The organism is Variovorax sp. P1_G12, from assembly GCF_056405555.1.
Genome location: NZ_JBFUBW010000012.1, coordinates 1 through 54,906, shown reverse-complemented (window position 1 = coordinate 54,906; position 54,906 = coordinate 1). Strand labels below are relative to the sequence as shown.

Annotated in this window: 57 protein-coding genes (1 of these 57 only partly in view); 36 read left to right on the top strand and 21 right to left on the bottom strand. The window is 68.9% G+C overall.

Going from position 1 to position 54,906, the window contains the following annotated elements; all coding sequences use genetic code 11:
* The 5 genes from pyk to AC1D2O_RS15595 form a co-directional block, all read left to right on the top strand.
* Positions 1-1,015, top strand: the 3' portion of a protein-coding gene (gene pyk, locus AC1D2O_RS15615) for a pyruvate kinase (RefSeq protein WP_478089044.1). The gene continues 434 nt to the left of window position 1, outside the view; only the last 1,015 of its 1,449 coding nucleotides appear in the window; the start codon falls outside the window, past its left edge; its stop codon occupies positions 1,013-1,015.
* Positions 1,016-1,224: 209 nt separating this feature from the next.
* Positions 1,225-2,289: a class II fructose-bisphosphate aldolase gene (gene fba, locus AC1D2O_RS15610; protein ID WP_478089043.1), complete on the top strand. Its 1,065-nt coding sequence runs from the start codon at positions 1,225-1,227 to the stop codon at positions 2,287-2,289.
* A gap of 194 nt (positions 2,290-2,483) precedes the next feature.
* The gene (locus tag AC1D2O_RS15605) at positions 2,484-3,389 is read left to right on the top strand and encodes a phosphoribosylaminoimidazolesuccinocarboxamide synthase (protein ID WP_478089042.1); all 906 of its coding nucleotides are present in this window, start codon (positions 2,484-2,486) and stop codon (positions 3,387-3,389) included.
* Positions 3,390-3,499: 110 nt separating this feature from the next.
* On the top strand, positions 3,500-4,168 hold the full coding sequence (locus AC1D2O_RS15600; RefSeq protein ID WP_478089041.1) for a helix-turn-helix transcriptional regulator: 669 nt from the start codon (positions 3,500-3,502) through the stop codon (positions 4,166-4,168).
* Positions 4,169-4,219: 51 nt separating this feature from the next.
* Complete coding sequence (locus AC1D2O_RS15595) at positions 4,220-4,864, top strand: Crp/Fnr family transcriptional regulator (RefSeq protein ID WP_478157398.1); 645 nt, start codon at positions 4,220-4,222, stop codon at positions 4,862-4,864.
* Between the two features lie 12 nt (positions 4,865-4,876).
* Here AC1D2O_RS15595 and AC1D2O_RS15590 read toward each other — a convergent pair whose 3' ends face one another.
* Entirely contained in the window at positions 4,877-5,329 is a 453-nt protein-coding gene (locus AC1D2O_RS15590) for an META domain-containing protein (RefSeq protein ID WP_478090915.1), read from the bottom strand.
* 150 nt (positions 5,330-5,479) lie between these two features.
* Positions 5,480-6,400, bottom strand: coding sequence for a tetratricopeptide repeat protein (locus AC1D2O_RS15585; protein WP_478090914.1), 921 nt, complete (start codon positions 6,398-6,400; stop codon positions 5,480-5,482).
* Between the two features lie 36 nt (positions 6,401-6,436).
* Here AC1D2O_RS15585 and purE point away from each other — a divergent pair, with 36 nt between their 5' ends.
* From purE to AC1D2O_RS15570, 3 genes are all read left to right on the top strand, one after another.
* The gene (gene purE, locus AC1D2O_RS15580; protein ID WP_478090913.1) at positions 6,437-6,979 is read left to right on the top strand and encodes a 5-(carboxyamino)imidazole ribonucleotide mutase; all 543 of its coding nucleotides are present in this window, start codon (positions 6,437-6,439) and stop codon (positions 6,977-6,979) included.
* Between the two features lie 118 nt (positions 6,980-7,097).
* Positions 7,098-8,264 (top strand): 5-(carboxyamino)imidazole ribonucleotide synthase, encoded by a 1,167-nt coding sequence (locus AC1D2O_RS15575; protein WP_478090912.1) that lies wholly within the window; start codon positions 7,098-7,100, stop codon positions 8,262-8,264.
* A gap of 13 nt (positions 8,265-8,277) precedes the next feature.
* Entirely contained in the window at positions 8,278-9,276 is a 999-nt protein-coding gene (locus AC1D2O_RS15570) for an L-threonylcarbamoyladenylate synthase (protein WP_478090911.1), read from the top strand.
* 176 nt (positions 9,277-9,452) lie between these two features.
* Here AC1D2O_RS15570 and AC1D2O_RS15565 read toward each other — a convergent pair whose 3' ends face one another.
* Positions 9,453-11,003 carry an alpha/beta hydrolase family protein gene (locus tag AC1D2O_RS15565; RefSeq protein ID WP_478090910.1) on the bottom strand — a complete coding sequence of 517 codons (1,551 nt, stop codon included), beginning with the start codon at positions 11,001-11,003 and terminating at the stop codon, positions 9,453-9,455.
* A gap of 149 nt (positions 11,004-11,152) precedes the next feature.
* The gene (dacB, locus tag AC1D2O_RS15560; protein WP_478090909.1) at positions 11,153-12,589 is read right to left on the bottom strand and encodes a D-alanyl-D-alanine carboxypeptidase/D-alanyl-D-alanine endopeptidase; all 1,437 of its coding nucleotides are present in this window, start codon (positions 12,587-12,589) and stop codon (positions 11,153-11,155) included.
* A gap of 78 nt (positions 12,590-12,667) precedes the next feature.
* On the opposite strand from dacB, the gene AC1D2O_RS15555 reads away from it, so the two are divergent.
* The 7 genes from AC1D2O_RS15555 (at position 12,668) to AC1D2O_RS15525 (ending at position 17,623) form a co-directional block, all read left to right on the top strand.
* The gene (locus tag AC1D2O_RS15555) at positions 12,668-13,684 is read left to right on the top strand and encodes a DMT family transporter (protein ID WP_478090908.1); all 1,017 of its coding nucleotides are present in this window, start codon (positions 12,668-12,670) and stop codon (positions 13,682-13,684) included.
* Positions 13,677-14,360, top strand: coding sequence for a tRNA (adenosine(37)-N6)-threonylcarbamoyltransferase complex dimerization subunit type 1 TsaB (tsaB, locus tag AC1D2O_RS15550; protein ID WP_478157397.1), 684 nt, complete (start codon positions 13,677-13,679; stop codon positions 14,358-14,360). Before AC1D2O_RS15555 ends, tsaB begins: the two co-directional genes overlap by 8 nt.
* Positions 14,357-14,941, top strand: a complete 585-nt coding sequence (locus tag AC1D2O_RS15545) for a GNAT family N-acetyltransferase (RefSeq protein WP_478095073.1) — start codon at positions 14,357-14,359, stop codon at positions 14,939-14,941. The genes tsaB and AC1D2O_RS15545 overlap by 4 nt, the downstream gene beginning before the upstream one ends.
* Positions 14,938-15,714, top strand: coding sequence for a uracil-DNA glycosylase family protein (locus AC1D2O_RS15540; protein WP_478157396.1), 777 nt, complete (start codon positions 14,938-14,940; stop codon positions 15,712-15,714). The genes AC1D2O_RS15545 and AC1D2O_RS15540 overlap by 4 nt, the downstream gene beginning before the upstream one ends.
* A 157-nt stretch (positions 15,715-15,871) precedes the next feature.
* On the top strand, positions 15,872-16,696 hold the full coding sequence (pyrF, locus tag AC1D2O_RS15535) for an orotidine-5'-phosphate decarboxylase (protein WP_478157394.1): 825 nt from the start codon (positions 15,872-15,874) through the stop codon (positions 16,694-16,696).
* A gap of 43 nt (positions 16,697-16,739) precedes the next feature.
* A complete protein-coding gene (locus AC1D2O_RS15530) occupies positions 16,740-17,090 on the top strand; it encodes a GFA family protein (RefSeq protein WP_478094967.1) in 351 nt (116 codons plus the stop codon).
* A complete protein-coding gene (locus AC1D2O_RS15525; RefSeq protein ID WP_478157393.1) occupies positions 17,087-17,623 on the top strand; it encodes a GFA family protein in 537 nt (178 codons plus the stop codon). The genes AC1D2O_RS15530 and AC1D2O_RS15525 overlap by 4 nt, the downstream gene beginning before the upstream one ends.
* Here the strand turns inward: AC1D2O_RS15525 and AC1D2O_RS15520 are convergent.
* Complete coding sequence (locus AC1D2O_RS15520) at positions 17,565-18,401, bottom strand: IclR family transcriptional regulator (RefSeq protein ID WP_478157484.1); 837 nt, start codon at positions 18,399-18,401, stop codon at positions 17,565-17,567. The genes AC1D2O_RS15525 and AC1D2O_RS15520 overlap by 59 nt on opposite strands.
* A 115-nt stretch (positions 18,402-18,516) precedes the next feature.
* On the opposite strand from AC1D2O_RS15520, the gene AC1D2O_RS15515 reads away from it, so the two are divergent.
* The 7 genes from AC1D2O_RS15515 to AC1D2O_RS15485 all read left to right on the top strand — a co-directional run bounded on the left by AC1D2O_RS15515 (position 18,517) and on the right by AC1D2O_RS15485 (position 25,351).
* Positions 18,517-19,476: an MBL fold metallo-hydrolase gene (locus AC1D2O_RS15515; protein WP_478157391.1), complete on the top strand. Its 960-nt coding sequence runs from the start codon at positions 18,517-18,519 to the stop codon at positions 19,474-19,476.
* Between the two features lie 4 nt (positions 19,477-19,480).
* On the top strand, positions 19,481-21,178 hold the full coding sequence (locus AC1D2O_RS15510) for an FAD-dependent oxidoreductase (RefSeq protein WP_478092534.1): 1,698 nt from the start codon (positions 19,481-19,483) through the stop codon (positions 21,176-21,178).
* On the top strand, positions 21,169-21,360 hold the full coding sequence (locus AC1D2O_RS15505) for a DUF2783 domain-containing protein (RefSeq protein ID WP_478092532.1): 192 nt from the start codon (positions 21,169-21,171) through the stop codon (positions 21,358-21,360). The genes AC1D2O_RS15510 and AC1D2O_RS15505 overlap by 10 nt, the downstream gene beginning before the upstream one ends.
* Positions 21,361-21,379: 19 nt before the next feature.
* Positions 21,380-22,684, top strand: a complete 1,305-nt coding sequence (gene hmgA / locus AC1D2O_RS15500) for a homogentisate 1,2-dioxygenase (RefSeq protein WP_478092530.1) — start codon at positions 21,380-21,382, stop codon at positions 22,682-22,684.
* Complete coding sequence (gene fahA / locus AC1D2O_RS15495; RefSeq protein WP_478157390.1) at positions 22,681-23,955, top strand: fumarylacetoacetase; 1,275 nt, start codon at positions 22,681-22,683, stop codon at positions 23,953-23,955. The genes hmgA and fahA overlap by 4 nt, the downstream gene beginning before the upstream one ends.
* Positions 23,956-24,039: 84 nt before the next feature.
* Positions 24,040-24,420, top strand: a complete 381-nt coding sequence (locus tag AC1D2O_RS15490) for a DUF1622 domain-containing protein (protein ID WP_478157388.1) — start codon at positions 24,040-24,042, stop codon at positions 24,418-24,420.
* Positions 24,407-25,351, top strand: a complete 945-nt coding sequence (locus AC1D2O_RS15485) for a hypothetical protein (RefSeq protein WP_478157386.1) — start codon at positions 24,407-24,409, stop codon at positions 25,349-25,351. The genes AC1D2O_RS15490 and AC1D2O_RS15485 overlap by 14 nt, the downstream gene beginning before the upstream one ends.
* A gap of 190 nt (positions 25,352-25,541) precedes the next feature.
* On the opposite strand, the gene AC1D2O_RS15480 is transcribed toward AC1D2O_RS15485, so the two are convergent.
* Positions 25,542-25,988 carry an acyl-CoA thioesterase gene (locus AC1D2O_RS15480; protein ID WP_478091831.1) on the bottom strand — a complete coding sequence of 149 codons (447 nt, stop codon included), beginning with the start codon at positions 25,986-25,988 and terminating at the stop codon, positions 25,542-25,544.
* A 45-nt stretch (positions 25,989-26,033) separates the two neighbouring features.
* Positions 26,034-26,948, bottom strand: coding sequence for a LysR family transcriptional regulator (locus tag AC1D2O_RS15475; RefSeq protein WP_478091833.1), 915 nt, complete (start codon positions 26,946-26,948; stop codon positions 26,034-26,036).
* A gap of 126 nt (positions 26,949-27,074) precedes the next feature.
* Between AC1D2O_RS15475 and gtdA the strand changes: the two genes are divergently transcribed.
* From gtdA to AC1D2O_RS15440, 7 genes are all read left to right on the top strand, one after another.
* Positions 27,075-28,145 (top strand): gentisate 1,2-dioxygenase, encoded by a 1,071-nt coding sequence (gene gtdA, locus AC1D2O_RS15470; protein WP_478091835.1) that lies wholly within the window; start codon positions 27,075-27,077, stop codon positions 28,143-28,145.
* Between the two features lie 70 nt (positions 28,146-28,215).
* Positions 28,216-28,920 carry a fumarylacetoacetate hydrolase family protein gene (locus AC1D2O_RS15465; RefSeq protein WP_478091836.1) on the top strand — a complete coding sequence of 235 codons (705 nt, stop codon included), beginning with the start codon at positions 28,216-28,218 and terminating at the stop codon, positions 28,918-28,920.
* 21 nt (positions 28,921-28,941) lie between these two features.
* Positions 28,942-30,162: a 3-hydroxybenzoate 6-monooxygenase gene (locus AC1D2O_RS15460; protein WP_478157384.1), complete on the top strand. Its 1,221-nt coding sequence runs from the start codon at positions 28,942-28,944 to the stop codon at positions 30,160-30,162.
* Positions 30,163-30,201: 39 nt separating this feature from the next.
* Positions 30,202-31,185, top strand: a complete 984-nt coding sequence (locus AC1D2O_RS15455) for a Bug family tripartite tricarboxylate transporter substrate binding protein (RefSeq protein ID WP_478157382.1) — start codon at positions 30,202-30,204, stop codon at positions 31,183-31,185.
* A gap of 62 nt (positions 31,186-31,247) precedes the next feature.
* Positions 31,248-32,228, top strand: coding sequence for a Bug family tripartite tricarboxylate transporter substrate binding protein (locus AC1D2O_RS15450; protein WP_478157380.1), 981 nt, complete (start codon positions 31,248-31,250; stop codon positions 32,226-32,228).
* A gap of 182 nt (positions 32,229-32,410) precedes the next feature.
* On the top strand, positions 32,411-33,757 hold the full coding sequence (locus AC1D2O_RS15445) for an FAD-dependent oxidoreductase (protein ID WP_478157378.1): 1,347 nt from the start codon (positions 32,411-32,413) through the stop codon (positions 33,755-33,757).
* A gap of 92 nt (positions 33,758-33,849) precedes the next feature.
* The gene (locus tag AC1D2O_RS15440; RefSeq protein WP_478157376.1) at positions 33,850-34,731 is read left to right on the top strand and encodes an acyl-CoA thioesterase; all 882 of its coding nucleotides are present in this window, start codon (positions 33,850-33,852) and stop codon (positions 34,729-34,731) included.
* A gap of 190 nt (positions 34,732-34,921) precedes the next feature.
* Here AC1D2O_RS15440 and atpE read toward each other — a convergent pair whose 3' ends face one another.
* Both atpE and uvrA read right to left on the bottom strand, forming a co-directional pair.
* Positions 34,922-35,161, bottom strand: coding sequence for a F0F1 ATP synthase subunit C (atpE, locus tag AC1D2O_RS15435; RefSeq protein WP_478157374.1), 240 nt, complete (start codon positions 35,159-35,161; stop codon positions 34,922-34,924).
* Between the two features lie 131 nt (positions 35,162-35,292).
* Positions 35,293-38,340 carry an excinuclease ABC subunit UvrA gene (uvrA, locus tag AC1D2O_RS15430; protein ID WP_478094118.1) on the bottom strand — a complete coding sequence of 1,016 codons (3,048 nt, stop codon included), beginning with the start codon at positions 38,338-38,340 and terminating at the stop codon, positions 35,293-35,295.
* A 186-nt stretch (positions 38,341-38,526) separates the two neighbouring features.
* Between uvrA and ssb the strand changes: the two genes are divergently transcribed.
* Entirely contained in the window at positions 38,527-39,051 is a 525-nt protein-coding gene (ssb, locus tag AC1D2O_RS15425; RefSeq protein ID WP_478157373.1) for a single-stranded DNA-binding protein, read from the top strand.
* A gap of 137 nt (positions 39,052-39,188) precedes the next feature.
* On the opposite strand, the gene AC1D2O_RS15420 is transcribed toward ssb, so the two are convergent.
* From AC1D2O_RS15420 to AC1D2O_RS15385, 8 genes are all read right to left on the bottom strand, one after another.
* Positions 39,189-40,367 (bottom strand): Gfo/Idh/MocA family protein, encoded by a 1,179-nt coding sequence (locus tag AC1D2O_RS15420; protein ID WP_478157371.1) that lies wholly within the window; start codon positions 40,365-40,367, stop codon positions 39,189-39,191.
* On the bottom strand, positions 40,364-41,302 hold the full coding sequence (locus tag AC1D2O_RS15415; RefSeq protein WP_478094293.1) for a PDR/VanB family oxidoreductase: 939 nt from the start codon (positions 41,300-41,302) through the stop codon (positions 40,364-40,366). Before AC1D2O_RS15415 ends, AC1D2O_RS15420 begins: the two co-directional genes overlap by 4 nt.
* A gap of 42 nt (positions 41,303-41,344) precedes the next feature.
* A complete protein-coding gene (locus AC1D2O_RS15410; protein WP_478157369.1) occupies positions 41,345-42,319 on the bottom strand; it encodes a Bug family tripartite tricarboxylate transporter substrate binding protein in 975 nt (324 codons plus the stop codon).
* Positions 42,320-42,342: 23 nt separating this feature from the next.
* A complete protein-coding gene (locus tag AC1D2O_RS15405; RefSeq protein ID WP_442282924.1) occupies positions 42,343-43,332 on the bottom strand; it encodes a substrate-binding domain-containing protein in 990 nt (329 codons plus the stop codon).
* Between the two features lie 5 nt (positions 43,333-43,337).
* A complete protein-coding gene (locus tag AC1D2O_RS15400; RefSeq protein ID WP_478090126.1) occupies positions 43,338-44,657 on the bottom strand; it encodes a Rieske 2Fe-2S domain-containing protein in 1,320 nt (439 codons plus the stop codon).
* 24 nt (positions 44,658-44,681) lie between these two features.
* Entirely contained in the window at positions 44,682-45,143 is a 462-nt protein-coding gene (locus AC1D2O_RS15395; RefSeq protein ID WP_478090127.1) for a bacteriohemerythrin, read from the bottom strand.
* 246 nt (positions 45,144-45,389) lie between these two features.
* The gene (locus AC1D2O_RS15390; protein WP_478090128.1) at positions 45,390-45,575 is read right to left on the bottom strand and encodes a hypothetical protein; all 186 of its coding nucleotides are present in this window, start codon (positions 45,573-45,575) and stop codon (positions 45,390-45,392) included.
* 96 nt (positions 45,576-45,671) lie between these two features.
* Positions 45,672-45,800: a hypothetical protein gene (locus tag AC1D2O_RS15385; RefSeq protein ID WP_478090129.1), complete on the bottom strand. Its 129-nt coding sequence runs from the start codon at positions 45,798-45,800 to the stop codon at positions 45,672-45,674.
* A 184-nt stretch (positions 45,801-45,984) separates the two neighbouring features.
* Here AC1D2O_RS15385 and AC1D2O_RS15380 point away from each other — a divergent pair, with 184 nt between their 5' ends.
* From AC1D2O_RS15380 to AC1D2O_RS15370, 3 genes are read left to right on the top strand one after another with little or no spacing between them, the layout of a single operon-like run.
* Positions 45,985-47,415: a basic amino acid/polyamine antiporter gene (locus AC1D2O_RS15380; protein WP_478090130.1), complete on the top strand. Its 1,431-nt coding sequence runs from the start codon at positions 45,985-45,987 to the stop codon at positions 47,413-47,415.
* Positions 47,416-47,441: 26 nt separating this feature from the next.
* A complete protein-coding gene (locus AC1D2O_RS15375) occupies positions 47,442-47,666 on the top strand; it encodes a LapA family protein (RefSeq protein WP_478090131.1) in 225 nt (74 codons plus the stop codon).
* A 48-nt stretch (positions 47,667-47,714) separates the two neighbouring features.
* On the top strand, positions 47,715-48,092 hold the full coding sequence (locus tag AC1D2O_RS15370; protein ID WP_478090132.1) for an SHOCT domain-containing protein: 378 nt from the start codon (positions 47,715-47,717) through the stop codon (positions 48,090-48,092).
* Positions 48,093-48,102: 10 nt separating this feature from the next.
* Here the strand turns inward: AC1D2O_RS15370 and AC1D2O_RS15365 are convergent, their stop codons facing one another.
* Positions 48,103-49,653 carry a phospholipase D-like domain-containing protein gene (locus AC1D2O_RS15365; RefSeq protein ID WP_478157367.1) on the bottom strand — a complete coding sequence of 517 codons (1,551 nt, stop codon included), beginning with the start codon at positions 49,651-49,653 and terminating at the stop codon, positions 48,103-48,105.
* A gap of 76 nt (positions 49,654-49,729) precedes the next feature.
* Between AC1D2O_RS15365 and AC1D2O_RS15360 the strand changes: the two genes are divergently transcribed.
* Positions 49,730-50,725 (top strand): LLM class flavin-dependent oxidoreductase, encoded by a 996-nt coding sequence (locus AC1D2O_RS15360; protein WP_478090134.1) that lies wholly within the window; start codon positions 49,730-49,732, stop codon positions 50,723-50,725.
* Between the two features lie 50 nt (positions 50,726-50,775).
* A complete protein-coding gene (mnmA, locus tag AC1D2O_RS15355; protein WP_478157365.1) occupies positions 50,776-51,885 on the top strand; it encodes a tRNA 2-thiouridine(34) synthase MnmA in 1,110 nt (369 codons plus the stop codon).
* Here mnmA and AC1D2O_RS15350 read toward each other — a convergent pair.
* The 3 genes from AC1D2O_RS15350 to AC1D2O_RS15340 are packed head-to-tail and all read right to left on the bottom strand — an operon-like array spanning position 51,882 to position 54,078.
* A complete protein-coding gene (locus AC1D2O_RS15350) occupies positions 51,882-52,346 on the bottom strand; it encodes an NUDIX hydrolase (protein ID WP_478090136.1) in 465 nt (154 codons plus the stop codon). The two genes, mnmA and AC1D2O_RS15350, sit on opposite strands and share 4 nt — an antisense overlap.
* A gap of 2 nt (positions 52,347-52,348) precedes the next feature.
* Positions 52,349-53,353, bottom strand: coding sequence for a PAS domain-containing protein (locus tag AC1D2O_RS15345; RefSeq protein WP_478090137.1), 1,005 nt, complete (start codon positions 53,351-53,353; stop codon positions 52,349-52,351).
* Positions 53,350-54,078: a response regulator transcription factor gene (locus AC1D2O_RS15340; protein ID WP_478090138.1), complete on the bottom strand. Its 729-nt coding sequence runs from the start codon at positions 54,076-54,078 to the stop codon at positions 53,350-53,352. The genes AC1D2O_RS15345 and AC1D2O_RS15340 overlap by 4 nt, the downstream gene beginning before the upstream one ends.
* Positions 54,079-54,231: 153 nt before the next feature.
* On the opposite strand from AC1D2O_RS15340, the gene AC1D2O_RS15335 reads away from it, so the two are divergent.
* Positions 54,232-54,906, top strand: a 675-nt coding sequence (locus AC1D2O_RS15335) for a Rossmann-fold NAD(P)-binding domain-containing protein (protein WP_478157363.1), incomplete at its 3' end; no start/stop codon positions are given.

Sequence of the window (54,906 nt, the reverse complement as noted above, 5' to 3'; positions counted from 1 at the left end):
CGACGCAGTCCACACCACGGTGCGCCTGGGCGGCGAGCTGTCCAACAACAAGGGCATCAACAAGCAGGGCGGCGGGCTGACCGCGCCGGCGCTGACCGCCAAGGACATGGAGGACATCAAGACCGCGATGAGCTTCCAGGCCGACTATGTGGCGGTGAGCTTCCCGAAGAACGCCACCGACATGGAAATGGCGCGCCAGCTGTGCAACGTGGCGGCGGCCGAGTTCGGCCACAAGCCCGGGATGATCGCCAAGATCGAGCGTGCCGAGGCGATCCCCAGGCTGGAAGAGATCCTGCGCGCCAGCGACGGCATCATGGTGGCGCGCGGCGACCTCGCGGTGGAGGTCGGCAACGCCGCCGTGCCGGCGCTGCAGAAGAAGATGATCCGCATGGCGCGCGAGATGGACCGGGTGGTCATCACCGCCACCCAGATGATGGAGTCGATGATCACCAACCCGGTGCCCACGCGCGCCGAGGTCAGCGACGTCGCCAACGCGGTGCTCGACGGCACCGACGCCGTGATGCTCTCGGCCGAGACCGCCTCGGGCCGCTACCCGCTCGAGACCGTGCAGGAGATGAGCCGGATCTGCGAGGCCGCCGAGGCCGCCGAGGATCTACAGCTCGACGCCGATTTCAGCGGCAAGAACTACACCCGCATCGACCAGTCGATCGCGATGGGCGCGCTCTTCACTGCACACCATCTCGGTGCCAAGGCGATCGTCGCGCTGACCGAGTCGGGTTCCACGCCGCTGTGGATGAGCCGGCATCGCGCCCACATCCCGATGTATGCGCTGACTTCTCGGCTGTCGACGCAGCGCAAGATGGCGCTCTACCGCAACGTGCGGCCGCTCTTGATGGATTCGGAGAGCGACCGCGACACCGCGCTCGAGCAGGCCGAGGCCCACCTCAAGAAGCGCGGCATCGTGCAGACCGGGGACGTCTACGCGATCACCTGCGGCGAGCCGATGGGGGCGCCGGGCGGCACCAACATGCTCAAGATCTGCAGAGTGCGTTAAAGCTCGCCCCCAGGTTGCCCGGCACTTCGTGTCCGGGCGCCCACCCCCTACCGGGGGCAACACCAGCGGCCCGGCAAAGCCGGTTCCGCGGTGTTTCACCGACGGGCCTGGCTGCGCCGGCCGGGGGCCGACCTGGGGCGAGCAACACCCTCGGTAGAATCAGGCGAGTTCTTTCGTCTTCATCCCTAGATCCCCGCGAGGTATTTCCAATGGCACTCGTCTCGATGCGCGAACTGCTCGACCACGCCGCCGCCAACGGCTACGGCATTCCGGCATTCAACGTCAACAACCTCGAACAGGTGCAAGCCGTGATGGAGGCCGCCAAGGAAGTCGGCGCGCCGGTCATCCTGCAAGCCAGCGCCGGCGCGCGCAAGTACGCGGGCGAAGCCTTCATCAAGCACCTGATCCAGGCCGCCATCGAGGCCTATCCCACCGTGCCCCTGGTGATGCACCAGGACCACGGCCAGAGCCCGGACGTCTGCCGGGGCGCGATCGACCTCGGCTTCAGCTCGGTGATGATGGACGGCTCGCTCGAGGCCGACGGCAAGACCATCGCCAGCTACGACTACAACGTCGAGGTCACCCGCAAGGTGGCCGACATGGCGCACAAGGTCGGCGTCACCGTGGAAGGCGAGCTCGGCTGCCTCGGCTCGCTCGAGACCATGAAGGGCGACAAGGAAGACGGCCACGGCACCGACGACACCATGACCCGCGAGCAACTGCTGACCGACCCGGAGCAGGCCGCCGACTTCGTCAAGCGCACCCAGATCGACGCCCTGGCGATCGCCATCGGCACCAGCCACGGCGCCTACAAGTTCACCCGCGAACCCACGGGCGACATCCTGGCGATCGACCGCATCAAGGAAATCCACCGCCGCATCCCGAACACCCACCTGGTGATGCACGGCTCCTCGAGCGTGCCGCAGGAGCTGCTGGCCATCATCCGCCAGTACGGCGGCAACATGAAGGAAACCTACGGCGTGCCGGTCAAGGAAATCCAGGAAGCCATCAAGCACGGCGTGCGCAAGATCAACATCGACACCGACATCCGGCTGGCGATGACCGGCGCGGTGCGCAAGTTCCTGGTCGAGAACCCCGAGAAGTTCGACGCCCGCGAATGGCTCAAGCCGGCGCGCGAAGCCGCCCGCCTGATCTGCAAGCAGCGCTACCTCGAGTTCGGCTGCGAAGGCCAGGCCCCGAAGATCAAGGGCGACACCCTGCAGGTGGTCGCCGCCAAGTACGCCAAGGGCGAACTGGCGCAAGAAGTCATTTAGGCTCACCCCCAGGTCGCGCGCACTTCGTGTCGCGCTCCCACCCCCTCTCCGGGGGCAACCCCAGCGGCCCGGCCAAGCCGGTTTCCGCGGGGTTTCCCGAACGGGCCTCGCTGCGCTGGCCGGTTTGTTTCGCGCGGCCCGCGCCGCGCGCACAATCTCCGAAGTTCTCCGCACCGCCCCACTTCCCATTCGCCATGACCACCGTCCATACCTCCTCCATCAAGAGCCTTCCGCTGCTCGCGCGCGGCAAGGTGCGCGACAACTATGCGGTCGGCAACGACCGCATCCTGATGGTCGCGAGCGATCGCCTTTCCGCCTTCGACGTGATCATGGGAGAGCCGATTCCGGGCAAGGGCGTGATCCTGACGCAGATGGCGCTGTGGTGGTTCGAGCGGCTCGGCCACCTGTGCCCCAACCATCTGACCGGCGACGCGCCCGAAAGCGTGGTGACGCCGGACGAGGTGCCCCAGGTCCAGGGCCGCTCGATGCTGGTCAAGCGCCTGACGCCGATTCCGGTCGAGGCGGTGGTCCGCGGCTACCTGGCGGGCAGCGGCTGGAAGGAATACCAGGAGAATCGGGCCGTCTGCGGCGTTCCGCTGCCCGAGGGGCTGACCAACGCCAGCAAGCTGCCGCTGCCGATCTTCACGCCCGCGGCCAAGGCGGCGGCCGGGGCGCACGACGAGAACATCAGCTACGACAAGGTGGTCGAGGTGGTCGGCCCGACGCTGGCGCAGCAGATCCGCGAGACCAGCATCGCGATCTACGAGACGGCGGCGGCGATCGCGCTGACCAAGGGCATGATCATTGCCGACACCAAGTTCGAGTTCGGTCTCGACGAGGCCGGCACGCTGGTGCTGATGGACGAGGTGCTGACCCCCGACAGCTCGCGCTACTGGCCGGTCGAAGGCTACGAGGCGGCGCTGGCCAGCGGCGCCAATCCGCCGAGCTACGACAAGCAGTTCGTGCGCGACTGGCTCGAGGCCACCAAGATCAACGGCAAGCGTTGGGACAAGACGCCGCCGGCGCCGCGCCTGCCGGCCGAGGTGATCGAGAAGACCGCGGCGAAATACCGCGAAGCCCTGCAACGGCTGACCGGCTGACCCCCCGGCGCTGGAATGTAAATAGATCACAAAAGCGGCGGCAATAGTCACCGCACGACAGGGCCTCCATCTTCCAAACTGCTCTCATCCCCCCAGATGAGGAGAGCAGCATGGAAACGGCAGTTGATTTTCGGATTCATTTCCTCCAGGAACCGAGTCGCACCGTCACGGCCACCCCGCCGGACGCGCTGCAGGCCGGCATGCTGGCGCGCGTGCTCGACGAGATCGACCATGGCCTGCTGCTGGTGGACCTGACCGGTCGCATCCTGCATGCCAACTATCCGGCCCGGCGCGAACTGTCGGCGGCGCGCGCGCTGCACAGTGCCGAGGGCATGCTGTGCGCCGCCAGCCCCGCCTCGCAGGCGAAGATCCGCCAGGCCCTCAAGGACGCCGAGCGCGACTGCCGCGGCATCGTCGAGCTCGACCATGGGGCCGACGGGCTCTCGCTGGCGTTCGTCCCGCTGGCCGCGGTGCACGGCAGCGGCACCGTCGATACGGTGCTGGTCATCTGCAGCCGCCAGCCCGGCTGCGAAATGCTCACGATGCAGATGTTCGCCCGGGCCAAGCACCTGACGCGGGCCGAGCAGAACGTGCTGACCCGGCTCTGCGACGGTCATCGCGCGGAGGAAATCGCCTGCCTCGAAGGCATCTGCATGTCCACCGTGCGCACCCACATCAAGAACGTGCGCCAGAAGACCGGCAGCAACAGCATCCGCGAGGTGGTCCACCGTGTGTCGCGGATGCCGCAGATCGTGTCCGCGCTGCGGCTTATCGACTGACGGCTGCGCAACAGGCCGCGCGCGGACTGCGCGCGACCTTATATTCCACGGATGTTCGCCGCATCCGGTCTCGACCCCGTCGCGCTCCCGCCCGCGCTGCAGGAACTCGCCCTGCGCGGGGTGCAGCGCCGCTACCGCACGCGTTCGCTGCTGATCGAGGAGGGCGAGGAAGGCGGCTCGATCTACATCGTGCTGTCCGGGCGGCTGCGGGTCTTTCTGTCCGACTCGCGCGGCCGTGAAATCACGCTCGGCCTGCACGGGCCCGGCGAGTACGTCGGCGAGATGACGCTCGATGGAGGGCCGCGCTCCGCCAGCGTGCAGGCGGTGGAGCCGACCGTTTGCGCCGTGGTGACCCGCGAGACCATGCTGCAGCACATCGCCGACCATCCGGACTTCGCGCTGGCGCTGATCGTGCGGCTCATCCGCCGCGCCAGGCTGGCAACCGAGAGCGCTCGCAGCATGGCGCTGCTCGATGTGTACGCGCGCCTGAAGCGATTGCTCGAGGAGCGCTCGGAGCCGTCGCTCGACGGCACGCGGCGGATCGCCGAGCGCCTCACGCACCAGGCCATCGCGAGCGAGATCGGCTGCTCGCGCGAAATGGTCAGCCGGTTGCTGAAAGACCTGGAACAGGGCGGCTATGTCTCGGTCACCCAGCGCCAGCTCGCCCTGCTGCGCGAGTTGCCCGCGCGCTGGTAGGCCCGGAGCGCGTCAGCGCGACTGCGTACTCAGCGTCGCCACGGTGCGCCCGCCCGCATCCAGCAGCGCCAGCCGCGTCGGGCTCTGCAGCCGGTAGCTGGTGGTGGCCTGCAGGGCGGCGAAGAACTGCGCTTCCTTGGCGCTCAACGCCGGATCGGTGCAGGCCATCCGCGTCGAAGCCAGCTGGCTCAGCTTGAGCGCGCTGCCGCTGCGCTCGAAGGTGCCCGACACACGATTGCAGCCGCCCGACCCGCTGACGCGCCCGTTGCGGCGGTCGAACTGCACCTGCGGATCGCGCTGCGGGTCGCCGCCGGCGGCAACCGGCTCGCCGCCGAGCTGGTCGAGGCGCCAGACCGGGCCCTCGATCGGCTCGTCGAGGCTGATGCCGCTGGCGCAACCGGCGGTCAGCGCGGCAGCCAGCAGGGCGGCCATGAAAAGTGGAGTGGCGGCAGGGCTGGGACGCATGGCCTGTCTTTCGTTTTGCAACAAATTGATATTTTGCTGCATCGTATTCGACCGGACTCGGCGCGCCAACGCCACCCGTGGATCGGCGTCGCGCAAGAAAAAAGCGATCGCAAGATCGCTTTTGATTGGGTTTGGCTAATCTGCTGAACTTCAGCTCAGCACCACGCTGCTCAGACGCCGGCGGTAGCTGGCCACCGTCGGATCGTCCGGCGGAATCTGCCCGTCCGCCACCTTGACCTTCGGCGGCTCGATGATGTCGAGGATCGCGATATAGGTCTTGCGCGCCAGGTCTTCGCTCCAGCTCTTGTCGCGCATCAGGATGTCGAGCAGTTCGTCCATCGCATCGGTCCAGCGTTGGGCACTCATCAGCAGGCGGGCGCGGTCGAAGCGGGCGTCGAAGTCGCGCTTGTTGGCCGCGATGCGCGTTTCCAGCTCGGCCAGCGAGGGCGCGGTGCCGACGGCTGGCGCGGCGAAATCGATGGCGTCCATCCAGCGCTGAAGCGAATCGAAGCGGCGCACCAGCGAGGTCTTGGCGATCACCGGCGCGAATGCGACCTTGGCATGGTCGACCTGGCCTTCCTGCAGCAGCAGCTTGACGTAGTCGAAGCGCGCGTCGTCGTTGGCGGGGTCGGTGGCGATCGCATGCTGCAGCTTTTCGAGCGCGCCCTCGGTGTCCCCCTCCGCGAGCGCTTCCTGCGCCGACGCCTCCTGTTCCAGCGCCTCGGCCTCGTCGGCGCCCGGCACGTGCTTGTCGAGGAAGGTGCGGATCTCGTCGGCGGGGATCGCGCCGACGAAGCCGTCGACCGGCTGCCCGTCCTTGAACATCACGCAGAAGGGGATGCTGCGCACGCCGAACATCTGGCTCAGCTGCTGCGAGATCTGCGGCACCTTGTCGGCGTCGAGCTTGGCCAGCGTGAAGCGGCCCGCATACTCGACTTCGAGCTTTTCGAGCACCGGCCCGAGCTGTTTGCAGGGGCCACACCATTCGGCCCAGATGTCGAGCAGGACCGGCGTGGTCGTCGAGCCGTCGATCAGCTCGGACTGGAAATTTTCGAGGGTGATGTCGATCATCGCGGGAAGGTGGGGGTGAAACGTAAAATTCGAACCATGAAGCAAGCAATTCAGGTCGGCGTGGTGATGGGCTCGAACTCCGATTGGGAGACGATGCGCAATGCGGTCGAGATTCTCCAGCAATTCGGCATCACCCATGAAGCACGGGTGGTCTCGGCCCATCGGATGCCCGATGAATTGTTCGCCTATGCCGAGAGCGCCGCGCCGCGCGGGCTGGCCGCGATCATCGCAGGTGCCGGCGGCGCCGCCCACCTGCCCGGGATGCTGGCGGCCAAGACCACGGTGCCGGTGCTCGGCGTGCCGGTCGCCAGCCGGCACCTGCAGGGCGTGGATTCGCTCTACAGCATCGTCCAGATGCCCAAGGGCGTGCCGGTGGCGACCTTCGCCATCGGCAATGCCGGCGCGGCCAACGCGGCCCTGTTCGCGGTCGCGATGCTGGCGGTCGGCGACCCGGCGCTGCGCGCCCGGCTCGACGCCTTCCGCCTGACGCAGACCCAGGCCGCGCAGGCCATGACGCTGCCGCCGGGCGACGACCCGGCGGTGTCGCCGTTCTCGCCGCAGGGCGGGGGTGCGCTGTGAGCCGCCGGGCCGTTCCCAAGGCGAACACCGTAGCGCACAAGCGCGGAGGTGTCCGAATGAGCCGCCGGGCCGTTCCCAAGGCGAACACCACCGCAGCGCGCAGCGCGGAGGTGTCAGAATGAACGTGGTGCTGCCGGGCGCCACGCTGGGCGTGCTCGGAGGCGGCCAGCTGGGCCGCATGTTCGTCCACGCGGCGCAGACGATGGGCTATTTCACCGCCGTGCTCGACCCCGACGCCGACAGCCCGGCCGGGCGGGTGAGCCACCACCACATCCACACCGACTACACCGACGTCGACGGCCTGGCGCGGCTGGCCGGCCTGGCCGATGCCGTGACGACGGAATTCGAGAACGTGCCGGCGCCTTCGCTCGAACACCTGGCCGCGGTGCGGCCGGTGGCGCCGGGTGCGGACGCGGTGGCGATCGCCCAGAACCGGATCCGCGAGAAGGGCCACTTCGTGCGCTGCGGCGTCGAGTGCGCCCCCTACGCCGTGATCGAGACCGTCAATCACCTGGCGGCGGTGCCGGCCAACCTGCTGCCCGGCATCCTCAAGACCGCGCGGCTCGGCTACGACGGCAAGGGCCAGCGCCGGGTGATCACGCAGGACGACTTGAGCGCCGCCTGGAACGATGCCGGCGGTGTGCCTTGCGTGCTCGAGAAGCTGCTGGACCTGGATTTCGAGTGCTCGGTGATCGTCGCCCGCGGCGAGGACGGGCAGATGGTGAACTTCCCGGCGCAGCGCAACCTGCATCGCGACGGCATCCTCACCGTCACCGAGGTCCACGCCCACAACATGCCCGAAGCGACCGCGCGGCAAGCCGTGGCCGCGGCCCGGTCGATCGCCGACGGTCTGGCCTATGTCGGCGTGCTGTGCGTCGAATTCTTCGTTCTCGGAGACGGCCGGCTGGTGGTCAATGAAATGGCGCCGCGCCCCCATAACAGCGGCCACTGGACGATGAACGCCTGCGACGTGTCGCAGTTCGAGCTGCAGGTGCGCACGCTGACGGGCCTGCCGCTCAACCCGCCGCGCCAGCACAGCGTCGCGATCATGCTGAACCTGCTGGGCGACCTGTGGTTCGTCGACGGCGAAGCGCCGCAGGAGCCGCGCTGGGCCGATGTGCTGGCCCTGCCCGGCACCCATCTGCACCTCTATGGCAAGACGCAGGCGCGTCGCGGCCGCAAGATGGGCCACCTGAACATCACCGGCGATTCGATCGACGCGGTCCGCAGCACGGCCGATTTCGCCGCCGCGCTGCTGGGCTTGCCGATCCCGCTGTCCGAATGAAGGGGCGGGCGGCATGATCCGCGACGGCAGCGCGCACGACGCCATCGCAGAGGCCGCCGGGGTCCTGCGCGCCGGCGGTCTGGTCGCCTTCCCGACCGAGACCGTCTACGGCCTGGGCGCCGACGCCGGCAGCGACGCGGCCGTCGCCGGCATCTTCGCGGCCAAGGGCCGGCCCAGTGACCATCCGCTGATCGTCCACGTGGCGGCCGGCGTGAAGGGCAACGAGGCGCTGTCGCACTTCGCCCAGCCGCTGCCGTTGTTCGCCCGGAAGCTGGTGCGCGCCTTCTGGCCCGGACCGCTGACGCTGATCGTCCCGCGCCAGCCCGGCGTCGGCGCCGCCGCCGCGGGCGGCCAGGACACCATCGGCCTGCGCTGTCCGGCCCACCCGGTGACGCAGGCCCTGCTGGTCGCCTGCGCCGAACTGGGCGTGCACGGCCTGGCGGGACCCAGCGCCAACCGTTTCGGCCGCGTCAGCCCGACCACCGCCCTGCACGTCCAGGAGGAGTTCGGCGACGCGCTGATGGTGCTCGACGGCGGACCGTGCGCGGTGGGCATCGAGTCGACCATCGTCGATTGCAGTCGCGGTGCGCCGGTGCTGCTGCGGCCGGGCGCGATCACGCGGACGCAGATCGAGGCGGCCGGCGGCGAGCCGCTGCGCGACAAGGACGCGCTCGGCGCGCCCGACCCGCGGGCCTCCGGCACGCTCGAATCCCATTACGCGCCGAGCGCCAAGCTGCGCCTGATGGACGCCAAGGCGCTGCAGACCGGCCTCGACGTGCTCGGCGCGAGCGCCGCGAACATCGCCGTCTGGTCGCGCACGGCGCTCAACAGCCGTTCGCAGCGCGTGCTGCAGCGGCGCATGCCCGACGACGCCGCCGCCGCCGCGCAGCAGCTCTTCGCGGTGCTGCGCGCCTTCGACGCCGAAGGCGTCAAGCTGATCTGGGTCGAGACGCCGCCGAGCGATCCCGAGTGGGAAGGCGTGCGCGACCGCCTGCAGCGTGCCGCTGCTTGATTGTTGCTCGCCCCCAGGTTGGGCTCACTGCGTGTAGCCCGCCCACCCCCTACCGGGGGCAACACCAGCGGCCCGGCGAAGCCGGTTCCGCGGTGTTTCACCCACGGGCCTGGCTGCGCCGGCCAAGAGCTTCGGGCGCTCGTTCTGCGGCGCGCAGCCTGGAGGTGTGAGCTCCATTACCCTCCAGCGGCAAGGACTCCTTGGAAGAAGCCGCGCGCCGACACCATGCAGAAGGGCGGCACCAGCGTGCCGTGGTACGCCTGGACCACCGCCTGCGACTGGTTCGAGGCGGTGCCGCCGGCGGCGGCCGCGGTGTTGGCCTTGGCCTGCGCGAAACCGGCTCGTGCGGCCGAGAACGCATCGATTGCGCCGCTGTCTTCGAGGTCGACCACGGCCAGCGCTGAAGTCGGCATGCCGCGGGCGCGGAAGTAGCCGGCCGTGGCGCGCGTGCTCAGGAAGTTCACGGTCGGGTCGTTGGCGCCGCCGCACATCAGGACCGGTCGGGTCGGCAGCCAGTTGCGCAGGTCGTTCACCACCGCCGCCTTGCGGAAACCGAGCAGTGGCTGGCAGTCGAGCGGTGAACTGGTGCTCAGGGACGCCAGCGTCGCCGGCAGGGCGTTGCCGGCGCAGGGGGTGGCTTGGAGGTCGTTGGCGGCCCGCGTCAGGTAGCTCTGCCGGATCAGGTTGTTGGGCCCGTAGAACACGGCCAGCGAGGAATCGACGGGCCCCGGAACGGCGTTGGTGGGATAGAGCGCGAGCTGCGGCAGGCGCCCGGTGGCGAACAGGGTGTCGAGCGGCGTCGGGTTGGGCAGCAAGGTGTCGATGCCGGTGGCGTACTGGGCTTCGTAGATGTCGCTGGTGGCCGAATAGACATTGCCGAACTGCTTCTGCCAGCTGGTCGAGAGCAGCGGCGTGGACACCGTGGCGCCGAGCGCCGGCCAGCCGCTGAAGCTGTAGTCGGTCAGCAGGCTGATGGCCGAAGGCGCGGACAGCGGCGCCGATGCGGTGACCGTCTTGCCGGTGGCCTGTAGCTCGCGGTGCGCCGCCATCGCCACGTAGCCGCCCTGCGAATAGCCGGTGACGAACAGCGAGCCGGCGTCGCTGCCGTTGATGAAAGGCAGGGTCTTGCGCGCCGCGGTCAGGGCATCGACCATGTCCTTGCCCTGCTGGTCGCCGTTGAGGTAGGGGTGGTAGGTCAAGGTCGACTTGTCGTAGCCGGCGTAGTTCGGCGCCACCACCAGGAAGCCCTGGGCGACGAACATCGCCGCGACCGTGAGGCCCTCGTCGGCGGCGGGCTGGTTGGTATCGGTCCAGCGCGCGATGTTGAAGTCGCGCGCCGCGCTGATGCCGTGCGCGTACAGGACGATCGGGCGCGGCCCGTTGCAGGCGGCGTCGGTGCCGAAGGGGACCATGATCGCGGCGGTGGCATTGGTGGCTTCACCCTGGCCGCCGACGGTGCGGTATTCGAGGTAGCGCAGGTCGACGCCGCACTTCGGGCTTCCGGCCACCTGCAGCAGCGCCTTGCCCTGCGCGCTGGCGCCGAGCAGCGTCGTGAAATCGCTGGTCCCGATCCGCTGCACCCGTTCGGGCGGCAACGTGACGACCGAGCCACGGCCCGAATCGGCCGCGGCCGGCACGTTGAACCCGACGAAGCCGTCGTTTCCGCCGCCGCAGCCGGAAAGCAACAGGGCGACACCCGAGAGGGCGAGGGCGTGCAGTCTTGTCATGAACGTCTCCTGCGGTGCTGGAATCGAAGCGGCGTTCGATTTTGGGCAGGGCACGGTCTGCGCGCAAGCGGCGTTTACCTGCACGAGCGGTGCAGCCAGAGCGTTCAGCCGACGCGGGCCCGCCCCCGGGGAGGGCGGGAGGGCGTCTTTCAGTCTTGCGACGCCCAATCGACGAGGGCATCGAAGGCCGGCCGCGCGGCGACCGCATTGCCGTGGTTGGCGATCGCGATCACCACCCAGCGCCGGCCGCTGGCGCCGTGCACGTAGCCGGCCACACCGGCGGCGTCGCGCAGCGTGCCGGTCTTCAGGTGCGCGGCCCCGCCCGAGCGCAGGGCGCGCTTGCGCAGCGTGCCGTCGACGCCGGAAGCCGGCAGCGAGGACACCAGCTCCGGCATCACGGGCGAGCGCCAGGCCACCTGCAGCATCTTGGCCAGCGCGGCGGCGCTGATGCGCTCGTCGCGCGACAGGCCGGAGCCGTTGTCGAACACCGGCTGGCCTTCGCCGGTGCCGATGCGGTCGTTCCACCACTGGCGCAGGGTGGCGCGCGACGCCTCGAGCGTGCCCCGCTTTTTCTGCTGCAGGCCGAGCGTCAGGAAGAGCTGCTGCGCCATCACGTTGTTGCTGTACTTGTTGATGTCGCGGATCACCTCGGCCAGCGGCGGCGACTCGGCCTCGAAGGCCGGCCGCAGTTCGGCCGGCACGCGGCCGTCGCGCACCTGGCCCTTGAGCTGGCCGCCCATCTCCGCCCAGAGGCCGCCGACCGCGCGGGCGGCATAGCTGCCCGGGTCCGCATAGGCCACCGCCCAGGTCTTCTCGCCGCAGGCGGCGGGATAGCTGCCCGCGAAACCCAGGCGTGCCGGGTCGGCGAATTCCCCGCCGAGCGCGGTGCGCCAGTCGCCGCATTCCCCGGCCGACAGCGGCACCGTGGCCTGCGAGGCGACGCCGGCCAGCGCCGGTTGGTAGCTGACTTGCGCCGTTTGCGCACCGCGGTTCGGCGCGAAGCTCATCACCACCGACTTGAAGTTGATCAGCAGCGCATCGGGCGCCGCGTTGTAGGGGCGCTGGCCCTCGCCGTCGAAGGCGTTCGGGTCGCTTTCCGCCACCTCGAAGGCGCTTCGGTCCAGCACGATGTCGCCGTTGATGCCCTGGATGCCCAGCCCCTGCACCCGGCGCAGCAGCAGCCACAGCCGCTCGAGCACCAGCTTCGGGTCGCCCTGGCCCCTGATGTAGAGATTGCCCTCGAGCACGCCGTTGCGCACCGGGCCGTCCACATACACCGGCGTGGTCCAGGTGAAGGCCGGCCCCAGCAGGTCGAGCGCCGCGTAGGTGGTCACCACCTTCATGATCGACGCCGGATTGACCGGCACCTGGGTGCGCCAGGCCAGCCGTGGCACACGCACGCCATCGGCATCGGCCACCAGCATCGTCACCGCGTCGCGCGGGACCTTGGCGCGGGCCAGCGCGGCATCGACTTCGTGCGGCAGGCTCTGGGCCGCGGCCGGCAGCGTGGCGGCGAGTGCAAGAACGATGGCGAAGGTGCGGGAGACGCGCGAGGTGCAGCGCGCGGAAGGCAGGGCGACAGTCATGCGCGGATTATCCGGGGCCGCCTGAGGCTCGCGAGGCCGGCCGCAGCGCGCTGGCCGGCCACCCTGGATAATCCCTCGATGCCTGTTGTTCCCCGATTTTCCGCCCGCACCATCGGCATCGGCGCGGCCGTCGTCACCGTGGGGGTCTGGACCGCGTTCATCGTGATCGCGCGCGCGTCTGCCGGGCGCTCGTTGACGCCCTTCGACATCGGCTTCGCGCGCATCGTCGGCGCCAGCCTGGTGCTGCTGCCCTGGGGCGCCTGGCTGGTGCTGCGGGACCGCGCCAGCGGCCCGGCGACGAGCTCGTTCTTCGGCCTTTCGCCGCTGCCGCTGCGCCTCACTGCGCTGGCGGGCGTCTTCGGCGGCCTGGCCTACGCCCTGCTGGCCTACACCGGTTTCTTCTTCGCGCCGGCCAGCCACGCCGCGGTGCTGATGCCGGGCAGCCTGCCGCTGTGGACCACGCTGCTGGCCGTCCTGGTGCTGCGCGACCGCATCACGCCGCTGCGCGCGCTCGGCCTGGGGCTGATCGTGCTCGGCGACCTGTTCGTCGGCGGCGCCAGCCTGCTGCATGCGCTGGACGGGGGCGTGATCTGGAAGGGCGACCTGCTCTTCATGAGCGCGGCCTTCTGCTGGGCCTGCTACAGCATCATCGTGCGGCGGCACGGGCTCGAGGCCGTTCGCGCCACCATCGCCATCACCGTGTTCGCCTTCATGACCTATGTGCCCGTGTACCTGCTGCTGGTCGCGTCCGGCCTCGTCACGAGCCGGCTGGCCAGCGCGCCGGTGGGCGAAGTCCTGTTCCAGCTGCTGTTCCAGGGCATCGGCTCGGTCGTGATCTCGGGCATCGCCTTCACGCGCATGATCCAGTACTTCGGCCCGGTGCGCTCGACCATGATCACGGCGCTGGTGCCGGGCCTGTCGGCGCTCGGCGCGGTGGTCTTCCTCGGCGAACCGCTCTACTGGAACCTGATCGCGGGGCTGCTGCTGGTGACGGCGGGCATCCTCTTCGGGGTCCAGCGCCACCGTGCCGCAGGGTCCAAGCGGCCGGCCGTCGCGGCGGTGGCGAGTGCCGCGGGAGGGCGCATCGATGCCTAAGCTCCTGGCCTTCGACACCAGCACCGAGGCGCTGTCGATCGCGGTGCGCCACGACGACCTGCTGCTGGAGCACAGCGGCGCCGGCGGCGCGCAGTCGTCGGCAAGCCTGATTCCGCTGATCCAGCAGTTGCTCGCCGCCGCCGGCCTGTCGCTCGGCGAGCTGGAGGCGATCGCCTTCGGCCGCGGCCCGGGTTCCTTCACCGGGCTGCGCACCGCCTGCTCGGTCGCGCAGGGCCTCGGATTCGGCGCCGGCGTCCGGCTGCTGCCGATCGACACCCTGCATGCCCTGGCCGAAGAAGCCCATGACCGCTTCGGTGTCACGCGCGTGGTGGCCGTGCTCGATGCGCGCATGGACCAGGTCTACGCGGCCGGCTACGACTTCGGGGTCGAAATCTGCGCCAGCGAGGCGGAGCTGCTGGCGCCCGAGGGCGTCGTGGTGCCGGACGGCTGGGTGCTGGCCGGCAATGCCTTCGACGCGTACGGCGAGCGCCTGCCCCATGCGGTGGCGCGCCACGAGGTGCTGCCCACTGCCGCCGCGATGCTGCGGCTGGCCCCGGCGCTGCTGGCCGCCGGCCGCACGGTGGCCCCGGCCGAGGCCTGGCCGCTCTACGTGCGCGACAAGGTGGCGCAGACGACCGAGGAGCGCGCGGCCTTGAAGGCGGGAGTCGTGCGATGAGTGCTGTCCTGCAGCAGCCGCGCGAGGCGCGCCTCGAGCCGATCACGATCGAACGGATTCCCGCCGTCTGCGCCATCGAGCAGAGCGCCTTCAGCCATCCCTGGACGCCGGCGAACTTCACCGATTCGCTGGCGGCCGGCTACCACTGCCAATGCCTGGTGGCGCCCGCGCCCGACAGCGAGCCTTCGGCGTCCGCGCCGCGCGGCGCGCGCGCGCTGTGGAGCCGCGCGATGGCGCGCAGCAGCGGCGAGACGCTGATCGGCTACTTCATCGCCATGAAGGGCGTCGACGAAGTGCACCTGCTCAACATCACGGTCGCGCCGGCCTTCCAGGGCCAGGGCTGGGCACCGCTGATGCTGGAGGCGCTCGCGGGCTGGTCGCGCGGGCTCGACGCGCAGTGGCTCTGGCTCGAGGTGCGCGCCAGCAACCTTCGCGCGCTCGCGGTCTACGAACGCAACGGCTTTCGGCGCGTAGGCACGCGCAAGGGCTACTACCCCGCGCACGGCGGCATCCGCGAGGACGCGGTCGTCATGAGCCTGCGCCTCCAAGAATCACCCAGCGCCTGGGGCGGATTGAAATGACGACCGAAGCCTTGCACCTCGACGCGCGGCAGCGCGCCATGCTCGACGAGATGGGCGTCAAGCTCCTCTGGTGGCGCCAGCCGGAGCCCGCCGAAGCGGCGCCGGCCGAGGCCGTCGCTGCCGCCGTCGCTCAACAGCCCGCAGCCCTGCCCGCGGAGCCGGCCATGGCGCCTCCCGCCGCGGCGCCGGCCCGACCCGCCCCGGCCGTCGCTGCCGCGCCGGCGTCGCCCGCCCATCGCGCGCCGACCACGGCCTCGCAGCGCGCGGCCGTGCTGGCCGAGGCCCCTCGGCGCGTCTGCGGCGACCCCGCGGCAGCGCCGCAGGGCGGCTGGCTGATCGTGGCCGACATGCCGCCCGAACTCGATGGCCGGCACGGCGAGCCCTTCGAAGGCGACGCCGGAAGGCTGCTCTACAACATGCTGAACGCGCTGCAGCTGCATGGCGGACCCACGCCGGTGCACCTGATGCGCACGCACCGCGGCGTCGCCGCGGGCCAGCCCGCCAGCCCGCGGCCGATCGGCGACGTGCTGGCCGAGAGCATCGACGCCCTGGCGCCCCGCGTGGTGCTCGCGATGGGGCCGCTGGCGGCGCAGAGCCTCATGCAGAGCGCCGACCCGCTCGGAAGGCTGCGCGGCCGCGTGGTCCCGATGGACCTGCCGGGCGTGCAGGCGACACCGGTCGTCGCCACCTACCACCCAGCCTACCTGCTGCGCAACCCGGCCGACAAGGGCCGGGCCTGGTCCGATCTCTGCCTGGCGGCCGAGCAGGTGTAGCCCCCACGCTCCCCCACTTTGTGTGGGTCGCTGCCCCCCGAGGGGGAGCGGCAGGCCGCCCGTCCGTGCGAAGCGCGGACTTCGCCGCGCTGGCGGCCCGGCGCCGGCCTGAGTCCTGCTCTCCTCACCTCATGTGCCAGCCGCCTAAAATTGGTCCATGACCTTCCTGGACAAGCTGCGCGCCGCCGAGCGCCAAAACGGCTCGCTGCTGTGTGTCGGCCTCGACCCCGAGCCGACCAAATTCCCCGCCGGGCTCAAGGGCGACGCCAGCCGGATCTACGACTTCTGCGCCCGCATCGTCGACGCCACGGCCGACCTGGCGATCGCCTTCAAGCCGCAGATCGCCTATTTCGCCGCGCACCGGGCCGAGGGGCAGCTCGAGCAACTGATGGAACACATGCGCCGCAACGCGCCCCAGGTGCCGGTGATCCTCGACGCCAAGCGCGGCGACATCGGCTCGACCGCCGAGCAGTACGCGCGCGAGGCCTTCGAGCGCTATGGGGCCGATGCCGTCACGCTGTCTCCGTTCATGGGCTTCGACTCCGTCGAGCCCTACCTGCGCCACCAGGGCAAGGGCGCCTTCTTGCTGTGCCGGACCAGCAACCCCGGTGGCGCCGACCTGCAGGGCCAGCGGCTGGCGGGGATCGAGGGCGAGCCCTTCCTGTATGAGCATGTCGCCAGGCTGGCGCAGGGCCCGTGGAACCTCAACGGCCAGCTCGGCCTGGTGGTCGGTGCCACCTACCCGGCCGAAATCGAACGCGTGCGCGCGCTCGCACCCACGGTGCCGCTGCTGATTCCCGGTGTCGGTGCCCAGGGCGGCGACGCGGTCGCCACGGTCCGCGCCGGCTGGCGTCCGGACGCGCCGATCGTGGTCAATTCATCGCGTGCCATCTGCTACGCCTCGGCCGGCGAAGACTTCGCCGACGCCGCCCGGCGCGAGGCCCTGCGCACCCGCGACGCGCTCCAGGCAGCCAAGCCCTGAGCGGGTGTAATCTGCGGGGCTCGAAAGCCACGGAGACTCCCCGATGACCTACCAAGGAAGCTGCCACTGCGGCCGGATCGCCTTCGACGTCGAAGGCGAGCCCCAGGGGGCGCTGGCCTGCAACTGCTCCATGTGCCAGCGCAAGGGCTCGCTGCTGTGGTTCGTCCCGCGCGCGCAGTTCACCCTGCGCACGCCTGAGGACGACAACATGGGCACCTACCTGTTCAACAAGCACGCCATCCGGCATCGCTTCTGCAAGACCTGCGGCATCCATCCCTTTGCCGAGGCGACGGACCCCAAGGGCCAGCCGATGGCCGCGGTCAACATCCGCTGCCTCGAGGGCATCGATCTCGAGACGGTGCCCGTGCAGCACTACGACGGCCGCTCGCGATGAGCCAGCCGGAGGCGGGCGGGCCGAACCCCTTCCCCGCCGAGGGCGGCTGCACCTGCCGGGCCGTTCGCTATCGCATGGCCACGCGGCCGCTGTTCGTGCAATGCTGCCATTGCCGCTGGTGCCAGCGAGAGAGCGGCTCGGCGTTCGCGCTCAACGCGATGATCGAGGCCGACCGCGTGCAGCTGCTGCAGGGCGAGGTCGAGCGCGTGAAGACGCCCTCGGCGAGCGGTCAGGGCCAGATCGTGGCCCGCTGCCCGCATTGCCGCGTCGCGCTGTGGAGCCATTACGCGGGCAGCGGCGAAGCGATCAGTTTCGTGCGCGTCGGCACGCTCGACGCGCCGGACCTGCTGCCGCCCGACATCCACATCTTCACGATGTCCAGGCAGCCCTGGGTGCTGCTGCCGCCGGGCACGCCGGCGGTGGGCGAGTACTACCGCCGGTCCGAGCACTGGCCGGCCGGGAGCATCGAGCGCCTCAAGGCCTTGAAGACGCAGCCCCCAGCCGCTGCGACACTTGGTCCGCGCACGCCTTGAGCGCGAGGGCCACCTCGCCGTCCCATTGGGTGTCGAAGGTCGCGGCCGGACCGATCGCCGTGACGGCCAGCACGATCGCCCCGGTGTGGTCGAAGGCCGGCGCCGACATCGCGTTGATGCCGGGCAGGATCTCGCCCTCGGAGCGGCTCAGGCCGTGGGCCCGCACCTCGTGCAACTGCGCCTCGAAGGCCTTCCAGCTCGGCAGCGGCTGCACCGGCGGCATGCCGCGCCGCAGCGGTGCGGTGGCAACGGCGCCTTTCTGCTCGCGCTGGCGCTCCTGTTCGAGCAGCTCCCGGACCACCGCAGGGTCGAGGTAGGCACCGAACAGCCGGCCCGAGGCCGTGTCGGTCAGCGAGAACACGGTGCCGTGCCGCATGTTCACGTGCAGCGGCGCCGGCGATTCGGCGATGCGCACGATGGTCGCGCCGCGGTCGCCCCAGACCGCGATCGCCACCGTCTGGCCGATCTGCTGCGCCAGCTCGGCGATCAGCGGCGTCGCGATGTGCACCGGATTGGCCTGCTGCAGGCTGATCAATCCCAGTTGCAAGGCGAGCGGTCCGAGCAGATAGTGGCCGGTGGTGCGGTCCTGCTCGATCAGCCCGAGGCGGCCGAAGCTGACCATGTAGGGGTGCGCCTTGGCGGCGGACATCTCGGCCTCGCGCGCCAGGTCCTTGAGCGCCATCGGCCGGCCGTGGTGCACCAGGGCGCGCAGCAGCTGGCCGCCCACCTCGATGCTCTGGATGCCGCGCTGTGCGCGATCGGAGTCAGCCGCCATCAGGTTCCGTCATTCGTTGATACAGAAGGCATTAGACATTAACTGATCCTCGAATTACACTCCGCGCATTCGTTCCATGCGAATTCGTTCACTTTAGACAAATTTCAGGAGACCCACGATGACCGAGACCAAGAAGTTCGCCAGCCAGGCCGATCTCGAAGAGAAACAGATCACCTTCAGCCAGATTTCGGAGCATGCCTGGGCCTACACGGCCGAGGGCGACCCCAACACCGGCATCATCATCGGCGACGACTGCGTGCTGGTGGCCGACACCCAGGCCACGCCGGCGATGGCCGCCGACGTGGTGCGCCGCATCCGCGAAGTCACGGACAAGCCCATCAAGTACGTGGTGCTCACGCACTACCATGCGGTGCGCGTGCTGGGCGCCGCGGGCTACAAGCCCGAGCACATCATCGCCAGCCAGGACACGCGCGACCTGATCGTCGAGCGCGGCGAGCAGGACAAGGCGAGCGAGATCGGCCGCTTCCCGCGCCTGTTCCAGAACGTCGAGACCGTGCCCCCAGGCATGACCTGGCCGACCATGACCTTCACCGGCAAGATGACGCTGTGGCTGGGCAAGCTCGAAGTGCAGCTGATCCAGCTCGGCCGCGGCCACACCAAGGGCGACACCGTGGTCTGGCTGCCGCAGGAGCGCACCTTGCTGAGCGGCGACCTGGTCGAGTTCGATGCCACCCCCTATGCCGGCGACGCCTACTTCCAGGACTGGCCGAAGACGCTCGACAACATCGCCGCGCTCAAGCCTGCCGCGCTGGTACCCGGCCGCGGCGCCGCGCTGACCACGCCCGACGAAGTGGCCAAGGGCCTGGCCGGCACGCGCAACTTCATCGCCGACGTCTACGCGAGCGTGCAGGAAGGCGTGAAGGCCGGGCGCGACCTCAACGCGGTCTACCAGGAGACCTACGCCAAGCTCAAGCCCAAGTACGGCCACTGGGTGATCTTCGACCACTGCATGCCCTTCGACGTCAGCCGCGCCTACGACGAGGCCTCGGGCCATGCCGACCCGCGCATCTGGACCGCCGAGCGCGACGTCGACATGTGGAAAGCACTCGAAGGCTGAAGCCATGGCAAGCCTCGCATCGACGGCCGGGGCGCCGGTCGACTACCAGTCCCTGCGCTTCGACTACAAGCGGCACGCCGACCAGGACGCGGCCACGCCGGCGCGCCATCCGGTCGTGGTGGTCGGCGCCGGCCCGGTGGGCCTGGCGCTGGCGATCGACCTGGCCCAGCAGCAGGTGCCCGTGGTGCTGCTGGACAACGACTGCACGCTGTCGACCGGCTCGCGCGCGATCTGCTTCGCCAAGCGCACGCTGGAGGTCTTCGACCGGCTGGGCTGCGCCGAGCCCATGGTGGCCAAGGGCGTCTCGTGGAATGTCGGCCGGGTGTTCTTCGGCGACGAGCAGGTCTACCGCTTCGACCTGCTGCCCGAGGCCGGTCACGAGCGCCCGGCCTTCATCAATCTGCAGCAGTACTACGTCGAAGGCTTCCTCGCGGAGCGCGTCGCCGAGCTGCCGCTGATCGACCTGCGCTGGAATAACAAGGTGGTGGGCATCGAGCAGGACGCCGACCAGGCGCTGCTGACCATCGAGACGCCCGAAGGCAACTACCGCCTGGCGGCCGGCTACGTGGCGGCCTGCGACGGCTCGCGCTCCAACCTGCGGCAACTGCTGGGCCAGGAGGCCAAGGGCCGCGTGTTCCGCGACCGCTTCCTGATCGCCGACGTGAACATGGACGCCGACCTGCCGACCGAGCGCCGCTTCTGGTTCGACCCGCCGTTCCATCCGGGCCAGAGCGTGCTGCTGCACAAGCAGGCCGACGGCATGTGGCGCATCGACTTCCAGCTCGGCTGGGACGCCGACCCGGTGGAGGAACGCAAGCCCGAGAACATCATCCCGCGGGTGCGCGCGCTGCTCGACAGCATCGGCCACGAACGGGTGCAGTTCGACATCGGCTGGGCCAGCGTCTACACCTTCGCCTGCCAGCGCATGGAGAACTTTCGCCACGGCCGCGTGCTGTTCGCCGGCGATTCGGCGCACGGCGTGTCTCCCTTCGGCGCCCGCGGCGCGAACTCCGGCGTGCAGGATGCCGACAACCTGGCCTGGAAGCTGGCCGCGGTGCTGCGCGGCGAAGCGCCCGATGCGCTCCTCGACAGCTACGCGAGCGAGCGCGAGTACGCGGCCGACGAGAACATCCGCAACTCGACCCGCGCGACCGACTTCATCACGCCCAAGAGCGAGGTCAGCCGGCTGTTCCGCGACGCGGTGCTGGAGCTTTCCAAGCGCCATGCCTTCGCGCGGGCGCTGGTCAACAGCGGGCGGCTGTCGGTGCCGAGCACCTTGCGCGACTCGGCGCTGAACACGCCGGACGTCGATGCGTTCGAAGGGCTGATGGTGCCCGGCGCGGCGGCGGCCGATGCGCCGATCGTCCGCGCCGGCGGCGCCAGCGGCTGGCTGCTGCGCGAACTCAGCCCGGCGGGTGCCGCAGCCACCCGCTTCACGGCCCTGGTCTTCGGCGAGGGCGCCGCCGCCGAGCGCAGCCTCGCGGTGCTGGCGCGCGTCGACGTGCCGCTGCACATCGTGCGCGTCGCAGGCAGCGGCGCCGGCGAACTCGCCGCCCAGCGTTACGACGCCCGGCCCGGCACCGTCTACCTGCTGCGCCCCGACCAGCATGTCTGCGCGCGCTGGCGCGAACCCACTTCCGAGGCCGTGCGCGCCGCGCGCGACCGCGCATTGGCGAAAAAGGCTAGAACGCCATGGACCTGATCACCACCCCGAACCTCGACGCGCCCGACGACTTCTACGAAGCGCTGATCGAAGCCCACCAGGGCCTGTCGAGCGACGAGAGCCATGCCTTCAACGCCCGCCTCGTGCTGGTGCTGGCCAACCACATCGGCTCGACCGACGTGCTGCGCCAGGCCTTCGAGGCGGCCGCGCCATCCCGTTGAGACTTCAAGAGAGCACACCATGACGAACGCATCCGCGGCCGAGCGCCGCTACCAGGGCGGCTTCGGCAACGAATACGCCACCGAGGCCGTCGCCGGCGCCTTGCCGCAGGGCCGCAACAGCCCGCAGCGCGCGCCCTTCGACCTCTATCCCGAACTGATCTCGGGCACCGCCTTCACCGTGCCGCGGCACCAGAACCGGCGTACCTGGCTGTACCGGCGCCAGCCCTCGGTGGTGGCCGGCCGCTACCAGGCCTATGCGCAGGCGCACTGGACCACCGGCGCCGATCGCGAGATCGCGCTGCCGCCCGAGCCGCTGCGCTGGGCGCCGATTCCGCTGGCCGATGGCGGCGTCGATTTCGTCGACGGCATGCACACGCTGGCCGCCAACGGCGACGCCGAGGCGCAGTCCGGCATCGGCGCCCTGGTCTACCTCGCGAGCCGCTCGATGGAACGCCGCGCCTTCGTCAACGCCGACGGCGAGATGCTGGTGGTGCCGCAGCAGGGCCGTCTCGTGATCACCACCGAGATGGGCGTGCTCGACGTCAAGCCCGGCGAGATCGCGCTGCTGCCGCGCGGGGTCGTGTTCAAGGTCGAGTTGCCGGACGGGCCTTCGCGCGGCTATGTCTGCGAGAACTACGGCGCCCAGTTCCGCCTGCCCGAGCTGGGGCCCATCGGCTCCAACGGCCTGGCCAACGCGCGCGACTTCCAGGCCCCGGTGGCGGCCTTCGAGGATGCCAGCGTGGCCTACGAGCTGGTCAAGAAGTCGGGCGGCCGCTTCTGGTCGGCGCCGACCAGGCACTCGCCCTTCAACGTGGTCGCCTGGCACGGCAACCTGGCGCCGGTGAAGTACGACACGGCCAACTTCATGACCATCGGATCGATCAGCTTCGACCATCCGGACCCGTCGATCTTCACGGTGCTGACCTCGCCCTCGGACACCCCCGGCACCGCCAACTGCGACTTCGCGATCTTCCCGCCGCGCTGGCTGGTGATGGAAGACACCTTCAGGCCGCCGTGGTACCACCGCAACCTGATGAGCGAATTCATGGGCCTGGTCTACGGCGAGTACGACGCCAAGCCCGGCGGCTTCAAGCCGGGCGGCGCCAGCCTGCACAACTGCATGGTGCCGCACGGCCCCGACGAAGAGGCCTTCGACAAGGCCAGCCAGGCCAACCTGGCGCCCCAGAAGCTGGACCACACGCTGGCCTTCATGTTCGAGAGCCGCTGGCGCTTCATCCCCACCGCGTTCGCGCTGCAAAGCCCGGCGCTCGACAATGACTACGCCGACTGCTGGGCCGGCCTCAAAGACCAATTCAAGCCATGACCATGCTGAACGCCACCCACGACCCGAAGCTGCGCAGCTGGGTCGCCTCGGCCAATGAGGCCGGCTGCGACTTCCCGATCCAGAACCTGCCGTTCGGCCGCTTCCGCGCCGCCGGCAGCAGCGAGGCATTCCGCATCGGCATCGCCATCGGCGACCAGGTGCTGGACCTGAAGGCGACCGGGCTGATCGACACCGACGACATGAACGTCCTGCTGGCCCAGGGTGTGACCGAGCGGCAGGCGCTGCGCGCCGCGCTCTCCGAAGGGCTGCGCGAAGGCAGCGCCAGGCAGGCCGAATGGGCCAAGGCCCTGAGTGCGCAGTCGGCGGTCGAGTTGACCGTGCCTTGCCGCATCGGCGACTACACCGACTTCTACACCGGCATCCACCATGCGACCACGGTCGGCAAGCTGTTCCGTCCCGATCAGCCGCTGATGCCCAACTACAAGTGGGTGCCGATCGGCTACCACGGCCGGGCGTCCTCGATCGCGGTCAGCGGCCAGTGCTTCAAGCGGCCGCAGGGCCAGACCAAGGCGCCCGATGCGCAAGCGCCCAGCTTCGGCCCCTCGAAGCGGCTGGACTACGAACTGGAACTGGGCTTCGTCGTCGGCCAGGGCAACGCGCTCGGCGAGCCGGTCGCGATGGCCGATGCCGAGTCGCACCTGTTCGGCGTCACCTTGCTCAACGACTGGTCGGCGCGCGACCTGCAGGCCTGGGAATACCAGCCCCTGGGTCCGTTCCTCTCGAAGAACTTCGCCTCCACGCTGTCGCCCTGGATCGTCACCATGGAGGCGCTGGCGCCCTTCCGCGCGAAGTTCGAGCGCCCCGCCGGCGATCCGCAGCCGCTGCCCTACCTGGACTCGCCGGCCAACCGCGAGCGCGGCGCGCTCGACATCACGCTCGAGGTCTGGCTCCGGACCGCGAAGATGCGCGAGGCCGGCGAGCCCGCGGTGCGGCTCACGCGCGGCAACACCGCCGAGGCCGCGTACTGGACCGCGGCGCAGCTGCTGACCCACCACACGGTCAACGGCTGCAACCTGCAGCCGGGCGACCTGCTCGGCTCGGGCACGCTGTCGGGCCCTAAGCCCGACGAGGCCGGTTCGCTGCTCGAACTCACGCTGGGCGGCAAGAATCCGATCACGCTGCCGAACGGCGAGCGCCGCACCTTCCTCGAGGACGGCGACACGCTGAGCCTGCGCGGCTACTGCGAGCGCGCGGGCGCGGCGCGGATCGGCCTGGGCGAGGTCAGCGGGACGGTGCTGGCGGCGGCCTGAGCGGCGCCCCGGCCCCTCACCAAAGGGCAATTTGCGAAATGGCGTCCAGCGGGCACTATCGGGCGATCCCCCGAAGGTGTCCCCATGGAACAAGCGCTGCACCTCCTCGCCGAACGTCTGTCGCAGACGCTCCAGTTCATCACCATGCTGCTGCTCGCCTTCGGCACCGCGGCGGCGTTGTGGAATCTGGCGCGTGGCCTGTTCGCGGGCCGGCCGGCGTCCGCCGTCACGCTCGAGGTCTGGCAGGGACTCTCGCGCTGGCTGCTGCTGGGCCTGGAGTTCATGCTGGCGGCCGACCTGATCGACACCGCGGTTTCGCCCAATTGGGACGACATCGGCAAGCTCGGCGCCATCGCCGCGATCCGCACGGTGCTCGGCTTCTTTCTCGGGCGCGACATCGAACTGGCGCGCCGCATCGCGCAGGAGCCCGACGCGCCGGTGCCCCAGGCCAATGAAACGGCCTGAGGCGCTGTCGCTGCTGATGGCGTGCGCATTGGGGTCGACGGCCGCCTGCGCGCAGCAGAACCTGGACATCGTCGGGTCGCGCGTGCAGCAGCATGCCAACGCGGTGCTGGCGCTGATGTCCTACTCGGCGGTGCCGGACCTGACTTCGAGCAGCCTGTCGATCAGCAACCAGGCCAACGGCAATCCCGACGTCCTGATGTCGCAGCTCGGGGGCGGTTTCACGGTCAGCAAGAGCCTGCCTCTCTACCTGGAGGGAGCGGTCGCCTACAGCCGCTACGACCCGGTCTTCGTCGCCAGCAACGGCACCGAGTCACGCAGCCTGCCGGTGCGCTGGAACTCGCTCTCCGGCACCGCGGGCATCGGCTGGGACTTTCCGATCACCTCGGAACTCGCGTTCCGCCCGATCTTCAACTTCTCGCTCGGCAAGGTGGCCAGCGACCTGCAGATCGCCCGGGCCTACCTCGGCCGTGTCACGGACCGGCAGATCGATTTCCTCGACGGCGGCTCGCTCAACGCCTACGGGCTCGGCGGCGCCGTGATGCTCGACTGGGAGCACTACCGCGAGAACTACGAGGTCGATGTCGAGCTGCGCTATACGGACATCGAGCTCAGGTCCTTCGGCGGCAGCAGCCCAGCGGTCGAAGGCAGCGCCTCGGCGCGCACCGCCAACGTGTGGGCGCGCTGGCGCGCACCCACCGGCCTGCGCGCGCTCGACCGGCCGCTGCGCTACGTGCTGGAGTTCTCCCACTCGAGGTACCTGGGCAGCCAGGCCGACGTGCTGGGCTTCGACCGGCTGACCACCCTGGGGACTGGGCTCGAGCTCGACACCAGCGGCCACGATGTCTTCATCACGCGGGTGCGGGCCGTGCTGCGTTATGTCTTCGGCCACAACGTGTCCGGCGTGTCGCTGGGGCTGGCCGTGAGCTTCTGAGGGCGGCCCCGGGTCGCGCTGCGCCTCAGGCCGCCGCTGCGGGAATCCACACATGGAAGCCGGCGCCGCGCGGGCTTCGACTAAGGGAGCGTGGGGGCCATCCAGGCCGACGCCGGGCCGCCCCAAGGCGGCCTGCGGCCCCCTCGGGGGGCAGCGACCCACACGCAGTGGGGGAGCGTGGGGGCCACGCTCAGGCGCCGATCGCCGCCCGGGTGGCCTCGAGATGCGCCCGGGCCCGCTCGGCCAGCGCCATCTCGCCCGGCGTGCCGGGCGTGAAGCTGTCGACCGGCAGCGTCCGGCCGTGGGAGTCGACCGAGACGAAGACCACCAGGCACTCGGTGGTCTTGTGCATCTCGCCGCCCTTCATGTCGCCGCTGCGGACCTCGACCGAGATGTTCATGCTGCTGTTGCCGGTGTAGGCCAGCCGCGCCTCGACCTCGACCAGGTCGCCGATCATGATCGGGCGGTGGAAGCGGATGCTGCCGATGAAGACCGTCACGCAGTAGCGCTTGGACCAGCTGGTCGCGCAGGCGTAGCCGGCTTCGTCGATCCACTTCATGACGGTGCCGCCGTGGACCTTGCCGCCGAAGTTGACGGTGCTGGGCTCGGCCAGGAAGCGCAGGGTGATGGAGGACATGAGATGCCTGGGCGATGAGTGGATCGAGGGGGGTGCCTGCGCCGATTATGCGAGCGCCGCGGCGTTTCCGGGAGCGAACAGCTGGGCCACCGTGCGGCGCAGCCACATGTTGCCAGCGTCGGCGTGGAAGCGCTCGTGCCAGTGCTGCTTGACCGCGTAGGAGGGCAGCGCGAAGGGCGGCTCCAGCAGCCTCACCGGCTCCTGCGTCGCCAGCACCTCGCCCAGGATGCGCGGCACGATCACGATCAGCTCGGTGTGCGCGACGATCCGCGCCACGCTCAGGAAGCTGGACAGCCGCACCACCACGTCGCGCGCGAGGCCGAGGCGCGCGAGGGTCTTGTCGACGATCGCATGGCCGGTGCCCGACGAGGAGATCACCGCGTGCGCCTCGGCCTCGAAGCGGCGGCGCGTGAGCCGGGCGCCGATGCGCGGGTGGTTGCGCGCCGCCAGGCAGACGAAGTTCTGCATGAAGAGCGTCTGCTGGTAGAAGCCGGCGTCCAGCTGCGGCATGAAGCCCACGGCCAGGTCGACCTCGCCGTCCTCGAGGCGGCGGCCGCTGTCGGTCGAGATGATCTCGGTCTCCAGGTGCACGCCGGGCGCCTGCCGCCGCAGGTGGTCGATCAGCCCCGGCAGCAGCACCACCTCGCTGATGTCGGTCATGCAGATGCGGAAGCTGCGCCTCGCCTCGCCGGGCACGAAGCCGCCGCGGCTGCCGCGCGCCTGGTCGAGCTGGGCCAGCACCTCGCGCACATGCACGCTGAGCCGCTGGGCATAGGGCGTGGGCTGCATGCCCTGGGCGGTGCGGGCGAACAGGCGGTCGTCGAAATGGGCGCGCAGCTTGTTCAGCATGGTGCTGGCCGCGGCCTGGGCCATGCCCAGCCGGTCGGCCGCCTTCGAGACGCTGCCGGTCTTGTAGACCTCGTCGAAGACCGCGAGCCATTCGAGATCGAGCTTGGACATCGGAATTCCCCTGAAGAAGCCCCATTATCCAAAAACGATATTCCAAGTATTGAGTGGAAGTCTTGAACAAATAGTGGTCGGGGCCAACAATGCGGCCTCGGCGCTCGACGCCAGGAGACACCCCCCATGAACACCGCCTTGCCGGCCGCCCGCACCGACGGCGCCGAACGCCGCGCCTACTACGACCGCATCCGCCCGCTCCACCTGACGCCGCTGTGGGAGTCGCTGCACGCGCTGGTGCCGCGCGAGCCGCAGACGCCCTGCGTGCCCGCGCTCTGGCACTACGACGAGATCCGGCCGCTGCTGATGGAGTCGGCCGAGCTGATCACCGCCGAGGAAGCGGTGCGCCGCGTGCTGGTGCTCGAGAACCCGGCGATCCCGGGCCGCTCGTCGATCACGCAGTCGCTCTACGCCGGGCTGCAGCTCATCATGCCGGGCGAGGTGGCGCCCTCGCACCGCCACGTGCAGTCGGCGCTGCGCTTCATCGTCGACGGCAAGGGCGCCTACACCACGGTCGGCGGCGAGCGCACCACGATGCACCCGGGCGACTTCATCATCACGCCCTCGTGGGCCTGGCATGACCACGGCAACGAAGGCATCGAAGGGGTGAGCGAGCCGGTGGTCTGGCTCGATGGGCTCGACATCCCGATGATCCGTTTCTTCGACGCTGGCTTCGCCGAGAACGACGACGCCCGCATGCAGCAGGTCGCGCGGCCCGAGGGCCACAGCCTGGCGCGCTTCGGCCACAACATGGTGCCGGTGCGTCACGACCATGTGTCGCCGACCTCGCCGATCTTCAACTACCCCTATGCGCGCAGCCGCGAGGCACTGGCCCAGCTGCACAAGCAGGAAGCCGCCGACGCCTGGCTGGGCCACAAACTGCGCTACATCAATCCGCTGACCGGCGGCTCGCCGATGCCGACCATCGCGACGAACCTGCAGCTGCTGCCCGCGGGCTTTGCCGGCAAGACGCACCGCGCCACCGACGGCGCGGTCTACAGCGTGGTCGAGGGCCGCGGCACGGCCGAGATCGGCGGCCAGCGCTTCGATTTCGGGCCGCGCGACACCTTCGTTGTGCCGTCCTGGGCGCCGCTGCGCCTTGCCGCCAGCGAGGAAGTGGTGCTGTTCAGTTTCTCGGACCGGCCGGTGCAGCAGGCGATGGGCGTGCTGCGCGAAGCCTTCCTCGACCACGCCTGATTCCGGGTGCCTTCGGGCCGCCGTCTTTTTCCTTCGTCCATGTTTGCCGCTGCGCGCGGCAGGAGTCTTCATGTCCTTCGTCGTTTCTCCTCCGGCCGTGGTCGGCCTCGCCATCGCCGGCTCGACCGAGCTGTTCCCGGTCCGCCGCGTCTACTGCGTCGGCCGCAACTACGCGGCGCATGCGCGCGAGATGGGTTTCGACCCGGACCGCGAACCGCCCTTCTTCTTCTGCAAGCCCAATGACGACGCCTCGGTGGTGCCGGTGCCAGCCGGCCGGGCGGTCGGCATTCCCTATCCGGACCAGACCACCAACTACCACTACGAGGCCGAACTGGTGGTGGCGATCGGCACCGGCGGGCGCGACATCGCGGTCGGCGATGCGGTCAACCACATCTACGGCTACGCGGTCGGCCTGGACATGACGCGCCGCGACCTGCAGATGAAGATGCGCGAGCAGGGCCGGCCGTGGGAGATCGGCAAGGCCTTCGACTTCTCGGCGCCGGTGGGCCTGCTGAGTCCGCGCGCCGCGATGGGCGAGATGACGGCCGGCGCGATCACGCTCGAGGTCGACGGCGAAGCGCGCCAGAAGAGCGATATCCGCCACCTGATCTGGTCGGTCAGCGAGGTGATCGCCAACCTGTCGACCTTGTTCGCGCTGCAGCCCGGCGACCTGATCTTCACCGGCACGCCCGAGGGCGTGGGCGCGGTGCAGCGCGGGCAGACCATGCAAGTCCGTATCGACGGCCTCGAACCGATCGCGGTTCGCATCGACTGACATCCCCGCAGGAGACGCACCATGGGCACCCCTTCCAAGCACAAATCCACCGTTCTCGTGGTCGGCGGCGGCATCGGCGGCATGGCGGCGGCGCTGGCACTGGCGCGCCTGGGCATCGCCGTCGACCTGCTCGAGCAGAGCGCCACCCTCGGCGAGATCGGCGCCGGCCTGCAACTGGGCCCGAACGCCTTCGCGGCGCTCGATGCGCTGGGCGTGGGCGAAGCGGTGCGGCGCGGCTCGGTGTTCACCGACCGGCTCGTGATGATGGACGCCGTCGACTGCGCCGAGGTCGCCTCGGTGCCGGTCGGCGAGGCCTTTCGCGCGCGCTTCGGCAACCCCTATGCGGTCAGCCACCGGGCCGACCTGCACGGCGCGATCCACGAGGCGGTGAAGCAGCATCCGCTGATCCGCTTCCACACCTCGGCGCAGGTCGAGGCGCTGGATCTGGAAGAACGCCGCGTGACCGCGGTCACGCGCGACGGCCGCCGCTTCAGCGCCGACGCCATCATCGGTTGCGACGGTGTCAAATCGGTGGTGCGCGCCAGGCTCATCGGCGATGCGCCGCGGGTCTCGGGCCACGTGGTCTACCGCGCCGTGGTGCCGGCCGCCGACATGCCCGAGGACCTGCGCTGGAACGCGCCCGTGGTCTGGGCCGGCCCCGACTGCCACCTGGTGCACTACCCGCTGCGCCATGGCGAGCAATACAACCTGGTCGTCACCTTCCACAGCCGCGAGCGCGAGGAGTGGGGCGTCAGCGACGGCAGCAAGGAAGAGGTGATGTCGTACTTCGAGGGCGTGCATGCGCGCCCGCGGCAGCTGCTCGACCGCCCCACCTCTTGGCGCCGCTGGAGCACCGCCGACCGCGAGCCGGTGGCGACCTGGAGCGAGGGCCGGGCCACGCTGCTGGGCGACGCGGCCCATCCGATGATGCAGTACCTCGCGCAGGGCGCCTGCATGGCGCTGGAGGATGCGGTGACGCTGGGCGCCGCAGTCGAAGCCTGCGACCACGACCTGAGCGCCGCCTTCCGCCTCTATGCCTCGGCCCGGGTCGCGCGCACCGCGCGCGTGGTGCTGTCGGTGCGCGAGATGGGGCGTCTCTACCATGCCAAGGGCGTCGAGCGGCTGGTGCGAAACAGCCTCTGGACCGGCCGCACGCCCGAACGCTTCTACGACGCGGTCGAATGGCTCTACGGCTGGAACCCCGCGCACTGCCTCGACGACGGGCGCGCTGCGCCGACCTGATACAACGCCGCCGAACGATTCAAACCTGAAGGAAGTCGCATGAAATCCCTCCTCTCGCTGGTCGCCGCCGGCGCCACGGCCCTGCTCGCCGCCTCGGCCGCCGCCCAGGCTCCGGCCGCGGACTACCCGAGCAAGCCGGTGACCATCGTCACACCCTTCGCGGCCGGCAGCGGCCCCGATGCGGTGCTGCGGCTGGTCTCGGACAAGCTCGGCCGGCTCTGGAACCAGCGCGTGCTGGTCGACAACAAGCCCGGCGGCGGCGGCTTCATCGCGATCGAGCAGGCGCGCCGCGCCACGCCCGACGGCTACACCCTGCTGCAGCTCGACAGCGAGCACATCGCCGCGCTGCCGCACCTCTACAAGTCGCGCAATTTCGTGACGCTGCAGCACTTCGACCCGGTGGCCTCGCTGTTCCGCACGCCCTTCTTCGTGGCCGTGCCGACCGACTCGAAGTGGAAGAGCATGAGCGACCTGGTCGCCGCCGCCAAGGAGAAGCCGGGGCAGGTCAACTACGGCTCGTGGGGCGTCGGCAGCCCGGGCCACCTGGGCGCCCAGCAGCTCGAGGCGCTGTCCGGCACCCACATGCAGCACGTGCCGTACCGCGAGGTCTCGCAGCTGTTCGCCAACGTCGGATCGGGCGAGGTGGCGTGGAGCTTCGCGAGCTTGCCGTCGAGCCAGGGCATCTACAAGGCCGGCAAGCTGCGCTACATCGCGATCGCGGCGCCCAAGCGCATTCCCCAGATGCCGGACGTGCCGACCATGGCCGAAGCCGGCGGGCCGTCCGGGCTGGACGTCAACTCCTTCGTTTCGCTGCTGACGCCGAAGGGCGTGCCGGCGGCGATCCGCATGAAGATCAACGTGGACGTCGCCAAGGTCATCGCCGACCCCGAGATCCGGGCCCGCTTCGACACCTTCGCCTTCGAGCCGCTGGCCTGGTCGCCGGAAGAAATCGAGCGCAACGCCGAGGTGAAGTCGAAGATCTACGGTGAGCTCGTGAAGCGGGGAAACATCAGCCTCGAGTGATGACGTCTGGTTACAAGAGAGGGCTATCCTTCCTTTCCCCAATTTCCCCCAACCGAGTCTCCATGCACCCCTCCAAGAGAGTCCTCCTGATCGCTGCCGCCTGCGGCCTCGCCGCCGGTGCCCTGCCGCTCGCCGCCTCGGCGCAGGGCGCTGCCTGGCCCACCAGGCCGATCCGCCTGATCGTCGGCTTCCCCGGCGGTTCGACCCCGGACATCGCCGCGCGCACCATCGCCGAACCGCTGGCCAAGGCCCTCGGCCAGCCGGTGGTGGTCGACAACAAGCCCGGCGCCTCGGGCAACATCGCGGCCGACCAGGTGGCCAAGGCCACCGACGACCACACGCTCGGCATCGTCATCAACGGCAACCTGACCTCGTCGAAGATGCTGTACCCGAAGCTGCCCTACGACCCGGGCAAGGACTTCACCTACCTGTCGCTGATTGCCACCGCGCCGCTGGTGCTGGTGGCCCAGAGCAGCCTGCCCACGGGCGCGGCCTTCTTCGACGCCGCGCGCAAGGGCGGCGACAAGTGGAGCTACGGCTCGGTCGGCGTCGGCTCGGTCGGCCACCTGGGCATGGAACTGCTCAAGAGCCGCGTGCCGGGCCTGAAGGCCGAGCACGTGCCCTACCAGGGCAACCCGCAGGTGATGACCGACCTGATCGGCAACCAGATCCAGATGGCGCTGATCCCGCCCGGCGTGGCGCTGCCCCAGGTCAAGGCCGGCAAGGTCAAGGCGGTCGGCCTGACCAGTGGCCGCAGCACGCTGGCGCCCGACGTGCCGGCGCTCGCGGACGCCGGCGTGCGCGATTTCAACCTCGAGGTGTGGACCGCGCTGGTCGGCCCCGCGAGCCTCTCGAAGACCGCGCAGGACCGCATCACGAAGGAACTCGTGATCATCATGAAGTCGCCGGAAGTGCGCCAGAAGCTGTTCGAGCAGGGCTGGCAGGCGGTCGGCACCTCGCCCGACGGCATGCGCACGCGGGTGAAGGAAGAGGCCGCGATCATGTCCAAGATCATTTCCACGAACGGCATAAAACTTCAGTAACCCCCCAGCCTCGCCCACTGCGTGTGGCTCGGGCACCCCACTGCCGGGGGCACTGTTGCTCGCCCCCAGGTTGGGCTCACTGCGTGTAGCCCGCCCACCCCCTACCGGGGGCAACACCAGCGGCCCGGCGAAGCCGGTTCCGCGGTGTTTCCCGAAGGGGATACGTCTTTTGGAGGCACTGTATGAATTCGATGTTGCGTGAGCCTGCGCGCGATCTGCCGGTCTTCGGCGAGTACGACGTCGTGGTGGTCGGCGGCGGGCCGGCGGGGATCGCTGCCGCCGTGAGCGCCGCGCATCACGGCGCGCGCACGCTGCTGGTGGAGCGCTACGGCTTCCTCGGCGGCATGGGCACGGCCGGCGGCGTGACCAATTTCGCCGGCCTCTACGGCAAGCGCAATGGCGAGATGACGCAGCTGGTGCACGGCGTGGCCGACGAACTGCTGGCGCGCCTCGACGCCCTGGGCGGACTCAACAAGCCGCAGGACGGCATGCAGGGCCGCATCCGCGTGCGCTCCTACGACACCTCGGCCTACAAGTGCGCGGCCGACCAGCTGCTGCTGGACGCCGGCGTGCAACTGCTGTTCCATGCGCTGGCCGCGGCCGTCGTCATGGACGGCAGCCGCATTGCCGCGCTGGTGGTCGAGACCAAGTCGGGCCGCCAGGCGATCCGCGCCAACGCCTTCGTCGACGGCAGCGGCGACGCCGATGTCGCCGCCTTCGCGGGCGTGCCGTTCGCGGTCGGCGACGGCCGGGGCAGCGGCCTCTTCCCTTCCACCATGTTCCGGGTCGGCCACGTCGAGGCCGCGCCTGCGCTGGCGGCCGTCGGTGAATTCAAGGCCATCAACGACCTGATGGCGAAGGCGCGGGAGCGCGATCCCGAGGCCTACCGCTTCCCGCGCGAGGGTGCGATCCTGCGGCCGCAGATCGACCCGCGCGAATGGCGCGCCAACGTGACGCAGATCTGCAATGCCGAAGGCGGCGCGATGAACGGCGTCGATGCGCGCGAACTCAGCGACGGCGAAGTCGAGGGCCGGCGCCAGATCGGCGAGTTCTTCCGCTTCCTCAAGGCCGAGGTGCCGGGCTTCGAGCAGTCGGCCATCGTCGAGATCGCGCCCCAGGTCGGCATCCGCGAGACCCGGCGCATCGAGGGCCTCTATGCGTTGACGGGCGAGGACATCCTGTCTTCGGCACGCTTTCCCGACAGCATCGGCCTCAACGCCTGGCCGATGGAGATGCATGCGGCGGGCCGGATCGAATGGGCCTTCCCGCGCGACGATCGCCGCACCTACAACCAGCTGCCCTGGCGCATGCTGGTGCCGCGCGGCGTCGACAACCTGCTGGTGGCCGGCCGCTGCGCCTCGATGACGCACGAGGGCCAGTCGGCTGCACGCGCCAGCGGCGGCTGCTTCGTGATGGGGCAGGCCGCGGGCACGGCCGCAGCCACGCTCGGCGATGCCGCCTTCGCCGCGGTCGATGTGCCGGCGCTGCAGCGCAAGCTGGCGGCCGACGGCGCCGACCTCGACCTCTGAACGTTGGCGCGAGCCGGGGCTGACCGCCGCGGGACAGCGCCTCGGCGGTCTCTTTGTTATCGTTGCAGGCTGTCTTTTTCCCGCCTTCCCCGATGATTGATCCTGCCACCGCCACCCGCGTCGTCGACGAACTGGTCGAACTGATGCGCCTCGAACCGCTCGGCAACGACCGCTTCCTGGCCCAGAGCGAGGACCTCGGCACGCCGGCGGTCTTCGGCGGCCAGGTGCTGGGCCAGTCGCTGATGGCGGCCAGCCGCACCGTCGAGGCCGACCGCCCGGCGCATTCGATGCATGCCTACTTCCTGCTGCCCGGCGAGCATGCGCCGATCGAGTATTCGGTCGACCGCGTGCGCGACGGCCGCAGCTTCACGACCCGGCACGTGGTGGCGCGGCAGGGCGAGCGCATCATCTTCGAGATGTCGGCCTCGTTCCAGACCGTCGACGACGGCGTCGACCACCAGATCGCCATGCCGGCCGTCGCCGGGCCGGACGGCCTGTCGAACGAGCGCGAACAGCGCATGGCCCTCGGCGACCGCCTGCCCGAGCGCTGGCGCGTCAAGGGCCTGGCGCCCCATGGCCTCGAATACCGTCGCGTCGACCCCGACGACCTGCTTGCGCCGGTGCCGCGCCCGTCCGAAAGCGCGCTCTGGATGCGCGCGATCGCGCCGCTGCCCGACGACCCCAACGTGCATCGCGCACTGCTGGCCTATGCGTCCGACCATGGCCTGCTGGGCGCCGCCATGCGGCGCCACGGCCTGAGCTTCATGAGCGGCCAGGTGCGCCCCGCGAGCCTCGACCACGCGATGTGGTTCCATCGCGATTTCCGCATGGACGACTGGCTGCTCTACAGCCTCGACTCGCCCAGCGCGAGCGGTGCGCGCGGCCTGAGCCGCGGCAGCATCTTCACGCGCGACGGCCGGCTCGTGGCCTCGACCGCTCAAGAAGGCATGCTCAGGGTCCGGCGCGAACCTTAGCGGCCGGCGCAGCCAGGCCCGTTGGTGAAACACCGCGGATCTGGCTTTGCCAGTCCGCTGGTGTTGCCCCCGGCAGGGGGCTGAGGAGCCGTCCAAGCCTGCGTGCGCAGGCTTGGACGGCTCCGAAGGGCCGCAGCCTCTGGCAGCGACTCGAGGCGCCCGACACGCAGTGCGGGCAACCTGGGGCGAGCTACTTGAACGGGTTCGCGGTCGCGAACCAGAGGCCGATGCCGGTGGCGATGATGAAGGCGCTATCGGTGACGCCCGCGATCAGGAAGAACAACGTCTGCAGCGTGTCCTTGAGTTCCGGCTGCCGCGCGGTGCCTTCGAGAAGCTTCGACCCGACGATGCCGATGCCGATGCACGAGCCCACGGCGGCGATGCCGATGAGGAGGCCCACTGCGAGAGGGAGGATGTCGAAGCCGTTCATGATGCGCTTTCGTCGGCCATTGAAGTTCGGCCTGGTTGCTGCCGGCACCACCTCGGTCCCGGCTTGCATCCAATGTCGCCGGGAGCCTGCGCGGCGTCCATGACCTCCAAGGTCATGGCGCCGCGGCGCGATCAGAGCAGCCGCTTCAGATAGCGCCCCGTGTGGCTGGCCTCGTTGGCCGCGATGTCTTCGGGCGTGCCCATCCCCACCACCGTGCCGCCGCCGGCGCCGCCTTCGGGCCCCATGTCGATCAGCCAGTCGGCGGTCTTGATGACGTCGAGGTTGTGCTCGATCACCACGATCGTGTTGCCGGCGTCGCGCAGCTGGTGCAGCACCTTGAGCAGCAGTTCGATGTCGGCGAAGTGCAGCCCGGTGGTCGGCTCGTCGAGGATGTAGAGCGTGCGGCCGGTGTCGCGCTTGCTGAGCTCGAGCGCGAGCTTGACTCTTTGCGCTTCACCGCCCGACAGCGTGGTCGCCGACTGCCCCAGCTTGATGTAGCTCAGGCCGACGTCGAGCAGCGTGCGCAGCTTGCGCTCGATGGTCGGCACCGCCCTCAGGAAGTCGTGCGCGGTCTCGACCGTCATGTCGAGGATCTGCGCGATGTTGCGGCCCTTGTAGAGCACCTCCAGCGTCTCGCGGTTGTAGCGCTGGCCGTGGCAGACCTCGCAGGGCACGTAGACGTCGGGCAGGAAATGCATCTCGACCTTCACCACGCCGTCGCCCTGGCAGGCCTCGCAGCGTCCGCCCGCGACGTTGAAGCTGAAGCGGCCCGGCCCGTAGCCGCGCTCGCGCGCGGTGTTGGTCTCGGCCATCAGCTCGCGGATCGGCGTGAAGAGGCCCGTGTAGGTGGCCGGGTTGCTGCGCGGCGTGCGGCCGATCGGCGACTGGTCGACGTTGATCACCTTGTCGAAGTACTCGATCCCCTCGATGGCCTCGTGCTCGGCCGGCTCCTCATGGGCGCGGTACAGCGTGCGCGCGACCGCGCTGTAGAGCGTGTCGTTGACCAGCGTCGACTTGCCCGAGCCCGAGACGCCGGTCACGCAGGTCAGCAGGCCGACCGGAAAGGCCACGCTGACGTTCTGCAAATTGTTGCCGGTGGCGCCGATCACGCGGATCTCCTGCAGATCGCTTTGCGAGGCCAGGTGCGCGGCTTCGCGCGCCGCGCGCCGCTCGGCCGCGGGGCTGGGCGGAAAGCGCGGAGGCTTCCTGCCCCCGTGGAAGGCCGCCGTCGCCACCACCGGCAGCCACGGCGTGCGCCGCTGAGGCACTTCGATCTTTTTCGCGCCCGACAGGTACTGGCCGGTCAGCGAATCCGGGTGCGCCGCGACCTCGGCGTAGCTGCCCTGCGCCATCACGCGCCCGCCATGCACGCCGGCGCCCGGTCCCATGTCGATCACGTGGTCGGCGGCGTGGATCATGTCCTCGTCGTGCTCGACCACGATCACGCTGTTGCCGATGTCGCGCAGATGGCGCAGCGTGCCGATCAGTCGGTCGTTGTCGCGCTGGTGCAGCCCGATGCTGGGCTCGTCGAGCACGTACATCACGCCGGTGAGCCCGGAGCCGATCTGCGAGGCCAGCCGGATGCGCTGCGCCTCGCCGCCCGACAGCGTCTCGGCGCTGCGGTCCAGGCTCAGGTAGTTGAGGCCGACGTCGTTGAGGAACTTGAGCCTGAGGCCGATCTCGCGCACCACCTTGTCGGCGATCTCGGCCTTGGCGCCGCGCAGCTGCAGCTGCTGGAAGTAGGCCAGGCTGTCGCGCAGCGTGGCGTGGCTGATCTCGTAGATCGCCATGCGCTTCGGCTCGGGGCCGGACTCGTCGACCAGGAACACGTTGCGCGCCTCGGGCCGCAGGCGCGAGCCTTCGCAGTCGGGGCAGGGCTGCATGTTGCGAAAGCGCGAGAGGTCTTCCCGCACCATCGTCGAGTCGGTCTCGCGGTAGCGCCGCGCCATGTTCGGGATGATGCCCTCGAAGGGGTGCTTGCGCACCAGCTTCTTGCCGGCCTGCTGGCCGCTGTCCATCACGTAGCTGAACTTGATCTCTTCCTGCGCCGAGCCCTGCAGCACGGTCTGCTGGACCGAGGCAGGCAGCTCTTCGAAGGGCTTGTCGATGTCGAACTTGTAGTGCTTGGCCACGCTCTCCAGCATGCTGAAGTAGTAGCCGTTGCGCCGGTCCCAGCCTTTGACGGCGCCGCTCGCGAGGCTCAGCGACGGGAACGCGACCACCCGCGCCGGATCGAAGAACTCGCGGTGGCCGAGGCCGTCGCAGCTCGGGCAGGCGCCCACGGGCGAGTTGAAGGAGAACAGGCGCGGCTCGAGTTCGGCCAGCGAGTAGTGGCAGATCGGGCAGGCGAACTTGGCGTTGAACAGGTGCTCGCGCGGCGGGCCGGCGGCCGCTGCCGCTGCGCCCTCGGCCGCCGGCGCCTCCATTTCGAGCGCGATCGCGCGGCCATCGGCCAGCCGCAGCGCGGCCTCGAAGCTCTCGGCCAGGCGCTGCTGCATGTCGGGGCGCGCGCGCAAGCGGTCGATCACGACGTCGATGTCGTGCTTCTCGGTCTTCTTGAGCTTGGGCAGGTCGTTGTATTCGTAAGTCTGGCCGTCGACCCGGAAGCGGATGTAGCCCTGGGCCTGCATCTCGGCGAACAGCTCGAGGAACTCGCCCTTCTTCTCGCGCGCCACCGGCGCCAGGATCATGAGTCTCGGCTCGTCGGGCAGAGCGATCACCGCATCGACCATCTGGCTCACCGTCTGCGCCTGCAGCGGCAGGTGATGGTCGGGGCAGTAGGGCGTGCCGGCGCGGGCATACAGCAGGCGCAGGTAGTCGTGGATCTCGGTCACCGTGCCCACGGTGGAGCGCGGATTGTGGCTGGTCGCCTTCTGCTCGATGCTGATCGCCGGCGACAGGCCCTCGATCATGTCGACGTCGGGCTTGTCCATCAGTTGCAGGAACTGCCGCGCATAGGCCGACAGGCTTTCGACGTAGCGGCGCTGGCCCTCGGCATAGAGCGTGTCGAAGGCCAGGCTCGATTTTCCCGAGCCCGACAGGCCGGTGATCACCACCAGCTTGTTGCGCGGGATGTCGAGATCGACGTTCTTGAGGTTGTGCGTGCGCGCGCCGCGGATGCTGATCCGCTGCTGCGCCAGCACGGCGCCGAGGTAGGCGTCTTCGGGGGGGAGATTCACGGGGCGGTCGTTTTTGGGCAACCGGACATGATAAGCGGGGCGGCGTTTCCGGGGTTTCGGCGGGATTCGTCCGAATTCCAGCAGCCTGCTTCGGATTGCCCCTCATGCTGTCCGGGCGGCGTTTCGATGCGGCACAATCCCCGGTTCTTTTCCTTCTCCTCCATCCATTCATCAGGGGCAGTGCATATGGCATCGGTCAACAAAGTCATCCTCGTCGGCAATCTGGGCCGCGATCCCGAAACCCGTACCTTTCCCAGCGGCGACCAGGTGTGCAACGTGACCCTCGCCACCACCGACAAGTGGAAGGACAAGCAGAGCGGCGAGATGCGCGAGGCCACCGAGTGGCACCGCCTGGTGTTCAACGGCCGGCTGGCCGAGATCGCCGCGCAGTACCTGCGCAAGGGCTCGCAGATCTACGTCGAAGGCCAGATCCGCACGCGCAAATACAACGACAAGGACGGTGTCGAGAAGTACGCCACCGACATCCGCGTCGACCAGATGCAGATGCTCGGCAGCCGCCAGGGCCAGGGCGGACCTTCGGGCGATGACGACGGCGGCTACTCGCAAGGTGGTGGTGGTGGTGGTGGTGGTGGCGGCGGCTACTCGCGCCCGCCGGCGGCCGCGCCGCGTGCACCGGCGCCGGCACCTCGCCAGGCGCCTGCCAAGTCGTCGTCGGGCTTCGACGACATGGACGACGACATCCCGTTCTGAGCCGGGTTTCGGTCAAGCCAAAAGGCCGGCTCTTTTCGAGGGCCGGCCTTTTTTTACGGCCTGAACTCCTGGTTCTGTTGCCAACCCGTCGATGGTGCCGAGGCGCGGTCGGGGCGTGGATGCACAGAGACGAAGTTTCAGGGCGCCAAGGCCACATCCTGGTTCGATCCGGCTGATTCGAGCAAAGCCAGGCAGACACCCAGCGTGGCGCGCGCCCATCGGCCGTCGTGCAGCGCAGGCACACCGCCCACCACAGCGTCGTACAACTCGTCAATGACCTCGAATCGGGGCACTCGGGGGACGTCGAGCGGCCGGCGCTCCTTCTTCCGGTCATCGTAGACCCAGACGCAGTCGGGAAGCGGCCGCACGTCGCCGCGCTCGCACGACACCACGATGGGCCCGAAATGCTGGTGCCAGGCTCGCGAATCACCGGTTGGTGCGGCGACATAGCCAGCGCCCCCGTAGGTCCCCGAGGCCTTGAGGCGCGCTTCCTCACTCGGAGAATTCACGGCAGCGAGCTTGCGTCGTGCCGCGCCGTAGGCGTCGGGAGACTTGTCGATGCCCATTTCGCCAATCCATCCGCACCATTCGTCCGAGTCGAAATGGCCGTAGCCGTTGTAGCTGAGGCTGGCAAAGGCACCGCCCTCGAACCACAGCAGGGCGGAATAGGCGCCTTGCGTCGGGCGCGCCGGATCCCAGTCGCCCGTGACGGCTCGCACACGGGCCACGGGCGCGCCCGCGAGCAACCGCACCACGTCGACCTGGTGCGCAGCCTGGCTGAACACCACGCCACCGCCATCCTCGGTGCGCAGCTCCTCCGGACGGCGAGGTCGGTAGAGGAAGTCGGTGTAGTTGAGTGCATGGATCATGCGCACCCGGCCAAGTTCTCCGCTCGAGACGACATCGCGCGCCCGCAAGTAGGGGGTGTCGAAACTGTGGCAGTGACCGACGATCAAGTGAACGCCCGCTGCGCGGCAGTGTTCGATCATCGAGTCGCATTCGGCCATCGTGAGCGCCATGGGCTTCTCGACCAGCACATGCTTGCCGTGCCTGGCCGCAATACGCGTTTGCGCGGCATGGAACTGGTGCGGACTGGCGATATAGATCGCCTCGACCTCCGGGTTGGCCGCCAGGCCCTCGATGTCCGCGTAGGCCGGGGCGTCGAAATCCGTCGCGAACCGGGACCGCGCTTCCTCGCGCGGGTCGCAGGCGGCGACGAGTCGGACGCGGCGATCGCGCTGGAGGGTCGGCAACATGAGCGTGAAGGCACGGCCAAGTCCGGCCACACCGAGTCGGAGTTCGCGGTCCGGTGTCACAGATCGAGCACCAACTCGGCAGACCTGGCCCGCGAGACGCAGATCATGATCTGGCTTTCCATTTCCTCGGGCATCAGCACCATGTCGCGGTGGTCGGCCTCGCCACCGAGCAGCCCGGTACGGCAGGTGCCACAGGTGCCGCTCTCGCAGGACGACGCAGCATTGCACCCATGATCGCGCAAGACGGTCAGGATCGACTTGCCGACCGGCACCTCGAACTCGCCCCCCGTGCGCGCCAGCTTCACCGTGAAGGGCTCGTCGTCCGGACGGACACCCCCGCCTTCGTTGAAGCTTTCGAAATGCACATTGGCCGGTGACCAGTGGCCGGTCATGTCGCGCACAGCTTCCATCAGCGGACGCGGGCCGCAGCAGTACACGTGCGCCGTGTTCGGCTTCTCCAGGGTGGGCCAGAGATCGAAAACTCGGCCGGAATCACCCTGGGAGTAGTGGATGCGCACCTGCTTCTTCAGCTCGGGTTGACCCAGTTCGTCAAGGAAGGCTGTGGCCTCGGGCGAGCGTGTCAGGTAGAGCAGTTTCCACGGCGCCGGCGCCAGTTCGCCGAACGATCGAATCATCGACAAGATGGGCGTGATGCCGATCCCTCCGGCGATGAAGAGGTAGCCCTTTGCGTTCTCTACAAGCGGGAATGCGTTCGAGGGAAGCGACGTAGGCAGCGTATCCCCTTCATGGACTTCTTCGTGCATGCAGATCGAGCCGCTTTGACCCGCGGCGTCTCTCTTGACGGTGATGACGTACCGATTGCGCTCTGCCGGGTCGTTGCACAGCGAGTACTTGCGCATCAGGCCGTTGGGCACCTGCACCTTGACGTGCGAGCCGGGCGTGAACGGCGGCAAGTCGCTGCCATCGGCCTGCACCAACTCGAAGCTGCGGATTCCTTCAGCGACGTCGTACGCGCGAGCGACGCGCAACGGCATCTGGGTGTCGGAGTGTGTCTGAGGCGTGGTCACGGCGGGGCCCTATTCGGCTTTCAGCTGAGCGCGCGCGGCGGCATCGGTCACGCGCTGCTTCTCGCTTCGCAGCGCATCTGCAAGTTGCTCGGGCGAGCTCCCCACAGGGTCGACGCCGGCAAGTCGCAACTGCTCGACGATGTCCGGCCGCTTGACGATCTTCGCGATCTCGTTGCTGACCCTGGCAATCGCATCGTTCGGCGTGCCTTTCTTTGCCAGAACCGCGATGTTGAACGCGAAGTCGAAGCCTGGAATCTTTTCAGCCAACGCGGGCATCTGCGGGGCCAGCGGGGAGCGCGTCGGGGAGTTGGTGGCCAATAGTCGAGCCTGCCCGGACTTGACGAAGCCCATCAACGACGGTGGCGAGGCGAACACCATGTCCACCTGCTCGCCGATCATGGCCGGCACCGAATTTGCGCTGCCTTTGAATGGCACGTGCGTCATGACGATGCCCAAGCTCGCGTTCATGGCCTCGGCAGTCAGGTGGTGGATGCTGCCTGTGCCTGCGGAGCCGTAGTTGAGCCCGCCCGGCTTGGCCTTGGCCAATGCGATCAGCTCGTCGAGGTTGTTGGCCTTCACGCTCTTGTTGACGACAAGGAACAAGGGGGCCTTGCCGACCAGCGAAACCGGAACGAAGTCGGTCGATGCGTCGTAGCTCATCTTCTTGGTCAGAAGCGGCGTGATCGACAGCATCGGGCCATCGGTCACCAGCAGCGTATAGCCGTCGGCCGGTGCCTGCATCAGCGTGGCGGCAGCGACAGCGCCACCAGCGCCCGGCTTGTTCTCGACGAAGACCGACTGCCCCAACGCGTCTCCAAGCGGTCGGGAGAGCACACGCGCCACGGTATCGGGCAAGCCTCCCGCCGAGTAGGGAACGACCAGCTTGATCGGGTGACTGGGGTAGGTCTGCGCATGCGCCATCGGTCCGATGGCGAAACAGGCGGTGCAGGCCAGGAGGGACCAGGCAGTGGTTCTTCGGTTCATGGCGCTTGTCTCTGGTGCTGGTTTCAAATGCTGTAGGTCTCGTAGGTCGCCGGGTGGAAGAGTTCGCTCACCGGCACCAGCCTGGACGAAAGGCCTTGCTCGTGATGGCTTCGAACGAATGTCTCCAGCGTTCGGCTGGCCGCAGCCACGCCGTAGGACCAGAAATCCTCACCCATCGTCTCGCGTGCCGCCTGTAGCTGCTCCTCGACGAACGGCAGCGTGACCTTGGTGGCCGAAGTGTCCGAGAGCAGCTGCAGCGCCGCGGCCTTGGACTGCGTGAAGGCCTTGACGACCGCGGCGGGCAGCCAGGGGTGTTTCGCCGCCAGCTCCTTGCGGATCGCCGCCACGTGCATGATGGGAAAGACGCCGGTGCGCTTGTAGTAGTCCTTGGCCACGGCTGTTGGATCGTCGAAGAGCCATCCGATGTTCGGGTTCTCGAGCGCTGCCCGGCTGGGCGGACGCGGCGCCATGAAACCGTCGATCTCGCCCCGGTCGAGCATCTGCGAAATCGTTGCGCCTTCCGGAGCCTGTTCGATGCGAATGTCGCCAGGCAGCTGCAGCTTGATCTTTTCGGGACGCCCGGGGGTCTCGATGCCGCCGCGGACCCATGTCACATCAGCGGGATGAATGCCGTAGTCGTCCTGCAAGATTGCACGCGCCCATACGTTGGCCGTGAGCTGGTATTCAGGCAGGCCGATGCGCTTGCCCTTCAGATCCGCAGGTTCGCGAATGCGGTCCTTGCGAACATAGATAGAGGTATGGCGAAACGCCCGCGACAGGAAGACCGGCAGCGCGATGTAGGGACATTCGCCCCTCGAGTGCTTGACGAGATAGCTGGAGAACGAGAGCTCCGTGATGTCGAAATCGACGCTCCGCATTGCACGGAAGAACATTTCCTCGGGATTGAGGAGCATGTACACAGGATCGACACCGTCGATCTGGACTCGGCCGTCATAAAGAGCACGGGTGCGGTCGTAGTCGCCCATCGCGACGGAGAGTTGAAGCTTGCTCATCAAAATCACCCCTTCACGGAATAGGACGGTTCGAGTTCGGGCTTCTCCAACCCGTCCTGCCAGATGTAGCGTGCTTCGTAGCTGCGCCAGTCGGTGGTCTTGGGGACGATGGCCTGAAATGCACAGACGGTGGGCGTGGCCGCTTCGGCTCCCGTGCCGATCGCAGGAGCACCTTGCTCGAAGGCGCGCACTGCCTCGAGCATCTGCTTGCGGAACTCGACAATCGCGAGATCGCTCGCGCCCAGACGGTCATGGGTGCGGTCGGCAATGGGGCCCATGGTCAGCCACATCGCGACATCCTGATTGGGGAAGCCGGTGATGCCTGTGAAGTTGCCCGCCTTCATGGCGTTGCGGTCCTGCCAGAACTTGTTTTCCTCGCTGCGCAGCGGACGGTAGCTTTCGTCGAGGTCGATGCCTACCGTCTGGCGCAGGAACTTGCGCCAGGTGGCCGTCTCCGGTGTCTGTGCAGGGTGACCCCAGGCGATGAAATAGAACGCCGTGCTCGTGTCGTCCATCGGAACGTTGATGTTGGCAACGTTGTAGAGGTTGTTGGGCGGTATCAGGGCGGTCGCGGGGGCGACGAAGACCGTCGAACGCACATAGTCATTGGCCGCGGCGTTGGTGAGGGGTCGACGCAGCGCGGCATAGCGAAAGCCGTAGCCGGTGCGCTGTACCTGCATGCGCGGCGCCTTGTCGGTGGATGGACGCAGCCAGGTCTTCTCGGTGGCCTTGGCGCTATCGACGCGCGCGGGAACCATGTCGGACGAGTGAAGACTCGAACTGTGGGCCGAGTCGATGGCGCCTTCGAGAATCTGTGCCCAGTTGCACGGCAAGAGAACCTTGGCGATGCTCACCCGTGTGTCTGCGGTCGGGGCCCAGGCCGGCGGCTCGAAAGACGGCATGGTCTCTTTCGGGCCCATGTAGGCCCATACCATGCCCCCCCATTCCTTCACCGGGTAGGCCGTGTGCTTGACCTTCTCTGCCATGCCACTGGCTGCCGGCTCCGAAGCCATCTCGAGGACATTGCCGTCGATGTCCATCTTCCAGCCGTGGTAGAGGCAGCGCAGGCCGCCCTCCTCATTGCGGCCGTACACCAGAGATGCACGTCGATGCGGACAGCGTTCGTCCATCACGCCGACGCGGCCGTCGCTGTCGCGAAACACGACCAGGTCTTCTCCGAACACGCGTGCCTTCACCGGCGTGCCATCCGGTTCCCCGACCTCCTCCTGCAGGCAGACGGGCGTCCAGTGGCGGCGCATCAACTGGCCCATCGGGGCTCGGCCCTCGACACGGCAGAGCAGATCGTTTTCTTCGGGAGTCATCATCGTCGACTTCTCATAGTGGTTGAACTAGCTGGCCGATTCGGCCGTGGACTTTCGGCCCATGCGCAGCACCAACGGCTTGGCGCCGTATCGCAGCTTGCAGAGCCAATGGGACAGGGCGGAATCGAGATGCTGGACATGCGCGGGGAACCAGGACGCCAGTTCGTCGGCCAAGCGGCGGGCGACCTCGACGTCGCCATCGGCCAGGCGCCTCTTGACGCCGCTCAGACTCGAGAGCACGGCTTCATGCTCTTTGATGTGGCAATCGCGCGGAGGAAAAGCCGTGTCCAGCATCAATGCGTTCTCTGCTGCGAAATGCATCGTGGCGTGCGCCAACACTTCGTCGAGCGCAAGTGCCAGGTCTTCGTCACGCGCGCATTGCATGCGGCCGATGAACTCGGCGAGCACCTCGTGCTCCTCATCGATGCCGATGTGCCCAAGCAGCAGCGAGTCTGACCAGGCGAGTGGTGGAGAGATCGTGGAGTTCATGTGGGGGAGCAGCGGTTGCCCTCGGATTCGTGGGCGCCATTTCGTTAGGTGCCTAAGTATTTTAGGGTGGTCGCCCTTTCCTTCGCAATCCCGTCGCCTTGGTGTTTTCCCTAGTATGATTAGCCGACTAACGATTTGTCGCGTCCGCTTGGTGGTCTGGTGTGGCGCGAGATTCAGCGAGGCGCAGGTCGAAGCCGGACGACAAGCGGCCCGGCAAGCCCGCGGACCACGGGCTCGGCGAGTCTTTCAACGGTCGGTAGCGCGATGGGGCGCACGCCCGCCGCTCGACTCGGCGGGCGTCGCGTCACTTGATTGCTGCGGAACGACCCGTGCCTGGTGGCCGTTGCCCTGGATGAAGACGCGCTGGCCCACGCGCAGGCCGGGCACGACGGGCTGGGTCACCTCGACCAGCACGCCGTTGTCGATGCGCACGAAGACCTCCTGTCCGGGCATCGACTGGGCGGCCCGGTTCGCGATCTCGGCGCCGGCCACCGTGCCGCCGATGGCGCCCGCGGCCGCCCTGCGCCGCTAGCCCGCGAAAGTCACGACGCCGTTCGACAGGTCGTACATCGACCCGACGATCTTGATCTGACCCTTCTTCTCGAGGTCCGAGAGGATCGGGCTGCCGCTGCGCAGCGTGTCGATCGTCAGTTGCACGTTCGAACGCGCCGCGCGCAACGCTAGTGGTCGCCCTTGACAAAGAACGGTGCGCCATCGATGCTCGGCCGCGGAAAAACCATCCATGGATGGGGCCCAGGCGTGAGAACGGACCAAAAGAATCGATGAGAACAATAAAACTGTGGGATGTGCCGGCACTTCCATCCGCCCACACGGACCCGGCATGAGCAATTCGCAAGACCAGAAGCTGTCGCGCGGCGCCCTCATCGCGCTGGTGGTCGGGTCCATGATCGGTTCGGGCATCTTCGCGCTGCCCTCGGCCTTTGGCCGTTCGACCGGCGGCTTCGGCGCGCTGATCGCGTGGGCCATCGCCGGCACCGGCATGCTGATGCTCGCACTGGTGTTCCAGACCCTGTCGCGGCGCCGGCCCGACCTCGACACCGGCATCTATGCCTATGCCAAGGCCGGCTTCGGCAACTACCTGGGCTTCGCGTCGGCCGTGGGCTACTGGATCGGCTGCTGCCTGGCCGATGTCGCCTGCCTGGTGCTGATCAAGGCGACGCTGGGCCAGTTCTTCCCGGTCTTCGGCGACGGCTCGACCGCCGTGGCGATCCTCTCCGCCTCGGTGATCCTGTGGGGCGTGCACGTGCTGGTGCTGCGCGGCGTCAAGGAGGCGGCGACACTGAACACCATCGCCACCGTCGCCAAGATCGTGCCGATCGCCGTCTTCCTGGTGGTCGCGGTCGCCGGTTTCAAGGCCGACATCTTCGCCTGGAACTTCTGGGGCGGTGAAGAGCGCAGCCTGTCGAGCCTGGCGGGCCAGGTCCGCAACACGATGCTGGTGACCGTGTTCGTGTTCGTCGGCATCGAAGGCGCCAGCGTCTATTCGCGCCACGCGAAGAACCGGGAGGACGTCGGCACGGCCACGGTGCTGGGCTTCCTCGGTGTGCTGTGCCTGCTCATCATGGTCACGATGTTCTCGTACGGCGTGCTGCTGCGCCCGGACTTGCAGGCGCTGCCGACGCCCGCGATGGCCGGCGTGATGGCCTCCATCGTCGGCCCCTGGGGCCTGGTCTTCATCAGCGTCGGCCTGCTGATCTCGATCCTCGGCAACTACCTGTCGTGGTCGCTGCTCGCCGCCGAGGTCCTGCATTCGGCGGCCAAGAACAGCACCATGCCGAGCTTTCTCGCCCGCGAGAATGCCAACCAGGTGCCGGCCGCTGCGCTGTGGCTGACCAACATCGTGATCCAGCTCTTCCTGCTCGTGACCTGGTTCGCCGAGTACGCCTTCACGCTGGCGCTGAAGATGACGAGCTCGATGACGCTCATCCCCTATCTGCTGGTCGCCGCCTACGGACTCAAGCTCGCATGGACCGGCAAGACCTACGAGCGCGACGGTGGGAGCCGTACCGGCGACGGGGTGCGCGGCGCGATCGCGACGGTCTATGCCGCGGGCATGCTGTATGCGGGCGGGCCGAAGTTCCTGCTGCTCTCGGCGATCCTCTATGCACCGGGCACCTTTCTCTATTTCCTCGCCCGGCGCGAACAGAAGGAGCGGATCTTCACCGGGCCCGAGATGGTTGTCTTCGGCGTGCTCGTGGCCGCTGCGCTGGGCGCGCTGTGGGCGCTGGTGTCCGGCGCGATCGCGGTGTAGTGCAGACATCAGACAAGGAGAGTCCCATGCAACGCTACCTCTACATCGCGCTGATCGTGATCCTGGCCGGCATCGTCGTGCTGTTCAAGATCCAGAACCTGGAGTCGGTGACCGTCTCGCTGTTCTCGATGAGCATCAGTCTGCCGGTCTCGGTGCTGGTGCTGCTGATCTATGTCCTGGGTATGCTCACGGGTGGCTTCGTGCTGGGACTGCTGCGATCATTGGCGCGCGGCGCGACGCGGCGGCCCTGAGGGCGAATGCCTTCATACTTCAATTTCCAACAAACTAGAAAGACCTGTATGAGCAATTTTTGGGACCTGATCCAACTCCTGCTGTCGACCTTCGTCCTCATCGTCTACCTGCTCATCCTGTTCCAGATCATCGGCGATCTGTTCCGCGATTCGGAGCTGGGCGGCGGGACCAAGGTGCTGTGGATCATCGGGCTTGTCGTCATCCCGGGCCTGACGGCGATCATCTACATCGTCACCCGGGGCCGCGGCATGGCGGAGCGGCAGCGCGCCAGCCTGCAGCGCGCCAAGTCCGACACCGACGCCTACATCCGCGAAGTGGCCGGCAAGTCGCCGGCCGAACACATTGCCGAAGCCAAGGCGCTGCTCGATGCCGGCACCATCAATCAGGAAGAGTTCGCGAAGCTCAAGGCCAAGGCACTGTCCTGAGCGAGCAAGCCTAGAGCAGATCCTCGGGCACCAGCGGCTGCAGCAGCAGCCGCTGCAGCGCAGTGAACGGCGAGACGCCCGGCTCTTCGTCCACTGCCTGGTCGTCGTTTTCGCTCGGAGGCACCCAGGACAGCGTCCCCTCGTGCGGGTCCAGCTGCACCCGATAAGCCTCGGTCTTCATCGCCGCCACGACGCGCAGCGCTTCTTGCGCCAGCGCGGGGCTGTCGACGGCGACGCCCAGCTCGGTGTTGCGGCGCGCCGAGCGCGGATCGAGGTTGAGAGAACCCAGCAGCACGGTTTGTTGATCGATGACGGCCAGCTTGGCATGCAGGCGGCCGCGTGACGAGCCGCCGCCGAACATCGGCTTGCTGCCGGGCGAGGGGGTGGCGCTGATCTCGTACAGCTTGACACCGGCCCGCACGATCCGCGTCCGATAGCGCGCGTAGCCGAAGTAGACCAGCGCCGAATCGCTCGCGGGCAGCGAATTGGTCACGAGCGTCATGTCGACGCCCTTGTGCTCCAGGCTGCGCAGCACCTCCATGCCGCGCTTGCCAGGCACCAGGTAGGGCGAACTCACGACGAGCTCCGAGCGCGTGCCGAGCATCTGGCTCACGGCACCCGTCATCAGGCTGCTGGACTCGAGTTCTTCCGGTGGCAGCTGCCGCTTGGAGGGGCGATCTGCCACCGCGTACGCGAGGCCGGGCACCAGGGTCAGACGATTGGCCGCGAGCTGCACGCCGACGGGTTCATGGCCCAGGAGGTCCTTCGAGGGCAGCGCGAGATCGATCTGCGCCGCATTCGCCGGCAGCAGCTGCGCCAGCGTGGTCCCCGGGCCCGGCGAGCCGGCCAGCGACGCCGCGGGGAAGGACTCGTCGCTGTTCCAGTAGCGATCGAAGAGCACGCCCAGTTGCGGCACGACGAGTCCGGCAGCGATGGCATCGAGATCGATGAAGTTCGCGGTCGGGTTGCGGCCGAAGTATTCGTCCGCGATGTTGCGGCCGCCGACGATCGCCAGTGCGCCGTCGGCGATCAGCAGCTTGTTGTGCATCCGGCGGTCGAGCCGGGCCAGATCGCCCAGCGAGCTCGCGAGCCGGCCGGGCAGGCTGCCGCGCGCGCAACAGAAGGGATTGAACAGCCGGATCTCGAAGTTCGGCACGCCGGAGAGCGCCTGCAGCAGCGCTTCGGCGCTCGCGCTGTTGAAGTCGTCGAGCAGCAGCCGCACGCGCACGCCGCGCTCGGCGGCATCGCGCAGCGCGCCGAACACCGCGCGTCCGGAGGCGTCGTTCTCCATGATGTAGACCTGCAGATCCAGCGTCTGGGTGGCGCGCCCGATCAGTGCCAGGCGGGCATCGAGGCCGTAGGAGCCCAGCGGCAGCAGGCGGAAGCCCGACGGGGCGCCGGCCGGGAGCTGCGTGGCGGCAAGCTGCGCGAGCGGGCTTTTCGCGCTCGAGGCCTGCAGGCTGTGCGAGAGCGGCCGTTGCACGTTGACGGGCAACGAGCCGCAAGCGCCCAGCGCCAGCGTCAGGATGATCGCCCAGAGTTTGAAGATGCGCAGTGCCATGGCCGCGAGCCTACCCGTTGCCGTGCAAATATCCCTTCGCCGCTTGAAAGCGCGCGATCCAGGCCAAGATAGCGGCATGATTCCGTTTTCGATCCTCGATCTTTCGCCCATCACCGAGGGCAGCGATGCGGCCCAGTCCTTCCGCAACTCGCTGTCGCTGGCGCAGCACGGCGAGAAGCTGGGCTACCGCCGCTACTGGCTGGCCGAGCACCATGGCATGCCGGGCATCGCGAGCGCCGCGACCGCGGTGCTGCTGGCCCACATCGGCGCCGGCACCTCGACCATCCGCATCGGCGCCGGCGGCGTGATGCTGCCCAACCATTCGCCGCTGGTGATCGCCGAGCAGTTCGGCACGCTGGAGTCGCTCTACCCGGGCCGCATCGACCTCGGCCTCGGCCGCGCGCCGGGCTCTGACCAGCGCACCGCGCAGGCGCTGCGGCGCGACCTGCAGTCCGACGCCGACCAGTTTCCGCAGGACGTGGTCGAGCTGATGGACTTCATGTCGAAGGCGCCGCGGCAGCCGGTGCGCGCGGTGCCGGGCATGGGGCTCGAGGTCCCGGTGTGGATCCTGGGCTCGAGCACCTTCGGCGCCCAGCTCGCGGCCCACCTGGGCCTGCCCTACGCCTTCGCCTCGCATTTCGCGCCGCAGCAGCTGATGCAGGCGATCCGCATCTACCGCGAGACCTTCAAGCCCTCGGCCCAGCTGGCCAAGCCCTACGTGATGCTGGGCTTCAATGTGTTCGCGGCCGACACCGACGAGGAAGCCGAGTTCCGCGCCACTTCCTGGCAGCAGGCCTTCGTGAACCTGCGCAGCGGCCGGCCGGGCCGGTTGCCGCCGCCGGTGGCGGGCTACCGGGGCAAGGTCGGTCCGGCCGAGAATGCCCTGCTCGATTCGGTGCTGTCGTGCTCGGCGGTGGGCTCTGTAGACACCGTTCGCGCGGGCATCCAGGCCTTCATCGAGCGCACCGGCGCGGACGAACTGATGATCACCTCCCAGGTGTTCGACCACCAAGCACGGCTGCGGTCCTACGAGCTGCTGGCCGGCTTGCGACATCGGGCCGCCGCGGCCTGATTGCCCCGCTGCGGGCACCGGGTCGCCCATGCTGGGACAATCCCAGCCCTATGGACAAACAGCGCATCGTGGTGGGCCTGAGCGGCGGAGTCGATTCCGCGGTCACGGCGCACCTGCTGAAGCAGCAAGGCCACGAGGTGGTCGGCATCTTCATGAAGAACTGGGAAGACGATGACGACAGCGAGTACTGCTCGTCGAACATCGACTTCATCGACGCCGCCAGCGTGGCCGACGTGCTGGGCATCGAGATCGAGCACGTCAACTTCGCGGCCGACTACAAGGACCGCGTGTTCGCGGAGTTCCTGCGCGAGTACCAGGCCGGCCGCACGCCCAACCCCGACGTGCTGTGCAACGCCGAGATCAAGTTCAAGGCTTTCCTCGACCACGCGATGCGCCTCGGCGCCGAGAAGATCGCCACCGGTCACTATGCACGTGTGCGGCTCAACGCAGCGACGGGCCGGCATGAGTTGCTCAAGGGGCTCGACCCGGCCAAGGACCAGAGCTACTTCCTGCACCGGCTGAACCAGCCGCAGTTGTCGAAGACGCTGTTCCCGGTCGGCGAGCTGCACAAGACCGAGGTGCGCCGGATCGCCGACGAGATCGGCCTGCCGAACGCGAAAAAGAAGGACTCGACCGGCATCTGCTTCATCGGCGAGCGGCCGTTCCGCGAGTTCCTCAACCGCTACATCTCGAAGGAGCCGGGCCCGATCCGCGACGAGCGCGGCCGCCAGATCGGCGAACACCAGGGCCTGAGCTTCTACACGCTGGGCCAGCGCCAGGGGCTCGGCATCGGCGGCATCAAGGCCCGGGGCGCGCAGCGCGGCGCCGGCGACCATGCACCGTGGTTCGTGGCGCGCAAGGACATGGCCAGCAACACGCTGTGGGTGGTGCAGGGGCACGACCATCCCTGGCTGCTGTCGCGGACGCTTTTGGCCGACGACGCGAGCTGGGTCGCGGGCAGCGCGCCGACCGCCGGCGCCCTGGCGGCGAAGTCGCGCTACCGCCAGGCGGATGCTCCCTGCCGGCTGGGCGAGGGCCCCAACGTCGCCTTCCGCCTCGATTTCGATGAAGCCCAGTGGGCGGTGACGCCGGGACAGTCGGCCGTGCTGTACGACGGCGAGGTGTGCCTCGGCGGCGGCGTGATCTCGAACACGCCTTAGCCGATCGAAGGATCGACCCGCACCAGTTCCAGGGGATAGCGCTTCCCGGCCAGATGGTCTTCCACGCATTGCAGCAGCAGGGGGCTGCGATGCCGCGCCGTGCTGGCGCGGATTTCATCGACCGTCATCCACAGCGTGCGCACGATGCCGTGGTCGAGCGGGCGCGCAGGCTCGAAGTCGCCCAGCGTGCCGGTGAAGGCAAAACGCAGGTAGGTGATGTCCTTGGGCTGCCGGGTGCGGGCCAGGTAGATGCCGACCACGGCGGTGGGCGTGAAGCGGTGCGCGGTTTCCTCCAGGGTTTCGCGCACGCAGCCTTCGGCGGGCGACTCGCCGGGGTCGAGATGGCCGGCCGGGGTGTTCAGCCTGAGCCCATCGGCGGTCTCTTCCTCGACAAGAAGGTAGCGGCCCTGCCGCTCGATCACGGCGGCCACCGTGACGTTGGGTTTCCAGCGTTGTGCCATTTTCAGGACTCCGTATCGGACGCCGGTGTCGCGCGCTCGGCCGCGGACGGCCTCGGCAGCACCAGCGTGACGGTGCAGCCGGCATCGGCTGCGTGGTCGACCTCCATCGTGCCGCCATGGCGCTGCGCCACGGAGCGGACCAGCCGCGACTGTAGCTGGACCGGAGCGCCGGCCCCGGGCTCGCGCAGCGAGATGCGCCACTGCGTGCCGTCCGCGGCGACGCCGCAATGCAGCGCAGAGCCCGGTGGCGCGCGTCGCAGCGCATGGTCCACCATGGCGTCCAGGGCGCGCGTGAGCAGGCCGCGGTCGGCCAGGCAGGGCGCTTCGTCGGGCACCGGCGGCAACAGGATCCGGACGCGCTTGGGGGCGGCCAGGGTCCAGGCCGCATCGATGACCAGCCGCAGCAGCGCCACCAGGTCGAGCGGCTCGATCCGCAAGGGCCGGACCTGGGCCCGCGCCAGGGCCACGAAGCGGTCGGAGCGCTCGAGGCCGGCCTGCGCCTCGCGTTCGATGCTCGGCAGCAGCGAGCCGTCCGCGAAGGCCTCGGGCCGCTGGCGCGCCAGGTCGAGCAGGGTCTGGATCGTCGCGCCCGATTCGCGCGCATCGTGCGAAAGGAAGCGCAGCGCCTCGTCGCGCTGCCGTTCGGCCTGCCGCATCGACGTGATGTCGATCAGCACGACCAGCCAGCCGCGGTGTCCCGCGCCGTTGTCGAACAGCGGCAGACAGCGCAGCAGCAGGCCGCGGCCCTCGTCGTCCTCGCCTTCGCCGACGACCGGTTGCGGGCTTCCGCGCAGCGCAGCCCGGGGCAGCATCGGCGCACCGGTGCTGCACCAGCGAAGCCCGCGCAGCAGCCGGTCCGCGTCCTGGCCCCGCAACTGCTCGCCGCTGCACTGCCAATGGCGAAGCGCCGCCGGGTTGGCGATCGTCACGCGCCCTTGCCGGTCGAGCATCAGGGCGGCATCGGGCCAATGGTCCAGGCTGCGCGCCTTGTGGGCGTGCCGTTTCATTCCGGCGTGTCGGCCGAGGGGTAGAGCGGCGCGAACTGGTCGCTCTCGAGCGGCTCCAGCCGGTAGCCCAGGCCATAGATGGCGGACAGCAGGAAACCGTTCGAAGGCTGCAGCTCGAGCTTCAGCCTGAGACGGGAGATGTGGGTGTCGAGCGAGCGCGAGGGCGTCTCGGCGCCGATGCCCCAGACCGCCTCGCGCAGATGTTCGCGCGACAGCAGGCGGCCGAGGTTCTGGAACAGGAACAGCGCGAGCTCGTACTCGCGCCGGCTGAGTTCCACCAGCCGGCCGTCGATCCGCAGGGTGCGCGTCGCGGGATGGAAGCGGTAGCCGCGGAAGGCGAGCTGGCTTTCGTGCCGTGCCGGATAGGCGCGGCGCAGCAGCGCGCGCACGCGGGCCTGCAGCTCGGGCACCCGGATCGGCTTGGTCATGAAGTCGTCGGCGCCGGCCGCCAGTCCTTCGACCAGGTCTTTTTCCTCTCGCCGGTTGGTGACGAAGAGAATGGGCAGCGAGCTGTTCAGGTCCTCGCGGATCCACCGGACCACCTTCGGTCCCTCGATGTCGGGCAGGCCCCAGTCGAGGATCAGCAGGTCGTAGGTTTCGCGATGAAGGTCGCGCAGCAGCGACTTGCCGTCGCTGTAGCCATGGCATTCGTGGCCAATGACCTCCACGGTGTGGCGAATCAGTTCGAGCTGATACGCCTCGTCATCGAGCGCCGCGATTCGCATTCCATCCCCCTGTTTTTCGTTGTCCTGAGACGCCGGCTTCTGCGTACCGGTCGCCCCGCGACAGTGTACAGAGGGGCGCGCGCGGGACAAGGTCCTGGCGGCGTCTTCGGGTAAGCTCGGCGCGAATTCCAATGCTGCCCTGAGGAGAAGTCCATGCTGATAGGCGTGCCGGCCGAGACTGTGCCAGGCGAAACCCGAGTTGCCGTGACCCCGGAGACCGCGAAGAAGCTCGTGGCGCAGGGCCACGTGGTGCGTGTGCAGGCGGGCGCGGGCGTGGCTGCGAGCGTGACCGATGCGGCGTACCAGGCCGCGGGGGCGGAGATCACGGATGCGGCGGGGGCCTTCGGCGCCGAGATCGTGCTCAAGGTGCGCACGCCGGACGAGCGCGAGAGCGCGCTGATGAAGCCGGGCACGGTGGTCATCGGCATGCTCAACCCGTTCGACGGGGCGGGGCTGCAGCGCCTGGCTGCCGCCGGGCTGACGGCCTTCGCGCTGGAGGCCGCGCCGCGCACCACGCGCGCGCAGAGCATGGACGTGCTCTCCTCGCAGGCCAACATCGCCGGCTACAAGGCCGTGATGATCGCGGCCGACCAGTACCAGCGCTTCTTCCCGATGCTGATGACCGCCGCGGGCACCGTGAAGGCCGCGCGGGTGGTGATCCTGGGCGTCGGCGTGGCCGGCCTGCAGGCGATCGCGACCGCCAAGCGCCTGGGCGCGGTGATCGAGGCGTCCGATGTGCGCCCGAGCGTGAAGGAGCAGATCGAGTCGCTGGGCGGCAAGTTCATCGAGGTGTCCTACGACACCGACGAGGAGAAGGAAGCGGCGGTC

Coding starts and splice junctions, on each gene's coding strand:
- fba (WP_478089043.1), top strand. CDS start 1,225: ATGGCACTCGTCTCGATGCGCGAACTGCTCGACCACGCCGCCGCCAAC.
- AC1D2O_RS15605 (WP_478089042.1), top strand. CDS start 2,484: ATGACCACCGTCCATACCTCCTCCATCAAGAGCCTTCCGCTGCTCGCG.
- AC1D2O_RS15600 (WP_478089041.1), top strand. CDS start 3,500: ATGGAAACGGCAGTTGATTTTCGGATTCATTTCCTCCAGGAACCGAGT.
- AC1D2O_RS15595 (WP_478157398.1), top strand. CDS start 4,220: ATGTTCGCCGCATCCGGTCTCGACCCCGTCGCGCTCCCGCCCGCGCTG.
- AC1D2O_RS15590 (WP_478090915.1), bottom strand. CDS start 5,329: ATGCGTCCCAGCCCTGCCGCCACTCCACTTTTCATGGCCGCCCTGCTG.
- AC1D2O_RS15585 (WP_478090914.1), bottom strand. CDS start 6,400: ATGATCGACATCACCCTCGAAAATTTCCAGTCCGAGCTGATCGACGGC.
- purE (WP_478090913.1), top strand. CDS start 6,437: ATGAAGCAAGCAATTCAGGTCGGCGTGGTGATGGGCTCGAACTCCGAT.
- AC1D2O_RS15575 (WP_478090912.1), top strand. CDS start 7,098: ATGAACGTGGTGCTGCCGGGCGCCACGCTGGGCGTGCTCGGAGGCGGC.
- AC1D2O_RS15570 (WP_478090911.1), top strand. CDS start 8,278: ATGATCCGCGACGGCAGCGCGCACGACGCCATCGCAGAGGCCGCCGGG.
- AC1D2O_RS15565 (WP_478090910.1), bottom strand. CDS start 11,003: ATGACAAGACTGCACGCCCTCGCCCTCTCGGGTGTCGCCCTGTTGCTT.
- dacB (WP_478090909.1), bottom strand. CDS start 12,589: ATGACTGTCGCCCTGCCTTCCGCGCGCTGCACCTCGCGCGTCTCCCGC.
- AC1D2O_RS15555 (WP_478090908.1), top strand. CDS start 12,668: ATGCCTGTTGTTCCCCGATTTTCCGCCCGCACCATCGGCATCGGCGCG.
- tsaB (WP_478157397.1), top strand. CDS start 13,677: ATGCCTAAGCTCCTGGCCTTCGACACCAGCACCGAGGCGCTGTCGATC.
- AC1D2O_RS15545 (WP_478095073.1), top strand. CDS start 14,357: ATGAGTGCTGTCCTGCAGCAGCCGCGCGAGGCGCGCCTCGAGCCGATC.
- AC1D2O_RS15540 (WP_478157396.1), top strand. CDS start 14,938: ATGACGACCGAAGCCTTGCACCTCGACGCGCGGCAGCGCGCCATGCTC.
- pyrF (WP_478157394.1), top strand. CDS start 15,872: ATGACCTTCCTGGACAAGCTGCGCGCCGCCGAGCGCCAAAACGGCTCG.
- AC1D2O_RS15530 (WP_478094967.1), top strand. CDS start 16,740: ATGACCTACCAAGGAAGCTGCCACTGCGGCCGGATCGCCTTCGACGTC.
- AC1D2O_RS15525 (WP_478157393.1), top strand. CDS start 17,087: ATGAGCCAGCCGGAGGCGGGCGGGCCGAACCCCTTCCCCGCCGAGGGC.
- AC1D2O_RS15515 (WP_478157391.1), top strand. CDS start 18,517: ATGACCGAGACCAAGAAGTTCGCCAGCCAGGCCGATCTCGAAGAGAAA.
- AC1D2O_RS15510 (WP_478092534.1), top strand. CDS start 19,481: ATGGCAAGCCTCGCATCGACGGCCGGGGCGCCGGTCGACTACCAGTCC.
- AC1D2O_RS15505 (WP_478092532.1), top strand. CDS start 21,169: ATGGACCTGATCACCACCCCGAACCTCGACGCGCCCGACGACTTCTAC.
- hmgA (WP_478092530.1), top strand. CDS start 21,380: ATGACGAACGCATCCGCGGCCGAGCGCCGCTACCAGGGCGGCTTCGGC.
- fahA (WP_478157390.1), top strand. CDS start 22,681: ATGACCATGCTGAACGCCACCCACGACCCGAAGCTGCGCAGCTGGGTC.
- AC1D2O_RS15490 (WP_478157388.1), top strand. CDS start 24,040: ATGGAACAAGCGCTGCACCTCCTCGCCGAACGTCTGTCGCAGACGCTC.
- AC1D2O_RS15485 (WP_478157386.1), top strand. CDS start 24,407: ATGAAACGGCCTGAGGCGCTGTCGCTGCTGATGGCGTGCGCATTGGGG.
- AC1D2O_RS15480 (WP_478091831.1), bottom strand. CDS start 25,988: ATGTCCTCCATCACCCTGCGCTTCCTGGCCGAGCCCAGCACCGTCAAC.
- AC1D2O_RS15475 (WP_478091833.1), bottom strand. CDS start 26,948: ATGTCCAAGCTCGATCTCGAATGGCTCGCGGTCTTCGACGAGGTCTAC.
- gtdA (WP_478091835.1), top strand. CDS start 27,075: ATGAACACCGCCTTGCCGGCCGCCCGCACCGACGGCGCCGAACGCCGC.
- AC1D2O_RS15465 (WP_478091836.1), top strand. CDS start 28,216: ATGTCCTTCGTCGTTTCTCCTCCGGCCGTGGTCGGCCTCGCCATCGCC.
- AC1D2O_RS15460 (WP_478157384.1), top strand. CDS start 28,942: ATGGGCACCCCTTCCAAGCACAAATCCACCGTTCTCGTGGTCGGCGGC.
- AC1D2O_RS15455 (WP_478157382.1), top strand. CDS start 30,202: ATGAAATCCCTCCTCTCGCTGGTCGCCGCCGGCGCCACGGCCCTGCTC.
- AC1D2O_RS15450 (WP_478157380.1), top strand. CDS start 31,248: ATGCACCCCTCCAAGAGAGTCCTCCTGATCGCTGCCGCCTGCGGCCTC.
- AC1D2O_RS15445 (WP_478157378.1), top strand. CDS start 32,411: ATGAATTCGATGTTGCGTGAGCCTGCGCGCGATCTGCCGGTCTTCGGC.
- AC1D2O_RS15440 (WP_478157376.1), top strand. CDS start 33,850: ATGATTGATCCTGCCACCGCCACCCGCGTCGTCGACGAACTGGTCGAA.
- atpE (WP_478157374.1), bottom strand. CDS start 35,161: ATGAACGGCTTCGACATCCTCCCTCTCGCAGTGGGCCTCCTCATCGGC.
- ssb (WP_478157373.1), top strand. CDS start 38,527: ATGGCATCGGTCAACAAAGTCATCCTCGTCGGCAATCTGGGCCGCGAT.
- AC1D2O_RS15415 (WP_478094293.1), bottom strand. CDS start 41,302: ATGCCGTTGCGCGTCGCTCGCGCGTACGACGTCGCTGAAGGAATCCGC.
- AC1D2O_RS15410 (WP_478157369.1), bottom strand. CDS start 42,319: ATGAACCGAAGAACCACTGCCTGGTCCCTCCTGGCCTGCACCGCCTGT.
- AC1D2O_RS15405 (WP_442282924.1), bottom strand. CDS start 43,332: ATGAGCAAGCTTCAACTCTCCGTCGCGATGGGCGACTACGACCGCACC.
- AC1D2O_RS15400 (WP_478090126.1), bottom strand. CDS start 44,657: ATGATGACTCCCGAAGAAAACGATCTGCTCTGCCGTGTCGAGGGCCGA.
- AC1D2O_RS15395 (WP_478090127.1), bottom strand. CDS start 45,143: ATGAACTCCACGATCTCTCCACCACTCGCCTGGTCAGACTCGCTGCTG.
- AC1D2O_RS15380 (WP_478090130.1), top strand. CDS start 45,985: ATGAGCAATTCGCAAGACCAGAAGCTGTCGCGCGGCGCCCTCATCGCG.
- AC1D2O_RS15375 (WP_478090131.1), top strand. CDS start 47,442: ATGCAACGCTACCTCTACATCGCGCTGATCGTGATCCTGGCCGGCATC.
- AC1D2O_RS15370 (WP_478090132.1), top strand. CDS start 47,715: ATGAGCAATTTTTGGGACCTGATCCAACTCCTGCTGTCGACCTTCGTC.
- AC1D2O_RS15365 (WP_478157367.1), bottom strand. CDS start 49,653: ATGGCACTGCGCATCTTCAAACTCTGGGCGATCATCCTGACGCTGGCG.
- AC1D2O_RS15360 (WP_478090134.1), top strand. CDS start 49,730: ATGATTCCGTTTTCGATCCTCGATCTTTCGCCCATCACCGAGGGCAGC.
- mnmA (WP_478157365.1), top strand. CDS start 50,776: ATGGACAAACAGCGCATCGTGGTGGGCCTGAGCGGCGGAGTCGATTCC.
- AC1D2O_RS15350 (WP_478090136.1), bottom strand. CDS start 52,346: ATGGCACAACGCTGGAAACCCAACGTCACGGTGGCCGCCGTGATCGAG.
- AC1D2O_RS15345 (WP_478090137.1), bottom strand. CDS start 53,353: ATGAAACGGCACGCCCACAAGGCGCGCAGCCTGGACCATTGGCCCGAT.
- AC1D2O_RS15340 (WP_478090138.1), bottom strand. CDS start 54,078: ATGCGAATCGCGGCGCTCGATGACGAGGCGTATCAGCTCGAACTGATT.